The sequence below is a fragment of the Nonomuraea sp. LPB2021202275-12-8 genome (assembly GCF_037044575.1).
Lineage (GTDB): Bacteria > Actinomycetota > Actinomycetes > Streptosporangiales > Streptosporangiaceae > Nonomuraea.
Genome location: NZ_JBAHWD010000032.1, coordinates 56,438 through 102,852, shown reverse-complemented (window position 1 = coordinate 102,852; position 46,415 = coordinate 56,438). Strand labels below are relative to the sequence as shown.

The window sequence follows — 46,415 nt, the reverse complement described above, 5'->3', positions numbered from 1 at the left end:
CGAACACGTCGACGGCCAGATTGGACTTGAGGACTTCGGACAGGAGAACGGCGACCACTCGCATATCGGGCCGCAGTCGCTTCTTCACGAGCCCCAGTGTGCGGTTCAACTCCTGCAGGGAGTCCAGGTCGAAGCCGGACGCCTTGAACGGAATGATGACATCCGGCGCGGCCACTGTGGCGGCGATGGAGAGCTGGCCAAGGGACGGCCCGCAGTCCATGATCTCGAAGTCGATCTCATGCTCGGTGGTGTTCTCGATCCCCTCGTTGATCACGTTCTCAACGCCCGGCGGGGGGCCAAGTTCCACCTGCTTCAGGCTGGTGTAGGACGGAACGATGTACAGGTTGGGCACCCGCGTCGCGTACGTCACCTCATCGGGAGTGGCTTCGCCGCGGAAGAGGTGGAGCAGGTTCGGCGGCTCCCCAGGCCCGTAGTTGTGCTGCGGTGGGAACCAGTGCGAGACGCCGCCACGCTGCGCATCCACATCCCACAGCCGAACACGAAATCCCATGAGAGCAAGTTCGCAGGCAAGGCATCCGGCAGTCGTGCTCTTGCCCGAGCCGCCCTTTTGCATGATGCAGCACAGCCGGGCCGGTAGGGCGAATGGCTTGTAGTCGTCGGGCACCCGGGGCTGCATCCACTTGGGCAACTCGTCCCCGACTGGGGGTGGAGGAATGAGGGCGGCTGGGTCGCCGATGGTCATGCCGACCACCCGCCTGTGTCGGATCTCGTCATCGTCTCTCCTGTGGTGTCGTGCGCGCCGGGGGCGGCGCGCGTGACCATCCTAGAGACAGAACGCGGAAAAGGCTTGAAACAAAGGGTTTGGGACGCGCGGAGTCGCGGATCCTGCGCCGAGAACCCCTCGCATGAAATGAGCCCCAGACCGTAGCCTGATGGTGTCGAGGCATCAGGAGGTTTGGGGCTTATGGACAACGGTACCAACGATCCCGCCTCGGTGGTATTAACCATCGGGCAGCGAATTCGCTACTGGCGCGAACGCCGGGGCATGAGCCAGGAAACGCTGGCAGGCCTGATCGGCCGATCGACCTCCTGGCTGAAGCAAGCGGAGAACGACCGGCGGCCCGCCGACTCCCTGTCGGTCCTGCTCCGGATCGCCGACGTCCTCCACATCCGGAATCTGGCCGACCTCACCGGCGTCCAGTCCATGCCCGTCCGAATGTTCGCCGGCCCCGGCCACCCAGCGCTGGCAGAGGTGAGGACGGCGATCAACGTTTCGCCTCTCCTGCTCCCCAGCGGCACAGTCCAGCCCTTGAATGTGATCCGCGCCCGTCTCGACGCGGCCTGGCGGACTCGCCACACCTCGCCAGATCACCGGACCGCGCTCGGCAGACTCCTGCCTGACCTGCTGCGCGATACGCAGCTCGCCGCCGCCATGTACCACGGCGCCGATCGGCGGCGTGCCCAGGCACTCCTGGCGGAGGTCTACGGCTTAACGCAGATGTTCGTGGCCTACCAGCCTGCCCAAGACCTGCTGTGGCGTGTGGCCGACCGCGCACTCCTTGCCGCCCAGGAGTCGGAAGACCCGCTGGCGATCGCGTGCGCCGTGTGGTTCCTCGCTCAGGCTCACCGCGACACCGGCGACTACGACGCGGCCCGGGACATCAACGAGCAGGGCATGTTCGCCATCCAGCCACACCTCGACGACGACCCCACCGTTGAACTGCGCGCCATGTGGGGAGCGCTCAGCTTTGAACTCTCATACACTGCGGCTCGCCTCGGCGACGCCGGCGAGGCATGGCGTCACTGGAGCGAGGCCCAGCACGTCGCAGAAGGGCTGCCGAAGGATTACTACCAGCCGTGGACCTCGTTCTCGCGCGTGATCATGAAGGCCCATGCGGTGACGGTCGCCGTCGAACTCCACCAAGGCGGCGAGTCGGCGCGGCAGGCCGCCAGCGCGGAAAGCATCCCCATCCCGTCGCAGCCCCGGCGTGGCCGTCACTTGATCGAAGTGGCTCGCGCGTACCAGCTCCAACGGGACTTCGACGCGATGCTGGGCGCACTGCAACTTGCCCAGCAGACCGCGCCGGAGACGATCAAGTACAACGGCTATGCCAAGCGGATGGCGTACGAGCTGGTGAACTCGGGCCCGTCCTATCTACGCGTCCCAGCAGATCACCTTGCCGATCAAATCGGCCTAATGGTGTGACCGAAAGTAAGGGACACATCTGTGTCCCTTGCTTCACTTAGAGCGACTTACAGTCGGCGCATGACACCGACTGTGGCGATGAGTCACCTACGAGTTGCGCTGGCCACGCGTGGTGTCAGCACACGCGATGAGGACGTGCGGGAGCTGCGCGGCGGTTGCTATAGCACCCTGAGCCTCCAGGGGCTGAGCGTTACCTGTGGGCCTGAATGGATTCGGTGGTTCCCCGTTCCCGGCAACGGATGGGGATGGCACAGGGTGACTGATCCTGCCGGTGCCGCTCATGCGCTGGCGGCCATGCTGCTGCGGGGTGATAGCGGTTCCACCACCCCCCGGGCTGTCCGCCAGCTCGGCCATGCGCCCGTCACGTCGCTAACGACGACACGAGGCCCACGATTCTGATGAGCATTCCCGACCCCCCATCCGCTGACCGGCTTTCCGCCGCCAGCAAGCGCCCCAGCGGCCCTGGAAGCACCTTTAATTCATCTGCAACGACCCCGGCGGCCACTTACGCCGCGTTGCGCGGCTCGAAGGACGCCCTTCCCGCTGCCCGCGCCGCCGGGGAGGAGCTGAACAAAGCGCTCGGCGGCGTAGTGGATCAAGTCACCCGTGAGAACGCCCTCGCGCTCGGACGGGCAGTGCGGTACGCCGCCGAGCAGGGGCACACGCTGTTCGCGGACCTGGGTGGCGGTATCCCAATTCAGCGGTCGGACAGCTGGGGGCTGCCCGACCTCTACGCCGTCGCTTCCGGAGTCCAGCCCGGCCTGCGGTGGCTGCTGGTGGACTCCGACGAACTGGCCATCTTGTACGGCCGCGCACTCGTTGGCAGGAACCCTGACGTCCACGTGGAATGGGAAGACCTCCGGCAGCCGGCGAAGGTGCTGCACCTGCTCGACCTCCACCTGGGCGTCAAGCAGAAGATCGTCTGCGTTCTGGGCGCGGTGCTGCACTTCATGACCGACCGGCAGGCCGCCACCCTCGTCTCCGCTCTGTATGAGCATCTCGTACCCGGCAGCCTGATCTTCGCCACCCACGTGACCAGAACCGGCCTGCCGCCCGAGATGGCAGAACGTGGCAAAGAGGTCTACGAACGGTTGAACGGCGTCGAGATCCACCTCCGCACCGAGGAAGAGATCACGGCCATGGCCGGGCCGTTCGAGATCAAGCCGCCGGGAGTCGTGCGCACCATCGACTTCATGCCCCCGCAAGAGGGCCCGGCTCCCGAGGAAGCGCCGCACTTCCTCATGTGGATGGCCGAGCGGCTGCCCGATGAGACGGGTGCACAGCCGCCAGCGGAACGTTCGGTCTAGTCAACTCCTGGAGAGATCGTGATCACGGAAGAGGATGAGAGAGCCGATCGTGAGGGGCGAGCCCTTGTCGCGGAGGTGCAACCGCAGGTCGACCTCTGGTTGCTGATGTACTCCCGGTACCGGCGCAGCGTCGTCGGCTTCTACGCCGGCCACGTGGAGGAACGACTCATCGTCGATGTGGGGCTGCTCCCCAGCGGTGAGGTGTTGCGGCGCCTGGACATGGCCGCCCGCATCGCCACACAGGAGCCGAAGCTGCCAGCGCAGCAGCCGTCCCCCATCCCCGTGATAGCGCCATTCAACCCCTGGGAACTCTCCGACCCCCGCATCAGGGTGGCCGAGGCATGAGCCCCGACGTGGCTAAGAAGCTCCCCGTGCTTGGCGTGCCTCGCCGCGGGAGCTTGGAGCAGTTTCTCCATGAGATAGCCGATGCCGATGCCGCAGCCAGCGCGTTTGCCGCGAGCGTCTACCAGAAGACAAGCGGTCGCTGGGCAGGCGTATGGGGCTGCCGCAGCCGCCAGTTCTACGCCTTCTACCAAGACGACGGCGTCGGGCACGGCGTCTGTGTGACTGCCTTCGATTCAGCCGAGCTGTGGCAGCTGATCATTGAGAAGCAGGCCGAGCTTCAGCTACCTGCGTGGATCTGATGACCACGCCCTCCGACGCGCAGCCCACGGCGACCCCACACAGCGTCCGTGGGCTGCGGCGAAACTCCGGTCGCCGCCCTGTCACAGCCTTGGCGGGAGTAGCAGGGCGGCGACCGGTTCACCCCACCAGCGAGCGCGGGGGCAAGTCATGAGCGACTACGTCATGTTGATGACCCTCAACGGCCGCCTCCGCATCCCCACCCGGCCGGCCGCCCGGAAGCTGCCGGACCCCGAACCGCAGACGGACGCCCCCGCGCCCGATGACGACCTTCCCCCGCCCCCGGCATAGCCCCGGCCGGGTGCCCGTGGCCGTGAGGCGGCACCCCCGCCGCCGCCTCACGGCCACCATCTCCCCTTCCTGAGGAGGATCACCATGCACGACCTCATCGTGAGCCCGTACCTCGAAGGCGATCACCTGGTGCTCAGCCCAGGCCGTCAGGGCGGCCTGCGGCTCTCGCGCGCCAAGTACGACGAACTCGCCCACGCTGACGAGCCGCCCGTCTGGCTGGCCGACGCCGCAGCCAGCCTGTGGGACGACGTCACTCTGCGCCCCTTCCGGGAGAAGGTGCTGGTACGGCCCGTCACCGGCTACGAGTACGTGCGCGCCACCTACGAGCTGAACCTGGGCTGCAACTACGACTGCGAGCACTGCTACCTCGGGCTGAAAAAGTTCGAGGGCCTCGACTGGCCCGACCGGAAGAAGATGCTCCACATCCTGCGCGACGTCGGCGTGCTATGGCTGCAACTCACTGGCGGCGAGCCCACGATCGACAAGCTGTTCCGTGAGACGTACAGCCTCGGCTTCGACCTGGGCATGATGATCAGCATCCTGTCCAACGGGTCCAAGCTGCACGAGCCGAAGATCCTTGACCTGCTCACCGCGCACCGGCCGCACGAGATCACCATCAGCGTGTACGGCGCAACCGAGGCCAGCTACGACGGACTCACCCGCCGACCGGGCTCGTTCCGGAAGTTCCACAAGGGCGTGAGTGCCGCTGTCGAGGCCGGGCTGCCGCTCAAGTTCTCGCTGATCGTCACCAACCACAGCGCCGGCGAGGTCGCGCAGATGGAGGCCATGGCGAACGCGTGGGGCATCCCGTACGTGACCTTCGTGAACATGAGCCCCACGATCTACGGCGGCGCGGAGTCGCTGCCCTCGCAGTCGGTGGAGCATCTGCGCAAGCGGAAGGTCTTCACCGGCTGCAACGCCGGTCACACGTTCTTCCACGTCGATCCGCACGGCATCGCGTCCATCTGCAAGATCGGCCGGGAGCCGAACGTCCGCCTGGTCGAGGAGGGCGCCGCAGGGCTCGCCCGGCTCGGGCAGATCGCGGACTCTCTTCTCTTGCGGCAGGGCGGCTGCACTGGCTGCACCCTGCAGGGCACGTGCGGCACCTGCATGCCGCTCGTGCAGCTCTACCGCAAGGCGAAGTCACCGCTGGCTGCCTACTGCCAGCACCGAGAGCGAGAGGGGGTGAATGCCCCATGACAGTCATTGCCATCGACCTCATCCCACGGCCTGCGCCTAAGCCCGAGGTCGAGATCGTCACGGACCTGGAGACGCTCCTAGGTCCGCAGAAGTGCTCGTGCTCGTCAAGCGACGATCAGCCCTACTAGAAGGTGCGCAGGTGGGCCGTCCCGCGAGCTATCGTGGGGCGGCCCCGGCGCGCTAGAACGGAGAACTAGGTGGCGTTGACGCGCACCGACTGGCAAGACCTCCCGGCAGCGACCCGGGCGGCGGTGGAGAAACACACCGGCCCCATCTGGTCGGCGCGGACCGTGTCCGAAGGACTCAACTCGTCGGTGGCCGCGCTGCTCACCACCGAACGGGAAACCGTCTTCGTCAAGGGGCTGCCCCTCGGCTACGCGCGCCGCTGGACGCAGGACATGGAATGGATGATCGGCCCATACGTGGCCGGCGTCGCGCCGCGCGTGCTGTGGCGGGTCGAAGACGAAGAGTGGGACCTGCTCGGCTACGAGTATGTCTCCGGCCGGCACGCCGTGTATGAGCCAGGCTCGCCGGACCTTGGCCTGCTCATCTCCACCATGAGGGCGCTCGGCCGGATCCCCTGCCCCGATCTGCCGATCAAAACTGCGGAGGAGCGGTGGCTGCCGTACCTGGCCGAGCGGCTCGACGTGCGCTGGCTGGCCGGTGATCGGCTTTTGCACACCGACTACAACCCGCTCAACGTGCTCATCAGCCATGGCTGGGCGCTTCTCATCGATTGGGCGTGGCCGACGCGCGGCGCCGGCTGGATCGACCCAGCGTGCCTGATCCTGCGGCTGATCGCCGGCGGGCACACCGCCCAGCAGGCCCAGCGGGTGGTCTACGAGCTGCCTGCTTGGCGGGAGGCGCCCGAGGAGGGTGTGGACGTGTTCGCCGCCGCGAGCGTCCGGTTGTGGGAGGAGATCGCCGACCGGGACTCCGTTTCGTGGACCGGCCGTATGGCGGGCGCTGCCCGCGAGTGGGACACCTACCGGCGGGGCGCCAAGCCGTAGAAGGCAGCCGACCGCGGCGTGGGCCGTGGAGCTGACCTCACCCGCTCCTCCGCGGGTCGGCTCCGCGGCCCTTGCAGCTTCAGTCCGACACGTGCGAGGGCAGGCGCAGGTGGTTGAAGAAGGCGACCAGCGCGTCCGCCGTCCACGACGACATGGTGAATTCTCTGTCGTCCTCGCCGAGGCCGCTGTTGAGACCCGCGACGTCCTGCCTGATCTGTTCCATAAGGTCGGGGTCGCGCATCTGGACGCTGATGCGCGGCGTGGTGTCGCCTTCGACGAAGGGCGTGTCCTTGACCGCAGCCCTGATTACGTCGGCGCGTAGCGGCCGGGGGTAGAGGCCGATGCCGAGCCGCCCCATCGCGGCCTTCGTCACGGCGTCCTTCACCCCATACGCAGTGATCTTGCAGTACAGGGACAGCCGCCACTGGGTGTCGAAGCTGATCACGGCGGACAGCACCTCGTGCTCGATCTTGCGGGCCCGCACCTTGCGGTCCTGAGGCGTGGTGCCGACCGCCTTGTCGGAGGTGGCGGCGCGCGCCTTCCTGGCCGCGGGCTTCCTGGGGGAGGCTTGCGCCGCCTGGGCAAGGGTGAGGCCGGCCTCCTCGGGGTTGGGCTCGTGGAACAGCACCCCCGGCTCGCCAGTGCTCTTGGCCATGCGCCTACCTTCAGTGATCTCGCGGTCGGTTCACTAGTTTCCCTCAATTCGCTCGATTCGCAAAGTGCCAGCACTTACCGCAGCTCAGCGCCGCCAAAGAGGGGTGCCGGTAAGAATCGTGTCTCACGCCCCAAACGAGCAGATTCGCCACAGCTCACGACCTAGAACGCCAAGCTTGACGGCGAGGACTGTCACGCCCTCGCCGCGCAGAGCGCTGCTCTACTGATCGTTAACGTGTGGGAACATCCTCTTCCCGCAAGCGTGGAACGTACAGTGTACGATTCGCGATTGGCCTGCGATCGTCAGGATTTCCTGACAGTATAGAGGTGTCAGGAAATCCTGACGATCATGGAGGAGGGGACTGTGAGCTACCAGAGCGACGACGGCAGGCACGAGGGATGGTGTGCCACCGTCTTCCCGGACGGGCGCGTCTCAAGCGGGTCAAGGAACGGCGGGGCCATCGTCGCGCCCGTGGGGCCGGACGGCCGGGTCGGGCACGGCGAGGACGTGCTCGACGGCCGAACCGCGATCGGCTGGCGCGGGCACTGCGAGTGCGGATGGCAGGGCCCGCTCTGGGAGCGCGTGGCCACCGCAGAGGAGGAGAACACCACCGACTGCAAGGTCTGGTGGCCGGACCTCGACCAGTACGGCGAGGCTCCGGCGGATGTTCAGGACGCGGTCTGGTCGGAGTGGGAGGCCCACCTCGAACCCAAGAGCATCGTCGCCATCCGGGAGGCGGCCCAGGCCGTACGCGACGCACAGGACCGCCTCGACGCGGCCGTTCGCGTTGCGTGCGAGGAACGTCGGCCGTGGAGCGAGATCGGCCAAGCTGCGGGTATGAAGCGCCAGTCCGCGCACGAGCGCTGGGGCGCCCGCTGGACTCAGGGCTGAGAATGCTCGGGGCGGCCCGCAACTTGTGCCCCTTCTCGCAAGCTCAACTCCATACCGTGAGCTGTGGCGAATCTGCTCGTTTGGGGCGTGAGACACGATTCTTACCGGCACCCCAAAGAGAGTCGGCGAGCCCGTACGCTTACCAGCGGCGTGCACAACTCAGGAGGGGGACTGGGGAGTGCAGGAAACAACCACCGAGCAGCTCTGCGGGGTCTACGGCTGCGGCGCAGACAAGGGGCCGTTTCGCGCCTACGTTGGGATCCTGTGCCTGGGGCATATCAGTCGGCTGCGCCGCGATGTCGCGGTCACGCCGCTGCTCATGCGCTGGCTCGGCATGCACACCGCGGCCTCGGGTGGTGGCCACGCCGAGCCGGTCTCCGGCAGCCGCGAACGGGGCACGCCGCTCCGGCTGGACGTCATGTCGATGATCCTGCCCGGCGCCGTCCACCCGGTCGACGACGAGGACCAGGCGGGCCCGGCGTCGATCCCATCAACGCTGGCGGCATGGGCGTGGCAGGTCGCAGAGGAGCGCGGGCTGGCCGGCCCGAGCCGGTGGGACGACGTATCCGAGCTGTCCGAGTGGCTCGCCCGGCACCTGGACTACAGCGCGCACCGGCCGTGGGCCAGTCAAATGTGCGAGGACCTCGCCGGACTGCGCCGGGCCGCGCATGGCCTTGTCCCGTGGAAGGTCCATCGCGCAGAAAAGGACGGGATTCCGTGCCCGTCATGCGACCTGATGTCGCTCGTCCAGGTGTCCGGGGAGCCCTACATCGAGTGCGACGAGCAGGTGGGCGGCTGCGGCAAGCTCCTCACCGCCAGCGAGTACGACGCCTACACCGCGGTGCTCGCCGGCCAGCACGCCGCCTGACATGAGAATCGGCCAGGCCCCGGCGGTCGCGCGGCAGGGTCCGGCCGATCAGGAGGTCACGCCACGCGCGGGACCATCATCTGAGGGATCACGATGGTGGACAGCAGGTGCGTGCCCAGCCCGTTGAACGCGGCGACGACGGCCGGCGAGATGGAATGCTCCGGCACCCGTACGGTCGTGACGCCCTCGGCGGTGATCTCCGCCTTGACCAGGCGAGCCTGCAGAAGCATCCCGCGCGTGCGCTCGATTCGCACTTCACCGATGTGCGGAACAGCACCGAAGCGGCCAGTGACCAGTGCCTGTACCGCCTCCAGCGCTTCGGCGCTGACCTTCTCAATCATGCCGATGAGCTGCTGATCCATCTGCCGCTCATCGATGAGGCCCCGTATCTGGTTGCCCTCAACGAAAGCGGACACCGGGCCGAGGTCGGCCGGGATCAGGCGCGGGTCTACTCCCAGATATCTAACGTCGAGCATGCCAACTCACCTCAACCAGTGCTTCGTTGCGTAATGCACGAGCTGGGGCTTCGTCTTCACCCCGGCCAGCTCGCACATCCTGGTAACCCGCCGCTGCACCGTGCTGCGCGAGCAGCGCATCGAGCGGGCGATGTTGTCTAGCTTCTCCCCGGCGATCACCAGCTGCAGCGCGACCAGATCCTCGTTGGACAACTCGTCAGGCATGGCAGCGAGCTGCGACGTCTCGACATCGAGAGGAGCCGCGGCCGCCCAGTCCGCTTCGAACTGGGCGACCAGGCCGGACAGAAGAGCCGGGGCGGTGGTCCGCAGCATCGGGAGAGTAGCGCGCGGCACCTCCGGCGTGAGGGCCACCTTCCGGTCGCTGATGATCAGCTTGTTCGACACCTCATCGGCGATGCGGATCTGAGCCCCCCAGTCCGCGGCATTGCGCACGCTGGCCAGTCCGCCCGCACTGGAGAGGATCGCGCGCTCGTAGATAAAGCGACGCACCGGCAGAACGGATGGATCGTAGTCCTCCGGCGGTGCAGTGAACGGCGGCAGGTGAACGAAAGGGGCCGTGAACACCTGCATCCATTCGATCTGTGTGCGCCTGTCCAGCTTGTTGTAGACCTTGCGGAGCTCCTCACGGGTGGTGATTCGCTCCACCAACGGGGCGCCGGTGTTGGCGGCGTTGGCGGTCCATCGGTCCTGCAGGGCCTCGACGTGGTACTCCAGCGCCTCCAGCCGTCCACGCGCTTCCTGCAGCAGCGGGCCGAAGGCCCGCTGGGGCGCCCGGGCGGCCGGAGGCTCGCCTATGACGTAGCCCGCTTCGCGGAGCGTTCCGAGCGTGTCGGAGACGTCCGATCCGAATTGTGCGTGCAGGTCTTTCATGGAGGTGGGGCCGTGGTCGACCAGGTAGCCGTACAGCTGGGTCGCTGCGGCGTCGAGACCCGTGCTCGTCACGTTGCGGTTCCTCTTCAGGCGTTGTCTTCCAGCGGAGGGAGGGGCAGCGAGGTGCTAAACGCCGCCACCGACCGAGTTGTTGGTCTCGGACTTGGGCGGCACGGTGGTGACGGTCACGGTGGACTTGGTCTCGGTGACGGTCTTGGTGATGACCTGGCTGCCGTCAGGCTTGGTGATGGTCTGGACGGACTCGGCCTTCGTGGTGGTGACCGTGGGCGCTGTGGCGCTCGGCGTGGTCGGCTCGTCAGACAGCGTGAGCGTGGGGGAGGGCGTCGGCGTGCTGGTGGCCGCGGGATCGTCGGCGTACGCCGCGGTGGTCATGCCGGCCAGCAGCAGGGCGGTCAGAGCGAGGGCGGGCAGACGCAGACGACGGGTGGTGGACACGGTGGGACTCCTGACGTTTACAGAACAGATAGGGGGCTTCGCCTGCGGCATGTGGACACACCCCCGCAACATCCGCAAAACGAAGCCGAGAACCTGTTGTAAAGGACTGGGTTATGGCCTGTCCACTATCTGGCGCAAAGTGCCTCTGACCAATAAGAGTCATGACCGATTTTGGTCATAAGGGGGCTACCGGGGCGATATAACGATCGGATCTCAGGCCGATTGGATCGAGACAACATGTAATCCGATACGGCGATCTAGGCGTCGGCGCTGCATCCTACGGCTGTGTGCCTGTCTCTGATCACGGATTATGCGGAATGTGGAGATACGGTGCAGGCTACAAGATGGAACAGGCGGTCCACCGATCGGTGGACCGCCTGACTCGCGACTCAGGCGCAGCTATGTAGCTGAGCGTAAACGTATTTGTGCAGTTCCCTAATTACCGCCCGTTCAAGGTTCAATCACGCGATGGCGCCGCATTAGCTCCGCGAACGTCTCGGCGTTCGCCATCATCAGGTCGCGCTCCTCGGGCGTCATGGCGACCATGAGCTCGATGAAATCCTGTGCCGTCCTCCGCACCTGGTCGCGTTCTGCGGGCGGCATGTCCTTCCGGATCGATACCAGCAGGCGAGCGGTGTCCGGCGCTCCGGACGCCCCTTGGATCTCCATGACCTCGGGGCGCGCGGCGCGCAGCGTTCGTAATTCCTCGGCGGCGTCTGGCCGGCCTGCGGTCTCCAGCTCCTCTGGCTCCCCGCCGCATATCAGCCCGACCGCAGCCAGCCGCCACGGCGGTGCGAGCGCGGGCTGCTTGCCGGCGAGCATGTTGCGCAAGGTGGACTCGGGGAGCCTGAAGTCGTACTCGGTGGTCAGGTACTGGGCCAGGTCGGTGACGGCGCTGGCGACGCGCCGTCCTGCGAGGCCGGATTGCTCGATCCACTGGCGGAGCAGCAGGGACTCGGGCGGCAGGCCGGCGCGATCATCTGGCGATGGAGTGTCGTGCATGGGGAAGAGTTCTCCTCGCGGGGGTGTGTGTGTCCCCATGCTCGTCGTTGCGCAGGAGTTGCGCAATGGGAACGGCCTGTTCTGGGGAGTGTTTCCCCTGGAAGTCGGCGTTTTCAGACCTTTACCGTTTGTCAACAACGGCCGTTTACCCTTGTTTTGCGCGCAAACGGCCCGGTAATCTTGGTTTCGTGATCTTTCCCGTAAACGATCATGATCTTGCGAAGCTCGATCATCAAGCCCTGGCGAACCTCGCCCAGCGCGTCAACACTCACCTCGCCGCCCGCATCGACGCGGCCGAGGCTGAGCTGGACATGCTCGACGTCGTCGGGGTCGACGACGCCGCCGACATCATGCACATCACGGCCCAGGCCGTCCGCAAGATGTGCCGCGACAGGCGGATCCCGCACTACCGCCACCCCGAGAGGGGCGGCTACTTCATCCCCCGCAGCGCGGCGCTCGCCTACCGAGCGGCGCGACTGCCCGAGTACATCGAAGCGGCGGCCCCCACCCACACCGCCGCCTGACCCCGAAGGAACCACCATGACCACCGTGGTCGACCACAGAACCAAAACGATCAGCACGGTCCACAAGCGGACAAAGAACCACACCACACTCGTCCACGTGGACACCACGCCACACGGCTACACGGGCGCGATCCTCCAGCACTCCACCGAGGACGGCGGAAGCCCCCGGTACACCGTCCACGTCCATCGCCTCCTCTTCGGCTGGCTGCAGATCAGCACCGTCGCGATCCAGGACCTGGGAGGCGCGAAGACGGTACTGAAGTCCAGCTACGAAGTAAGTGCAGCCACTTACCAACCGGTCTGGCCTCCGATGATCGAGCTGCTCAACCTCGCGCTCGCCGACGCGGCCACCGAGAAGGCGGCATGACCGCACCGGCTTCCGAACCGGCCACCGGACAGGAGCTGCTCGACGTGGTCCTCGACCGATTCGCCCTGCACGCCGCCATCTATCGCGGCACCAACGCTGGCGGCATCCTCAGGGCGGCCCTGAGCGACACCGTGCGCCACACGCGCGGCATCGCCGAGCCCACCACGCCGCTGGCCGTACTGACCCGCTGGGCTCGCGACGAGGCAAACCGCCGCATCGATGCCCAGGCCAGCGACCCCAGAAACGCGATGTACCTGTGACCGACCCGAAGTGGGCACGCCCCACCTCCAACGGCCGCTTCTACGAGGACCCCGCGCAGCCCGGCAAGCTCTACGTGTCGGCCACCAACGTCCTCGACAAGATGGTGGCCATTCACGCCCTGGCCCCGTCCGCTGCGGACCTCACGGCCCGGTACGGAATGGACCACCTGGATGAGGCGCTCCAGGCCGCCGCCGACCCCGAGGCCCGCGAGGCGTTCATCGGCAAGGCCAAGCGTCACTACGAGAACGTCTGGGAGAAGCGCAGGGACCTCGGCTCCAAGGTCCACGCCGCAGCCGAAGCACACGTCCTCGGCGGCGAGAACCGCCACGCGGCCGACCCCGAGGTGAAGCCGTTCCTCGGCCAGTACCTCAGGTTCCTGGACGAATACCAGGTGGACCTGCGCAAGGACGTGGAGGCGGTCGAGTGCACCGCTCTCCACCGGGGACGCGGCTACGGCTGCACCACCGACCTGTGGGCCCACCTCCAGCCGGAGGAACCGCACCCAGCCGGGCGATGGATCATCGACATCAAGACGTCGCTGACCAAACCGGCCAGCCAGGTCTACCCGCAGATGGCGCTGCAGCTCGCCGCCAACAGGTTCGCCGAGGTGGCCCTCGACCCGTTCGACAAGGAATTCCCGGTGCCCGAGTTCGTGGGTGCCGCAATCCTCAACCTCCGGCCCTGGTCATACGGGTTCATCCCCATGCCCGCCGACCACAACGCCTACAGAGCCTTCGTCAGCCTCCTGCCCGCCGTGGCCTGGCTGGACGCGCTCGACCTCAAGCCGCACAAGCCGATCAACCCCAAGTGGCGTAAGCCGCGCAACTGGGACAAGAAGCAGAAGGAGGTGGCCGCCTGATGGGGCGCCGCCTGATCGACGAACAGCGCATGGCCCGGCCGCTGGGAAAGATCCGCGCCGGGTACTTCGACACCAGCGGCTCCAAAGGCCGCCCCGCCCGCTCCGAAACGTGGATCGTCACCTCCACCGACAAGAACCTGATCGAGGCCGTCGCCGAGCAGTACGGCCGCCCCGTCGAGAGGTACATCCCACAGGGCGTCGGCCTGCCCGGCTGGAAGGTCGACACCGGCCTGTCCCAGCTCGAGGCGATCCTGCCCAAGGGCGACCCCCTCTCGGTCTCCTACGAGATCTGGTCCAAGGGCGGTGTTCAGCGCCGCTGCGACGGCGGATTCGAGGACAAGAGCGGACAGCCCTGCCTGTGCAAGGCCCAGTACGGACCCAAGTTCTACGAGACCGCGCCCGTCGACGCCAGAGGCCAGCGCCCCGTGTGCAAGCGATACACCCGCATCGGCGTGATCCTGCCCGACGCCCCCGACGTCGGCGAGTTCCTGGTGGAATCCAAGGGCTTCTACGCCAGCGAGTACATCCGCCACGACGTCGACTTCATCAAGGAGCACGTCGGGCCCGACGTGCTGGTCCCCATCTACGTCGTCATCGAGCCGGTCGAGAAGATGAAGGACGGCAAGAAGAAGAACTACATCGTCGTCCACCTCAAGCAGCGCAACATCTCCACCGGCCAGTTCCTCGCCGCCGCCGGGGCACGCCACCGCGCTCTGATGTCCACCAGGCAGGTGGCCGCCCTCGAGGCGGCCCCGGCCGCAGCGCCCGGCTACCTCGACCGGGTCGCCGCAGCGGCCTCCCGCGAGGAGATCCTCGCCATCCGCAAGGAAGTCGCCGCCGATCCCTCGCCGGGGATCACAGCCGCCGAGTTCGACAGCGCGGCCAAGGCCCGCCTCGAGCACCAGCGCCAGGCTGCCGAGATCCTCGGCGAGATCCACACCCGCTGGACCGGCACCGAAGCCGACCTGCACGTCAGCTTTGCCGAGTTCGTCTCCGGGGTGGCCAGCCTGGAGACCGCGACGCTCGACCAGCTCGGCCTGTTCCGCGACACCCTGCCCGACGTCGCCGAGGCCGAGCTGGTCGACGAGCCCGCCGACGCCGGCGGCGATGGCGGCGGGCAGCTCTCCCGCGAAGCACAGCGGGCGCTGTTCGCCTCCTTCGGCGACCTGGGCATCACCGACCGCGACGACCGGCTGCGCGACTGCTCGACCATCCTCGGCCGCACCGTCACGACGAGCAACGCCCTCAACGCCAGCGACGCCTCCACCATCCTCGACGTGCTCAAGGAAGCGGACGGCGACGTGAGCAAGTACGAGCGGCTGCTGGCCGACATCGCCCAAGCCCACCAGGCCAACTAACCCACCCCTGATCTCCGCCTGGTGTCCGTCGCGCTGCGGCGGCGGGCACCAGGCGGCTCCACCCTGCCCGACCCCTATCAGGAGTCACCATGTCCAAGACCATCACCACCTCCGCGCCCGAGCCCCAGTTCACCTCGCCCGAGGCCCGCCAGACCGTCATCGCCTACAACGAGCAGCAGTACGTCCAGCACCACACCGCCGCCCTCAAGCACCTCCGTAACGCCCAGGACGCCGCGGCACGGTGCCGCGCCGCGCTCGACGAGCGCGCCCGGCTGCAGAAGGAGATCGCCGAACGGCAGGAGCGGCTCACGGTCCTCCAGCCCGAGATCGGCAAGTGGGAGGACCTGCGCGTCCGCGAGGAGGACGACGCCCAGCGCGAGCGCGGCGTGGGCGACGCCTTCGGCGAGCTGGCCCACTCCCTCGGCGGCAAGCTCCCCCCTATCGAGGGCAGCGAGGCGTGGATCAACGGGCGCGAGCAGAAGCCCTCAACCCCTCTCGGCGACTCCGTCTGGACTCCCGCCGCGCCCGCTGGCACACGTACGTGAGCGCCGCCCTCACCTCCATCAAGCGCCGCCTGCAAGGCATCGCCCGCAGGCAGCACCAGCCGAAACACCGAAAGGACAGCTAGTTGAACAAGCAGGAGTTCATCGCCGCCTACGCCGCACGGCGTGGCCGCGACCTCAAGGACGCCCGCCGCGACGTCACCGCCTTCCTCGACCAGATCACCCAGTCCCTCGTCGACGGCGAGCGGATCACCTTCAAACGGCACTTCAGCCTCCACACCTACGAACGCGCCGCCTCCACCGCGCACCCCTTCGGCGGCCCGCCGGTCGAGGTGCCTGCCCACGTGGTCGTCAAGTTCAGGCCCGGGACCGGCCTGCGCGCCGCCGTCCAGGCCAGCCTCCACTCCGGCCGGCAGGAGGCCGCCTGATGGAATACCGCACCGCCGCCTCGGTCCTCATGGAGATCACCATGGCGTGGGACCAGGGCCTGCAGAGCTTCCGCGCCTCCGGACAGACCCGAGGCGGCGAGCTCCACTGGGAGATCGGTGGCCACCGCCACTTCCCCACCTTCCCCGTCTTCCAGGCCGCGCTGCGCAACAAGGGCATCACGCTCTCCAGCGCCGATGCCAACCGGCTTCTCCAGGACCAGGAGGCCAGCCAAGCCGCCGCCGACCTGGCCGCCGCCCGCGACGCCACCGCTGCATAACCCCGAGAGGATCCCCCCGCAATGCACGCCCCCCACTCCTGGCCTCACCCGCACGGGCGGGGCCAGGACACCCCCAACCCCTGGGAACCGCTGTGGAACCTGCTGTGCCTCCTCGGCGGCATCGCAGCCTTCCCCTGCGCCATCGCCCTCCTGGTCATGCTCGCGACCGGAGGCGACCGGTGAAGCTGGTTATCGCGGTGATCGCGATCCTCGCAGTGCCGCTCGCGTCCGCCCTGGCCTACCTCATCGTCAAGCTCGCGCAGGCGCCCACCAGGGCGCTACACCGAGCCCGCCGCGACCTGGCCGCCGCCAAGCATCAGCTGGCCATCGCGAACGCCCACCTCGCCGACATCTACGCCCGCGCCCTCGAGGGCGAGGGCCTCGGCGACCCCACCGCAGCCCTCATCGCCCAAGCCCACCGCACCTACCTGGACAACAGCACCCCTCCCAAGGAGATCTCGTGAACCGCAAGCTCGTCCCCGCCGGCCTGCTCGCCGCCGCGCTCGCCACCGGCTGCACCGTCACCACCCCCGAGCCCGACCAGATCGGCATCGTCTACGACGCCGGGCCCATCAGCGACACCACGTTCCAGAACTGCATCAAGCCCGGCAGCAAGGACACCAGCGGCCCCTTCGACCAGGGCTACACCTACCCCGCCGGGCAGCGCACCTTCGAGTTCGCCGCCGACCCCAACGACCCGGAGGGCGTCAAGGTCAAGCCCGGCGCCGAGACCGGCCCCATGAAGATGCTGACCAAGGACCCGCTGGAGATGCTCGTCTCCGGCGTGGCCACCTTCAGCCTCACCACCGACTGCAAGACGCTCCAGCGCTTCCACGAGCAGGTCGGGCTGAAGTACAAGGCCGACACCGAGGAGGGCTGGGCCAAGATGCTCAGCGTCTACATCGGCCAGCCCCTCGACCGTGCTCTGGACGCCGCCAGCAAGGAGTTCGCCTGGCGCGACCTGACCTACGCCAACCCGCAGGCCAAGCAGCAGTGGGAGACCAAGGTCGCCGAATACACCGGCCAGTTTCTGCGCGAGCAGGGCGGCGAAGGGTTCTTCGGCGGATTCAAGGTCACCCTCCAGCAGCCGCAGCCCCCGCTGAAGGTCCGCGAGGCCATGGCTGCGGTCCAGCAGGCCCAGGAGGAGAACACCGCGCAGAAGGCCAAGAACACGAAGGCCGCCACCGAGATGGAGTCCATCAAGGCGCTGGTCGACGTCCTCGGCCCGCAGGGCGCGGTCATGTGGCAGGCCATCAAGGACGGCCGCATCCAGGTCATCGTCAGCGACGGCGGCCAGGTGAACGTCACCCCCAAGAACTGAGGTAAGTGCAGTCACTCATCTAGTCGGCTGTCCACCCACAGCCGGACGCGCCTGCTCCAGCTCAAGAGCATCACCCCTTCTACGTCCCCGCTGGCGACCTGGACCGGATCCGTGCCCTGCGTGACGAGATCTACGGCTAACCCACCTCACCTGCGGGAGCCGTACGCCCGTGCGGCTCCCGCAGCCATACCCGGAAGGACAACCCATGCGCAGACGATCATCCGGCGATATCGACCTGGGCATCGTCGGCCCCATCGCCCTGCTCGTCACGGTCGCAGCCATCGCCGTCGCCGTCGCGTCGGCCGACGACGAAGAAGCGGTTCAGGAGGTCTCCGCCGTGTGCGTGGCCGCCAGCCCAGCAGAGGACGGCTCGTACCAGGTAATGGACGACCGACTCTGCGACGGCGGCTCCCACGCCGCCTACCACTACTGGCTGTACGGCTCCTCCACGTCGAGAAGCGGCTACGTACGGGGCGGCACCACCACCCGCCCGGCCAGCGCGCAGATCGTCACCCGCTCCGGGAAAGTCATCCAGCGCGGCGGCTTCGGCGGCCGAGGGACGAGCGGCGGCTGATGAGCATCCGCTTCTTCGGCATCGCGCACCAGACCTGGCACAACGACGCACTGCACGAAATCTGCCAGGACTCGCGCCTGCCCGACATTCTCCGCTGGCTGGCCGACGCCGGATTCGTCGTCGCGCTCAGCCGCTACCGGGGCCACCACACCGTGATCCTCCAGAGCCCCGCCATGAAGCCCGGCAAGGCGTTTCGCGACACCACCTGGTGCAGCGCCGCCGCCCAAGCCCTGCTGTACGCCACCACGAACCCGCTCACCTGAAAGGGACACCGATGGGCAAGTCCGCCATCACCCAAGCGCCGTACGACTCGCACGGCAACCTCTGCCACTACCCCGCCGGCGTGGCCGAGACGCGACTGATCGAGAAGTTCCTCGACACCTTCACCTTGGACGGGAAGTACGGGAGCGTCTGGTACTGGACCGGCGAGGACGGCCGCAAGTGGCCGATGTTCGACACCCACTTCCAGGAGCTGGTCAAGGCGATCACCCTCGCCCAAGGCCGAACCCCTCGCGCCGTCTGGACGATCCGCAAGATGGGCCAGAACTACGGCGTGCAGTTCGTGCGTGAGGCCACGGCATGACCGCTCACCAGATCAGCGTCAGAGCGTTCCCTGTGGCCGGGGGGCAGGGCGGCTCGATCGTGGCGACATGCTCGTGCGGCTCGTGGCGCACCTCCCAGCGCTACCTCGGCCGCGCCGACCTACCCAGCGCCGTACGAGCGATGCAGGCCCTCGGCAGGAACCACAGCGACCAGAAGCACGAGATCACGATCACGAACGACCGCCACCCCGTGCAGGGCGGCAACGTCTGGGGCCACTGCTCCTGCCTCGGCTGGGGCACCGTGCAGGGCTACGTCCGCAACCTCGGCCAAGGCGTCGCCGAGCGGGTCATACGCCTTCGAGCCGACGAACACCTCAAGGAGATCACGAATCCATGACCGAGTACATCACTCTCGAGAACACTGCCCTCCGCGCTCAGCTCCTCGCCGTCGGCGCAGAGCGCACGGCGGCGGTCGCCGAAGCCACCACAACCGCCGCACAGCGCGACGCCGCCCTGCGCGACCTGGAGACGGCCAAGGCCCTCGTCGCCAACTACGAGAACGGCATCACCTGGCACACCACCTGCAACAACTGCGCCACCCTCCTGGACAGCTCGTACGCCGAGACCGTACGCGCCGAGCGTGCCGAGGCCCGGCTCGCGCTGGTCGACCAGGCCCACCAGCCCATCACCACCGAACGGCTCGTGCCCTGCACCGTCCACGAGAGCTACCTGATCGTGCCGAGCGGCTGCGCCATGTGCGCCAAGCGGCCAACCGAGGTGTGCAAGGCGGGCTGCGGCGACTGGCCCTGCGCCACCCACGAGGCGCTGCACGTCATCGCGGTCGACGGGGAACCGGCTGCAGAGCTGGAGGACGAGCTCACCCTGCCGCGCGCGCTGTACGACAAGCTCGTCCTGGCCGCCGAGTACGTGGCCGGCGGCTGCCTCGGCCCGCGCGTCTCCGCCCGCGAAGCACTCGCCGAGATCGCGGAGCGGTCGTGACGCCTCGCCCCGGACCCCTGGCCGCCGTCCGCGACTTCGGTCCGGTCGCCATGACCGGGACCGTCGCCGCCTTCTACCTGCTGTACACGACCGTCGACCACGCCGTCACGGGAGACGGCGCCGTGGCCGCGCCCGCCATCTTCACCGGCCTCGCGGCGCTGTTCACACTCACACACCTCATGGCCGCCGATGAGCGCGCCCCCGACACCCGGGTGCGTGACGTATGAGCAGCCGCAGCGACATCGACAAGGTCATCGCCGCCGCGCAGCAGCTCGAGCTCGAAACTCTGCGCTGCGGCTCCCGGATCCAGATCACGAACCCTCGCACCCGCAAGTTGCACAAGGTGTCGATCGGCACGGCCGGCAGTTCCCTGGACAAGGCCCTGACCACCGTGCGGCAACTCGGCCGCGACACCCCACCCCACCCCACCGAAGGAACCCCCGACATGTCACGCGAAGCCTGGTGGCCGCCCCGCGAGCTGCTGATGCGAGCACGCCGCGCCGGCGTCGTCGTCTGGGTCAGCGGCGGCGTCCTTCAGACCTCGGCGGGCCCAGAAGCCGACTACCTGGTCCGGCGCTTGCGCGACCGCGCCGACGAGATCATCCCCCTGCTTACCCCCGCCCTGCCCCCAGCGCCTCAGGCCACGCCCCACAAGGAGGACAACACGACTATGCCGACGATCGGCGAAACGGCCACCATCACCCGCGCCAGCGAAAAGCAGCGCAGCACCACGCCACCGACCGCTCCCCGGTGGGACGTGGCCGAGCATGCCCGGCTCGTCTGGGAGTTCGCCCGAGACGAGGCCAAAGAGCAGGGCAACCGGCCGCTCACCTGGCACGGCGACGGCCGCCAGGGCGTGCTGTGGGAGGGCAGCTTCCGGTCGGTCTGCGCCGAGCTGACCCGCCACCAGCGCGAAGACGTGTCCCGCTACCTCGCTCAGACGCTGAACATGCGGTGCGACAGCCAGCGCGCCAAGCCGCACCCCCGCTGGTGGGTCGCCCCGGAGTGGAGCAGCGGCGACCTCACCGTCACCAAGCCCGCGGCCGCGCACCGGCCCCTCGAGGCGGCGGCGCCGCAGGACGTGCCGAAGGCCTCCCCGGGCAACGCGCTGGAGGCGCTCACGGTGTGGACGGAGAGCGCCTCCCGGCTCACAAAGGAGCGCGACGACGCGCTGGAGCGCGCCTGCAAGGCCGAGCAGCGCGTGGCCACGGCCGAGAAGGAACGCGACGAGGCGCTCGCCGAGCGCGACAGCGCGTGCCAGCTCCTGATCGACAAGCAGGCCGATCTGAGCCGCATCGTCGCCGAGCGCGACGAGCTCGCCGCCTACAAGACCAAGGTCGACGCCGCGTTCGCACAGCTCAACAACCTGCGGTGAACCCCGAGACCAGCACCAACCTCCGTATCAACAACCCGATGGAGATCTCCATGACCACCACCAAGGTCGTTCACGTCACCGACCGGCGGCTTCAGCACCCGACGCTGCCCGACGTCTGGACCGACTACCTCTACGTCACCCCCGACGTGGCCGAGCGGCTGCTCGAGCTGAACACCCACAACCGCAACATGCGCGAGCGCACCCGTGACGCCTACTCCCGCGACATGGACGCCGACAACTGGCCGTTCAACGGCGACACCCTCTGCCTCGGCCGCGACGGTGACGTGCTGGATGCCATCCTCCTCGACGGCCAGCACCGCCTGAACGCCATCATCGCGAGCGGCGTCAGCATGTGGATGCTGGTCGTGTACGGCCTGGAGGTCAGCACGCAGGAGACGATGGACAACAACATCCTGCGCCAGGTCTCCGACCATCTCCGGATCAACGGGGTGCCGAACGGCAACCAGGTGGCCGCGCTCGCCCGCAAGGTGATGCTGTGGGAGAACGGCTTCTACGCCCTCAAGAGCAGCACCAAGTGGACGACGACGGAGCTGCTCGACCTGGTCGACGACGACGAGCGGATCGTGGCAAGTGCCGCCTGGTCGGCCAGCAATGCCCGCCACATCTCGGCGCCCGGGTCGATCGTGTCGCTCGCCCACTGGCTGCTGCATCAGAAGGAAGCAGAGCAGGCCGACTGGTTCATGGAGCGGCTGGTCGACGGCGTGATGCTGGAGGAGGATCACCCGGTGAGGCGGCTGCGGATCCGGCTCGACAAGGAGAACCGCATCAGCGAGACCGAGGCGCTCGCGCTCATCATCTCGGCGTGGAACGCCTTCAGGGCGGGGGAGAAGCGCAAGAAGCTGCAGCTTCCGAACCCGCTGACCAACGACACGATGCCGAAGGCGGCATGACGCCCGGGAGGCCGACGCCAGAGGGGCTGACGGCGGCCGAGAACGCGCTGGGCGGGGGCGCCGCGGTCGGGTGCGGCCAGGCCGCTCGCCGCCTATGTGCGGATCGCGCTCGAGGCGGCCTTGCCGTACGAGGACGAGGCGCAGCTGCGGGGGCTCGCGGACCGGCTCGAAGGTCAGATGCTTCGGATAAGTGCACCCACTCACGTATTCCAGGCACGTGACGAGCTGGCGAAGGCGATCGACGATGCGATGGCCGTTGAGCTGGAGGTGGGTCAGGTCCCGGACGGGGCGCTGCTCGCGCAGGTCGCATACGCGACACCACTGGCGTTGCCCATACCAATTGAGCATTGTAGCCGTTCTCGTTGAGCCGCTCGTCGAGCGCCGCGGTGACCACGGCGATCGGCTTGCCGGAGTTCGTGAACATCCTGTCCATGTACGCCAGCCCCTTCGGGGCGGCGCGCAGGCAAATGGGCTGTGACGTCCACGTCTCCCGTAGCTGCCTGTAGCGGCACATGCGGGGGCGTCCTAGGCTTCTGGGGCGCCCCTCGCACGGATCGACCCATGCAGAGGGGGCTGGGTGGCGGAAAGTTTGGTGGGGGAGGTGGCGGGCTGGTTGGGCTCGCCGGTCGCGCATGACCTCACCGACAAGGAGCGGTTGGTGCTGTTCGTGATCGCGGAGCGCTGCCATCGCAAGACACGCCGGATGCTATGGCACCGCGGCGATAAGTGGCCGGACGGCATCCCGATGACTCTGTCGGACACGATCTGCCTGCGCGCCGGGATGGGCGCCCGCACCCTGACGGACGTGTGCCAGCGCCTCGCCGGCAGGGGAGTGGAGGTGCGGGTCGAGGTGGGCCGCGACTCGATCGGGCGGCCGGTATTCGCGCATCGAGGTCGCTCGGTGGACTTCTGGCTGCCGCCCCTGCCGGCGTCCGTGAGGCTCCCGGAACGAGGGTGAAAGGGTACGGCCGCCGCCGTACCCTTTCGCTCGTCGTGGGGCCTGTGGATAACCCAAGTTGATCATGGTCGCCCGCCCATAATGGGTACGGTCCCCACGGACAATGGGTACGCCCCAGACCGTAGCCAAACGCCCGAATGGGTACGGTCAGGACCGTACCCCCACTCCCTTACGGTCTTTCCCTTTAAAAACATCCATGGGGGTCACCCACCGACCACCTACAGGTGGAAGGCGCGATCGAGCGCCCGCCGGGGATGTGGAAAGCCGGGCTCACTCCGCGGCCCTGCGACGGCCTGGCGGAGCCTTCGGCTCTGGACGGTTCGCCACCCACCGCAGCAGCCGGAACGCCCGCTCGCTGATCTCACCTGAGCCGAACAGCGCGGCCCCCATCACCACCAGGACGATGAGTGCCTCCAAGGCGATCAGCGCCACCCCTAACTCGGGGACCGTCGACCACGTCAACGCCGGGCCGCCCAGGCCTACCGCCCCAGCCCCCAGCGCCCGTAAAGCAGCACCCGCACGCCGCGCCACCGGCTCCATGCCGGTCACCCACCTTCCCAATGGACCCTTAGCCCTTGGATCTGGCGGTTGGCGCACCCAACTCGGTACGATTCCCAGTTTGCGACCGGGGTAAAGGTTGAATCCGCAAGAGCGAGGAATCGGGGGGGCATCCATGCAATGTTCCAGCTCGGAATTGCGCGAGCTGACGCGCTGTGTTGAGGTCGATCCCACAGGTGACGAAGCGGGTGAACTGCGGTTGCGGAAGGGACACCGGAGAACTCCTCGCGGAACAGCGCTTCCGCTCGGCTGATCTACCCTGACGCCCATGACCGATAAGCCCGAGATCATCCCCCAGACGGAGATGCTCATCCAGCTCGCCCACGCCGTACGGCCCCGCTGGGACGAAGACGACATCCGCGCCGCCATCGCCGGCGCCCAAGCGATCGGACGCAGCTGGAGCTACGTCCTCGCCGCCATGCAGGTCCTCATGAACGATCCCAAGGCCCGGCCCAAGGACCTGTCCCCGCTCGCCGTTCGCCGCGCCACCAACACCACCCGGGACGTCGACCCCGAGCGCGCCCACCGCCACGCCGAGCTGATCCGAGAGCAGTGGCCCAATCTCGCCGCCCGTAAGGAGTCGGGTAAGTGAAGCCACGCACGGGAGCCGCGCCCGCCTCTCGTCGCCGCCCCGCCTGCAGGCCAGTAAGTGGTCCCACGCACCCGGCGGGCCGGAAAGCCGCCCAGACGGGCCCCAGGGCCGCCTCTCGCGCACAAACTCCGGGCGGCCGGATAGGCGGGCCCGGGGCGGGGGGTAAAGCGGCCAGAGGGGCCTTTGGGGGCCGTCTGACTAAATGAAGATCAACTAGCGGGGTGAGACGAAGCGCCAGACGCCCCCTGCGCCTCGATACGCCGCAACCACTTCCGCACGTTATCCACCGTTACGCGCCACGGACCCGCAGCACGCTCCGCCAGAGCCTCCCGCTCCACCAAGCCGCGCGGCGCCCCCGCAGACCTCTCACGCAGCCGAACCACAAGCGGCTCCAACTCCGCCAAGGCCTCCCGCTCCTCATCGCGGATCCGCCCCAGCCGGTCCACCAGCTCCTCGAACCGCGCCAGATCCTCAGCCGTGCCGGCCGACACCGACCGCTCCACCGCCACCGCCCACCGCGCACGCTCCTGCTCAGCCATCCCCAAACCCTATGGGAAGACACTCCCACAGCGATAGGAAAACAGTCATACGGGATGAGGGAGATGCGCCTCGGGGCTTCCCCACAAGGTCGGCGTGCGGGAAAACCGAGCCCATCAGCGATAGGGCAGTCCACGGACCGTGATGGTTCAGGGACGGATGGGTAACTTTCCCGACTCTGATCTTGTTATGGCACCGTGACCAGTTCATAGGAAAGTATTCCCATGGTCATGGGAAGATATTCCCATGAGAACGAGACAGAGAGCCCCCGCCATAGCCGCCCTTGTGGGCGCGTTGCTCATGGTCGCGGGCACCGTGGCCGCCGCCGCACACGCGGACGACCCCACGCCGTTGCCGGAGGTCACCATTACCCAGACGGTAGAGGTCACCACCACCGCAACCCAGACCGTCACCGCCACCCCGGCGCCGGTCACCGTCACGGCCACGCCGCCACCGGTCACCCTGACCCCGGCACCGTCCGTCACCGTGAGCCCCGGCCCCACCGTCACCGCCACGACACCAGGGCCGACCACGACCCGGACGGTAACCAGCACGGTCACGGCGACCCCGCCGCAACCGCAGGTGCAGCCGCAGGCGGTACAGCCATTGATGCCCATTCCGCAGGCGCAGAGCACCACGAACCCCATGGCCTTCCCGACATGGACGCCGCCCCAGGGGGCGGCCCCGATCGAGACCCCACGGGTAGCGGTGGACAGCCCCAGCCCGACCCCGCAGGCAGCCGCCACAAGCGAGCGTGACCCGATCATCTGGCCGCTCCTCGGAGTCGTAATCCTCCTGCTCATCCTGGTAGCCATCCCGAGAACCCGCCGCCTGATCCGGTGGGCAGCCCGCAGGCTCGCCACCCCGGACAAGCCCACCACCACCCAGCCCAGCACCACCCGACCCGACGCCGAAACCGTCGTGATCCCGAAGGAGAACACCACCGATGACCAGCACCCGCGCCCCGAAGAAGGCCACGCCCGCGCCGACCGAGCCGACCGCCGACGCGCCAACGACTGACGTGCCCGCCGTCCCCGCCGAGTTGACCGAGTCGGAGCGCGCAGAGCTTGCCACGGCCGCCGCCGCCACGGCATGCGCGTTCCTGGTCGGGCACACCGACAACAACCCGTACCACCTCGCTACGAAGAACGTCCGCGAGTGGGCTCCCACGTGGGGCGAGTACATCGGTGCCCAGCTCGAAGGCCGAGAGAAGGGGCTCTACACGGGACCCGTCCGGGAGATGACCGAGCCCGGCGAGTGGGACCCGACCAACGTGGGCAAGGGCACGCCCGCGCCGGACGTTCGGGCCTGGTACGCCACCCTTCCCAGGCTGCACGCGATGATCCGGCACAACCAGGGATGCGCCGCGATGGGCGAGCCGTCCGAGTCGGCCGTCATGACGTGGCAGCCCACCCGTGAAGAGCTGTACGAGATCAGCGTGTCAGAGGCACCTTTGGCCACCGCGCGCCGACTCGCCACCAAGACCATGGTCAAGACCGTGACCAGCCAAGACGGGTTGACCAACAAGCAGCGGAGCGAGTTGGACACGCTTATGCGTGCCGTGCTCAAGAAGGCCGAGAAGGCAGGCGACGCCGGAACTACGTGGCACGCCCTGTTGGCCGCCGCCGCCGAGGAGTACGGCGACAACGCCCCCGCCGCGATCCTCGCGAGCGTGGCCCGCATCACCAAGGGCAGGGCCGACAGCGGGAAGTGGGTTGCCGCGTTCGGGGCAGTTCTCCGCCGCCCCGACGAGAAGCCCGAGGAGGCGAAGGCCGAGGAGCCCGCCGAGCAGGCACCGCCCGCCGAGGAGAAGTAAGCCACCCACCCACCGGGGCTAGGTAAGTGCAACCACTTACCTAGCCTCATCCCCCGGAAGGATCGCACGATGCCCGACAGTATGCCGCCCATCTCGTTTGACGAGCTGTTTGTCCTGCTCGACATGCAGAAGCAGCGCATCACGCCCCAAGAGGCGCGCGACCGCCTCCAGGCCATCGACCCGGAGTTCTGGGCCGACCTGAGCGACATGACCGACGAGGAACTCATGGGGAAGGCGGAGGAAATCGGATGACCACCGAAGCGCAGGCGAAGGCGAGGCGGATCATTCAGGATCTTGCCGACACGTACGAGATGTTGCTGTCATGGCTGGGCGAGCGCTCGCCCGTGCAGGTGGAGAACGTGAACGGCAGCACCGTGTTAGTGATCAACACGCGAGAGTGCGAGTCGATCGGCAGGAACGTGGAGACTCCCAATCTGTCAGCCGTCTACCAGAGCGCGCACGCCGACATGCACATGGCCGCGAGCGTCACCAGTTGGCTTGCCGCCGGAGGGGATGAGGAGGAAGCCCGCATGATCCAAGAATTGGCCGTGCACCGGGACCGTGTGTTGGCCGCCGCCGAGCAGGCGAGGGACGCCGCCCTCAAAGATCACGCACGCAACTAGCCGCCGACGCGAGCGCCCGTTCCCGATGGGGACGGGCGCTCTTTTATGCCCGCGATGTGAAAATGGTTGTCGTTGTCGAAGCGAGCCGGCCTCTATTGGAACGGAACAGTTCATTCCAAAATCGGAGATAAGGAGTTCACTATGTTCACGCGCTCTCACTCGGCCGGCGCTAGCGCACCGGCATGAGGGGGTACCCCCCTCACCCCCTACACCCTGATACGGAGTCGCCGTCGCTACCTCACTCAACCTAAATGATCTTGCTCTTTCGTATGGCTGGGCAGGGCATGCTGGTGGGCATGCGGGTCAATGGGTGGGTTGACGTGGCAGGCGCGGCGGAGCGCGCGAGGGTGTCGGAGGATGCGGTGCGGCGGTGGCTGCGCGCGGGGGAGTTCGAGAGGGTGTTGGAGCCGGTGCATGGCCGCCGGTTTGTGACGGTGGCGGAGCTGCTCCAGGTGGAGAGGCGGATGCGCTCTCGCCGGTGTAATCGTGGGGGTCGCGCGGCGGCTTAGTCGTCGAAGGTGGGGAGCCGGGTGAGGGCGTTGTCCAGGTCGTGTCTCGCGCCGTCGAGCAGGCTTACGGCGCCCATGAGTGCGATTTCGTTCCCTCCGGCCTCGCGGCTCTTGATGGTGTCCGCCGGGTCTCCGCTGAGGTCGAAGGTGTTGGAGAAGCGGATGGTGGCGTCGTGGATCTGGTGGAGGGCGCGGCCTTCGACGGACTGGTGGAGTTCCGCGAGCGCGCTGGCGTAGTCGTCGGTGACGGGCATCTTGTCGGGGTTGGCGTGGCGGGCGAGCGCGGCGACGTGGGCGGCGTGGTCGCACAGCTCGTGCCAGTGGGCGGCTGCGCCCTTGACGTCGGCCCACCAGCTCTGGTCAGTCATGCGGCGATTGTTTCACCGCGCTCCGCGCTGAGAGGGGCTTTCAAGCGGTGGTGCGATCGGAGGGAGCGGATGGCGCGTCCCCCCGATCGGCATGCAGGCTAGGTCGGACTCGGCAAGGGACCAGGTGGCGTCATGCGTGCTGGCTCTGTAGGCGAAGGCGCTGGCGCGACTGGGCTGTTGGAGCATGAGTCACTCGCGTGAGTTGCCGTCGTACTGATGACGACGGTGGGAGTGACGACTATGGGGGCTGCTGGTGCTGGCTGAGCTTGGCCGAAGACGCCGTTCCAGATGAGGAGCACGCCGCCGATTGAGAGCAGGGTCCTGATGACGCCGTCGTCGATCAGGTTGCGGATCCCCTCGATGATCTCGCTGATGTGGTCGATGGCCGGCCGGACTTCTCGGAGTTTCACTGTGGTCTCCCACGTCAGTAACTCCACGCGGCCACCTCGTCGGCTCCATCGACGATGTCGCTCTTGATCGTGTGTACGCACACACGATGTGGCCTGTGGTGTTGCCGATATGGGACTCTCAGTGACCTTTCTCCAACAAGGGGCCGAAGGGGCATGGCCCTCGCGGGACTGGAGCCTGCGGTCCCGCGGTTCTGCATCTAGCGCTTCTAGTCTGCCTCTCGCGATTCATGATCGCGCGCACTCCGAACGCGTTTGTTTTCACCGTGCTCCGCGCCGGGATGGCGTTCGGTGTGGGGCTCAAGTGATGCTGTTGATCCAAATGCCGATGGGGATGGAGACGAGCGCGCCGGCCATGAGGCCGACGATGAGGAGCATCCACTCGCGGCGCCGTTGGCGGGGGCGTTCGACGAGTGCTGCGGCCTCGGCCCTGGCGGTGAGTGCGTCAGCGAGCCTGTCGATCTGCGGGTCAGTGAGCGTGGTCTCCGGGAGAGCTTTCCGGACCACGTCACGAATTCCGTCGTGGTCCTGCGACCGGATGAGCTCACCGATTCTGAAAGTCAGCACCTGTTGAGGGCTCCACGGGATCACGCGCGACATTGCTCTCGGCTGCATGGGTTCCATTCTCGCGGAGGCGCGGAGGTTTTGCGCGCGCCAGCTCCTTCCCGGCCGCCCGAACATGATCGTTAATTTTATGTGTCAATGTCTGTTATCACATAAGATCATCATGGTAAGATCATCAAAGATCAACGCTTAGATGTTGATCATGATCGGGGCCACGCCGGACGGGATGACGACCTCCGGCCACGCGGCCCCCTCTCGCGAAAGGGCACGAGATGACCAACGCCACCGCAGTAAGTGATGCCACTTACCGTCCCGCCTGGGCCCTCCGCCGACCCGGAGACCGGCTGGAGCCGTACTACGCCACCGAGACCGCCGCCTACGCCCGGTCGCGAGAGCTGAACTGCGAGACCGTCACGGTCCTCCACCGCGACGGCGATACCTGGGCCGAGCGCGAGACCATGTGGGCCCGGTGCGACGGCGAGCCCCAAGGCTACGACCACACCCGCTGCTGGGAGGAGATGCCGCCGCAGATCTGGACCCTCCGCTACGAGGGCGGCCGGGGCATCGACGAATACACCCACCCGAGCGCAGCCGAGGCGCTCGCCGCCTGCGCGATCGAGGCCCGCGAGGGCTGGCACCAGCGCAAGGAGCTCGGCCGCGACGACCTGCCCACCGAGCCGCCTGCGGACGACGCCAGAGCGATCCTCATCTTCCACACCGCGCTGGGCGTCCTGTTCAGCCTGGACGCGGCAGACGCGATCGCCCAGGCTGCCCGATGACCCCCGGCGGCAGATGCGCTCTTGACACGGACGGCTGGTGCCGCATCCACGAGTGGAATTGCGGCGACTACCGCCTGGAGCTCGCCCACGAGGGCTGACCAGACCCTCTAACCCCAGGGGCAGCGCCCACGCGCTGCCCCTGCCCCCTCGAAAGGGCTTGACGATGATCGTGACGTACTACTGGACGCGTGACCGGGTCGTGGTGACTGGCGGCTACACGGACCGGCCGGAGAGCTGGTGGACCCTCACCTTCCGGGACCGCGAGGCTCCGTTCGACCCCAGCGTGGAGATGACCCTGTCGTACGGGCAGCTCGCGGCCCTGACCGACTGGCCGGAGGTCTTCACCGCGTGGCGGCAGCACCAGCCGGAGACGCTCAAGGACCTGGCCGTGCTGCTCGACTACCTCGGCGTGGCCGACGTAACCGAGGAACGAGAGCGTCAGCGTCGGCAGGCTGACTGGACAGCGATGCTGCTGATGCAGGGGGAAGAGATCGAGGACGGCCCTGGGACGGACGACCCCTCGGACCTGCCGCCGGAGCCGCACCCGGACGACGAGCCCCCGGACGAGGTGCGCCCGCCGGCGCTGCCGCCGCGGTCCTGGGAGTCCGAGGACGAGATCGAGCGGACCGCCTACGACGACGGTGTGGAGGCGGGCCGGGAGCGGGACGACGACGATCCCGGCTGGCGGCCCTCCTACACCTGGGACGAGTCCAAGCCCTGACCGCCGGAGGGGCAGGCCCGGACCGGCCTGCCCCCACCCCCCTGTGGGGCGACCCCCCGGGTCGGATTATCGGGCCTTCCCTCAGCAGGGTGGGCCTATTCATCCCATGAGCGGATGTTTGGAGAGGCTATGGAGCTGATCACGCCGAAGGGCAATTTCGAGGCGCGTCTGGCCGCGCTCGCTAATGTGGCGGACACGGAGGTGCGGAATCTCCGCGCGCGGGCGCTGTTTGCGCTGTGGATCGACGCGCCAACGTTGGTGGAGATCTTCCTGGACGAGGCGGAGGAGCTGGTGGCGGATGGCCAGTGACCTGGAGGTCGCGGCCGAGGTGCTGTCAGGGGAGGTCGTCTTCCCGGGCGGCGCCCAGCCCATCCCCGTGCGCGGTCGGGCGCCGGTCAGCACGGTGGTGGACCTGAAGGATCTGATGCGCCAGCTCGGCATGAGCGATGTCGCGGCCGGCGTGGTCGACGGCTGGCTCGGCAGCGAGCGCCGCACCTCGAAGACGACCCAGCAGGGCTACACCAAGGACGTGTCCTGGTGGCTGTTCTGGCTGGCCATGCGAGGTGTGGACCCGGCTGACGTCGCCCCGGCGGAGGCGGACATGTACGCCAAGGCGATGCGGGAGCAGGGCCTGAAGCCAGCGACCAGGGCGCGCAGGATCGCCGCGGCGTCGTCGTTGTATGTCTACCTCCTGCGGGCGGGAGCGGTGCTGCGCGACCCGTTCGCCGGCATGGACCGGCCGAAGTCGCCCACGATCTCGAAGACGCGCGGCCTGTCGAAGGCGCAGCTCGACGCGATGTTGGCCTGGGCGAAGAAGGAAGCACAGGCCAAGCGGGAAAAGTACGAGGCGGGGGCGGGCTCGCGCTCCTGGGCGGCAGCCTCGGCGCGCACGTACGCGATGCTGTGCATGCTCATGGTGACGGCCGCTCGGGTCGGCGGCGTGACCACGGTGGAGTTGGGCGCCCTCGGCTGGGACGACGGGCACAGGGTGATCGACCTGCCGGTGAAGGGCCCGGACGGGAACTGGCTGCGGTTCCCGGTGCCGCCGTACGCGTGGACGGCGATCAACAACTACCTCGACTTCCGAGGGGTAGAGGCGGGACCGCTGTTCCAGACGGACAGCGGCAAGCCGGTGTCGCAGCAGGCCATGTTCGGCACGGTGCAGCGGATCGCGAAGCTGGCCGGTGTCCCGCACTGGGGTCAGCTCTCGACCCACGGCATTCGGGGCGCGGTGGCCACGCACGCGCTGCGCTCGGGCGTGCCGCTGCACAAGGTTCAGGAGCTGTTGGGCCACGCCGACCCGCGGACCACGATCCGGTACCTGCGCAAACTGGGGCTACTGGACGAGTCGCTGGTCTACAAGCTGGCCGAGGAGTTCGCGGTGGGGGAGGCCGAGCTGCTCAAGCCCCACGAGGAGGAGGATTACTGATATATCACCACCGATGCATTCCCGCACGTGTTTATACAATTACGCTGCGTAGTCTATCCCGTTCGCCCCGGCCAACACGTGCATACGGGCTGTATCTGACACCGGTTACGCGGAAATTGACCAGGCGGAAAGGTGATTGTTGATACCCATGTCGATACGTTGTGTGAGTCACGCTCCTCACGGAAACCGCAAGAAAGGCACGAGGGCGAGAGGGTGAAGATGGACCGCCACCACCACATCAATGCCGGACTGACTGTGTGCGAGGAGCCTAAAGGTCGCCGGTCTCTCCCCCGACGAGGACGGAACACGGATCGGCTCAACCTTTCCCGAGTTCTGTCGCGGAACCGTACTACCGTTGGATACGCAACGAAAAAGGGCCCGAGCCGTTGCAGCGGCTCCAAGCCCTTCTCGTCGCACTCAACACCGACCTCGAGAGGAGGCTCGACGTGCTAAATGCCTGTACCAACACCTTCAGGCTATCCATGTGTGTCGGGAGCCGCAACGGCGGCGCCCTCCTCTCGGGGCGGTCCGACACATGCGGAGGCGATATGTCCGAGCTCCCCCCGAGCAAGCCCGAGAGCCCGCTGCCTGACGGCTGGTGGCTCTCCTCGAATGCCCTGCGGATCCTCATGAGGACCGTGATCGGATTGGGCGTGCTGTACGTGATGGTTCGCGTGGGCGGCGATCCCGAGATCGTGGCCGCTCTCGCCCGGTTCCTGAAGATCTGACTCGGGCCTGATGGCAGAAGAGCAGATTCTGCAACGGCGCATCCATCTGCGTTGAGGTCGCCCTTGTGGCGAACGGCAACGTCGCGCTCAGGGACAGCAAAGACCAGGATGGGCCCGTCCTGGTCTTTACCTTTGCGGAGTGGGTGGCCTTCACCGCCGGGGGCTGCGCAGGGGAGTTCGACCTGACCGCCCTGCAGGAGGCCCGGTAACCGAGGACGTCGCCGGAGGTACCGGGCCATACGGGATTCGATCCCACCTCGCCCGGTCGCTACGCCCCTGCCTACTCGGGAGGTGTCTTTTTGCTCCGGGGAGGGTGTGCGCCGTATCGGTTCCGCAGTCGCTCAACGAGCCAGACGAGCGCACTGAAGGCGGCTAGCACAACCAGAATCGCCGCGCCGACGCCTGTGTCGGCGGCCGTCTCCAGCCCCGACCACAGCAGCAGCGCAGACAGCGCAGCCCACGTCCGGGCCTGGGAACGCAATCCCCAGCACAGAACTCTGACCCCTGGCCTAACGGCCCGGCGAGCCAGCCAACTCACCCGTGAGTGCAGGCCGGCGTAGACGATGCCGATGAGAAACCGGACCACCTCGAGCTGGGTGCCTGTGTCCGCCAATTCCTGCAGGTGGCTGCGCCATTCGTCGTAACTCTCGGGTTCGACTGCGACGGCGGAGGCCGCGTCAACGAGCCGCTTAGCCGTAGGAGGCAGCTCCATCTGCACGTGTGCATTCAGTGTGAGCTCGTGGATGGACTCCGCGAATTCCTGCTCGGAGAGACCGATGATGTTAACGATGTGGTCACTGAGCCGAGGCGGCAGGTGGTTGAGCTCGTAGCTAAGGGGCTCGTGGAGAACCCGCCGCATGTTCTCCCCTGGCTGGAAACTAGCAAGGGGCCTGCTCCAATCCTTGAACAGGTGGTACGGCCCTGTAATGCGCTTACCTTCCCATCCCCATGTCACAATCAGCACGGGCCCTCGCTCCTCCATGCCGATGGAGATGTCCGTTATTTCGCCGTGACGCTCGTACGGCGCCCATCGCACTCTCACGTAATCCACCCCAGTCGGCGCACCTGGCGGCTCCGCTGAGCTTCGGCGATTCCGGCGCGGCCTTCGCCGGTGAGCTCGTACATGCGGCGGCGTGGGCCGCGGGCGTCGGGGGACTCCTCTTCCCAGAAGGTGCGGACCCAGCCGATGCGCTCCAGGCGCCTGAGGATGGGGTAGACGGTGCCGGCCCCGAGGTCGGTCATTCGGCAGATCTCCAGGCCGTAGGTGGGTGAGTCTTGGCGGGCCGCCGCTTGAAGTGCGTCCAGGACGCTGCGGGTGGTGGTGGTCATGCGGATGGGTGAGGCCACGGTGCCTCCGGATTATCGTGTGCGACCTATATCGAGATAGAACCTAGCTGCGTGCCGACGCGGCTGCGCAGCCCCATAAGCAATGGGCATTACTGCTGGTAGACGCCCTTGCGCAGGTTGTCGCGGTGGGTGGCGCGAGCGGTCACCAGCGCCACGGCCTCGGCGGTGAGCAGGAGGTATTGCTCGCTGCTGGTCAGGTTGAGCTGGTCGGGGAAGAAGTACTGACGCAGCAGGGTGCCGAGGCAGTAGACCGTGATCACGGCGCAGGCGATCGGCCGGAACGCCTTCAGCTCGGCGACCTGGTCGGGCGGGATGCGGCGGGTCCATCGCTTCATAGGGGCTCCTTTCGCGGGGGTTTGAAAGCGTGGTGTGTGCCGAGTTGCGAGGTTCGTGAACCGTGCGTACGCTAATCGCCAGAATGGGTCATTTGCGCTCCGGGGGGTAAGCGCGAGTGGCCCTTTCTGTTATCGGGGTTGGCTGCGGTTCGCCGTTCGTGGCGCGCTCAGGTGTAGAGGGCCAACAACGGGTGGGGCGGCAATCACCCGCACATGATCACACCACGGCGGCGCGCATGTCGCGTGCAGGGCCCTTTCCCTCGGAGGTTTCATGCTCTCCCGCCTGCTCGACCGCTTGTGGGGGCCGAAGACGCGCCGCCGCGACCTGCACGACGGGCCCACGTACGGCTGGATCCAGACCGACGACGGCATCACGCAAGTCCTGCTCTCCCTGTACCGGGTCACGATCGGCCGGCCGCGAGGACCTCGACGCCCTGTCGTGGCCTGGGAGGTCGAGTGGGCCATGGACCTGGCCAACGAGGCGTTCGCGCCGGTCACGGGCGCTGCGCTGCCGGTCACCGAGGACGCGGTGCGGTTCGGCACGTGGGACATCCTGGCGTGCACCCTGCTCCGACACGAGATCGCGCTCAACCCCGCCCGCTACGGACTCCCTGAGGCCGCATGAGAACGATGAAGAAGCGGTGGGAGCTGTGATGGACCAGCCGAGCCCCCCGTGCAAGACCGTGTACGTGTCGATCGGCAACTCCGACGACAAGCTCAGCCAGCGGGAGTGGGCGGACTTCGTCCGCGAAGTGGGCTTCGCCCTTATGAAGTACGCCGGCGTCCAGCACGGATTCTGGCTCTCGCCGCCGCATCTGCCCTGGCAGAATGCCTGCTGGTGCGTCGAGGTGGCTCCATCCATGGAGAGGCCACTCCGCGCCGAGCTGGCCCAATGGTGTGGGGCCTACCGCCAAGACAGCATCGCCTGGGCGGAGGCCACCACGGACTTCATTACTCCTAGTAAGTGATTTCACTTACCGTTTCGTGATGGGCGTAGCAGCTCGACGTCGCACGCCGTCGCCAGGATCTTGGCGGCAGCCTGCGTTCGGACGACCTGCTCCTTCGTCATGCCCTTGAGCGCCTTGGAAAGCGCCTTGTAGTCGGCCCAATAGGCGTATCCGAGCGCCCCTTGCGCTGCCCACCCCTCCACGGCCTTCCCCACGGCCTTGCCGACCTGCTCGAACGCCTGCGCCAAACGCGCGGCGGAGTCGAGCTCCCCCGGCTGCTGCTGATCAGTCATACCGCTCATTCTGGCCCCTCACGGAGGTCCCTTTGGCGCGCAAGCAAGCGCAACAGCAGCCCCAGGTGGTGCTGCAGTCCTACGCCAGCATCCCGATCGATCTGCTGGAACCTCACCCGGACAACCCGCACAAGGGCGACAGCGACGTGATCGCCCAAAGCATCGGCGCGAACGGCTTCTACGGCGCCGTCATCGCTCAAGCCTCGTCGAAAAGGATCATCGCTGGCCACCACCGCGTGGAGGCCGCCCGCAAGGAGGGTTTGAAGGAAGTGCCTGTGCTGCTGCTCGACGTCGACGACGTGACCGCCAAGCGCATCATGCTCGCCGACAACCGGACAGCGGAGTACGGCCACTACGATGACGCGGCGCTCGCCGCGGTGCTGTCCACGCTGCCCACTATTGAGGGCACCGGCTGGACCGCCGACGACTTCGCCGACCTCGACGCCGCCCTCGCGATCGACGCGAGCATGCTGGAGGAGCCGCTCGCTCCCCCGCGGCCGCGGGTGCCCGACCCGCTGACCACGGAGCCGGTACGTCCGGGTGATCCGGGCGCCGAGTTCGACGACAGCTTCGTCGCGGGCCCGGACGAGGACGAGGACGACGAGGGCAGTGTCGGCGGCGGCGTGGTCGTGGCCGGCATAACGCGCGCGTGGGCGGTCATCGTGTCGTGCGAGTCGGAGGAGCAGCGCGACGAGCTCGCCGCGCGGCTCGAGGACGAGGGCCTGTCGGTCCGCGCGATCGGCTGACGGTGGGGGCCTGGTACGAGCCGCCTCCGCCGGACTGGACGGTGGAGCTGCCGCCCGGCCTGAAGCTGCTCAACAGCAACCAGCGGCCCCACCCGATGGTGCGGGCGAAGTTGACCCGAGTGCTGCGCGAGGCCGGCCAGCGTGCCGCGGCCGAGGCGGGCATCCCGCACATGGAGCGGGTGTACGTGATCTGCGAGCTGCGGCCGAGCGACCGGCGCCGCCGGGACCCGGGCAACTGGTACCCGTCTGCGAAGGCGGCCGTGGACGGCGGCCTGGTCGACGCCGGCGCGCTGGACGACGACGACCACACGCGGCTGATCGGCCCCGACATGCGCCTCGGCGAGGTCGTGCGCGGCAGCCAGCTCGTCTTGCACATCTGGGACATCGGGGGAGGTGCTCGGAGTTGACCGTGGGCAAAGCCCGTCAGATCGAGATCGCCGAGCGCCGTCAGAAGGCGACACAGATGCGCCTGGCCGGCATGAGCATGCAGATGATTGCCGACCAGCTCGGGTACGCCGGGCCGGGCGCGGTCTCCAAGGACCTGACCCGGGCGATGCGGGCCGCCGCGAAGGCCCAGCAGCTCAACAGCGAGGAACTGCTGCAGATCGAGGTTGACCGGCTGGACCGCATGATGGCCGGGTTGTGGAGCAAGGCGATCACCGGCGACACCAAGGCCGTCGAAGTCGTCGAGAAGATCATCTATCGGCGCTGCCAGCTGCTCGGCCTGGACCTGATCAACCGCAACGGCGTTCAGGACGGCGACGTGGTCAGCCTGCTCGGCGCCCTGTTCCAGCAGATTCAGACCCGCAACCAGCAGATCACCGTCGAAGCCGACGTCGTCTACGAGCTGGAGCCCGCAGAGGACGAGGAGGCCGCGTGACGCTGGCCCCGTACTGGAGCCGCGACGGCCTGTCCCTGTACCTCGGCGACTCCCGGGAGATCCTTCCGCAGCTCGGCGTGCAGGCCGACCTGGTGCTCACAGATCCGCCCTACGGTGATACCGATCTTGAGTGGGACGTCTGGCCCGAGGGCTGGGTGGCCGCCGCCGCGACCGTCTCCAGCGCCATGTGGTGCTTCGGGTCGATGCGGATGTTCCTCAAGCACCAGGCCGAGTTCGAGGCGGCGGGCTGGAAGTTCAGCCAGGACCTCGTGTGGGAGAAGAACACCGGCACGAATCCGATGACGGACCGTTTCCGCAGGATCCACGAGCACGCGCTGCACTTCTATCGCGGCAGGTGGGACGCCGTCAGGCACGCCACCCCGCGCATCCTGCGGCAGGGCCCGTCCATCGGCGCCACTCGACAGCGCGGTGGCCGCGCCGGGCACCTCGGCTACTACGGCCCCAGCGTCTACGTCGACGACGGCACCCGCCTGCACTCCAGCGTGATCCACCACCCGAACCTGCTCGGCAAGGGCATCCACACCACACAGAAGCCGGTCAAGGTGCTCCAGCCGCTACTCATGTACGGCTGCCCGCCCGGCGGCCTGGTCGTGGATCCGTTCGCCGGCAGCGCGGCCACGCTGTGGACCGCCGTGCAGCTCGGCCGCCGCGCCATCGGTGTCGAGGGCAGCGAGGAGATCCTGCAGCGCGCCGTGGCGGCGCTCGAGGCCGCCCGATGGTGAGTGCGGGCCCGCGGATCGGGTCGCTGTTCACCGGGATTGGCGCGCTCGACTTGGCTGTCGAGGCTGTCTACGGCGGCCGGGTGGTGTGGCAGTCCGAGGTCGACTTCGACGCCTGCCGGGTGCTGCGCGAGCGGTGGCCCGGCGTGCGCAACCTGGGCGACATCTCCGCCATCGACTGGGCCACCGTCCCCGAGATCGACATCCTCGCCGGCGGGTTTCCCTGCACGGACACGTCTCAGGCAGGTCGGAAGGAGGGCATCGGCGGTGCGCGCTCAGGTCTCTGGTCGTTCATGGCCGAAGCCGTTCGCTATCTTCGACCCCGGCTCGTCGTCGTGGAGAACGTCGCCGGACTCCGGCACCGCGGCTTCGACGTGGTACTCGGCGACCTGGCCGCGGCAGGGTTTGATGCGGCGTGGACGAGCCTACGAGCTGCCGACGTCGGCGCCCCGCACCTCCGTGAGCGCGTCTTCCTCGTGGCGTGGGCTGCCGACGCCAAGGGCGACGGACGGTTCCAAGGGCGGCCCGAACCAGCGGGGCTCGCGCGGCGACCTGATGCTGCCCTCGGCGGTGGTGCGGTTGCCGACGCCGACGGCCGCGCTGGCGACGGGCGGGCAGATGACGCGCGGCGGGGACCGCTCGGACGAGCTGCTGCTGGGCGGGATCGCCCGGCGGGCGCTGCTGGCGACGCCGACCTCGAATCTGGGGACGAGGGGCGGGAGTCAACCGGCGGAGAAGAGGAGAGCTGGGGGACACTCAGTTTCCCTCGCTGACCAGGTCGAGCACCAGGGCCCTGCTGCCGACACCCACGGTCTCGGCCTTTGGCGGGCCGAGCGTGGGCAGCAGGGGCGGCGGCCTGGATCTGCAGTCAGCGATCATGCTGCTGCACGGGTGGACTGGGGAAAGTACGCCACGGCGATCGCCATCTGGGAGGCCCTGAACGGGCCCGCTCCGGAGCCGGTCGAGCCCGGCGCCAAGACGGGGCTGCGGCTCGCGCCGCGATTCGTCGAGTGGATGCAGGGCCTGCGGCCGGGCTGGGCGACCGGCCTGGGCATGTCGCGCCGGGCGATCTTCCGGCTCTTGGGCAACACCGTCGTCCCGCAGCAGGCCACGGCGGCGCTGCAGCTGCTCGAAGCGCGCCGGGAGGTGGTCCGCCGGTGAGCACTCCTGCGACGGCCACGGCGGAGGAGGGGCGCAAGCTAGGCCCGGTCGTATCGCTTTCTCCCGCGCAAGAGAAAAGCATCGCGAATTCGACAGCACGCATAAATCTATGGAGTGGAAGCGTAAGATCTGGAAAAACTATCGCCTCCCTTCTGCGATTCTTAATCTATGTGGCGACTGCGCCGCGCGGTGGTTCTCTAGTCATTGTCGGTAAAACGGCTGACACCATCTACAGAAACGTCTTTGAGCCGCTCATGGATCCGTCTCTGACCGGCCCAGTAGCACGTCGGATTTTCCATACTCGGGGCGCTCCGACTGCGAATGTTCTCGGTCGCCGGGTCGAGATCGTTTCGGCCGCTGACGTCCGATCGGAGTCCCGTCTACGTGGTATGACCTGCGCAGGCGCGTACGTGGACGAGGCGTCGCTGATCCCGGAGGGCTTCTGGGACCAGCTCCTCGCCCGCCTATCAGTTTCGGGCGCTCAGCTTTTCGCAACGACCAACCCGGACGCGCCGAACCACTGGCTCCGCAAGCGCTTCATTTTGCGCGTGAACGAGCTGGACATGCGCTATTTCCACTTCACTCTGGACGACAATCCGGCATTGGATCCGGTCTACGTCGCCAATCTGAAGATGGAATACACCGGCCTGTGGTATCGCCGCTTCATTCTGGGCGAATGGTGCATGGCTGAAGGCGCAATTTACGACATGTGGGACCCGGACCGCATGATCATCGACACCCTTCCGCAAATAGAGAAGTGGATCGGCGTCGGCATCGACTACGGCACGGTCAACCCCCTGTCGGCGATCCTCGCCGGCGTCAGCGTCCCGGACCACTTCGGCCAGCGCCGCCTCGTCCTGGCCTCCGAGTGGCGCTGGGACAGCAAGGCCGAGCGGCGGCAACTCACCGACGCGGAGTACTCCGAGCGCATCACCGGCTGGCTCGACCACATCCCGGACCCGTACGGGCCAGGGACGATGGGCGTGCGCCCGGACTGGATCATCGTCGACCCCAGCGCCGCGAGCTTTGTGGCGCAGCTCCACAGGGATGGCTTCGTGCCCACCCTCGGCGACAACGCCGTCCTGGACGGCATCCGCTCCGTGTCCAACCTGATCGCCGCCGACCAGCTCAGAGTCCACCGCTCCTGCGCGGGCTGGCTCGGCGAGGTCGGCAGCTACAGCTGGGACGACCGCAAGGCGGAGAAGGGCGACGACGCCCCGATCAAGCTCGACGATCACAGCCTGGACGCCTCCCGCTACATCGTCTACACCACCCAGTCGGTGTGGCAGCAGCTCCTCGAGCCAGTCACCGGCAACTACTGACCATCCACACGTCCGCCCCGCATCTCGCGGCCGGGGTGGGCCGCTCCGCACGCCCGTCCCCGTGGCGTCGCGTCGAGCACCTGCGGTGGTCCTAGTCCGCGCTGTTGAGGGGCGGCGCGGGCCAGGACCACTCGCACACCATCGGGAGGGAGGGGAGGCCGTGTCGATCGAACTGCTGCCTGGCCCCGCGCTGGAGACCGGCGATGAGGTCATGCATCTTCAGACCGCCGCGTTCGACGCGCCTGCTGGCTCGTTCCTCGTCGCCGGGTTCGCGGGCGGCGCCGAGTCGTCCTTCGAGATCTCCGGCGGAGGGCTGACGTGGACGGCGCGGCAGGCAGGCATCAACGGCTGGGCTCACGTCTGGACCGCGCCCTGCCCCACCGACAAGACGGCCATCACCATCCTGGGCGGCGGCGAGGACTTCACCTGGGGCGGGCTGAAGGTGTGGGTGCTGGACGGGCAAGACCCGTCCGCACCGCTCGGCAAGATCACGCGAGGCACCGTCGCCACCAACAACGCCAACGTGGCCGCCTACACCGCCACCGGGCCCGGCTCGCTCGGATTCTGCGTCGCTTACGAGACCAGCATCTCGAACTCCAATGCCCCCACCAGCACTGATGTGTACGAGAGCTACAGCATGCTCGCCGTGTACGGCGACCCCGGCGGCGGCCTGTTCATGCGCAAGGCCGCGACGGCGTCGGCCACCAACCAGTCGATCCCGTTCAACCTCGACGCCCCAGGGACGGGAACCGCCGGTTGGGAGTGGGTTGCGCTGGAAGTGCTGCCCATGCCGGGCGGCGGCGGCGTGCGAGTCCTGCAGTCGATGACCGCCGTCCACCGCGCGGCGAGCTGGTAGCCGCCCCCTCTTCCCTTTCCTGTTTCAGCGACCGTGAGGAGACGGGCGTGGATTTCATCTGCAACATCGCCAAGGGGCGCGGGGTGGAGTTCTACCACCGCGTCAAGCAGAGCGATCCGACTGGCTCTGCCCTGCTCGTGGTGGCGCTCGCCGCCACCGGGCTGGCTGGCGACGGCGTCCTGCAGGACGCCGACACCCTGGCCGCCATCCTGAGCGGCTCGTCCAACGAGGTGACCAACGACGGCTACGCGCGCAAGGCGCTGGTGGCCGCCGACCTGGCCGCGTGGGCGCCGGACGACGCCAACGACCGGGTAGACCTCGACATCCCCGACCAGACGTGGAACAACGTGCTGGCCGGTGACGGCTGGGCCAAGCTGATGGTCTGCTACCGGCCCGCCCCGGCATCCCCGGACTCCGACGTGGTGCCGATCAGCGGGCATGACTTCCTGGTCACCCCGGACGGCACCCACATCGTGGCGCAGATCGACGCTGCGGGCTTCCTGCGGGCGGCCTGACATGGCCAAGTGCGGATACACGATCCAGGCCCCGTGGACGGCGTTGGCGGCCGGCGTGGGCAAGACGCTCCTGCAGGTGGCCATCCCCAGCACGTTCGGGCTGGAGCTGAAGAAGATCCGGATCGGCTGCAACGGCGTCTCCGCCGCGGCGGTGCCCGGCGTGATCGAACTCATCACCGCCACGGCGGCGGGTGCCAGCTCTACCTCGGCGAGCGTGCAGCAGCTGTACGGCCGGACGATCCCGCACGGGCTGACCGCGCAGCACACGCTGACCGGCGAGCCCACGGGCATCGTGTCGGTCGACCCGTGGCCACTCACGCCGAACGGCGGGCTCGTCCTCTACGACTGGCCGCTGGGTGACAGCCCGGACTTCGCGCCGTCTTCGGTGCTCGGCATCCGGGCGACGTTCCCGGCCGTCGTGTCGCTGATGGCGACGCTGTGGGTGGAGCGCATCTGACGCGGATACCCCCACTCGGCGGCGAGCTCGTCAACCAGGGGCAGCCCGAGGTCGGCGATGACGCGGCCGGGCAGGACACGGCCGGAGTGGATTTTCTCGCTCCAGTCGCCGAGCCCTCGCCGCCAGCGCTGCGGGTGGTTGTCGCCGTACTCGAGCATGCTCGGCTCGTACGGCAGGCCCAGCTCGGCGCACAGCCGCCGGACCTGGTCTTGCGGGTCGGCGGTCAGCTCCTCGTACCGGACGGTCGTCCCAGGCAGAGCAGCCCGCGCGGCGGTCACCGCTCGCATGAACCGGGCCAGCCGCTCGGCGCCGGCCGCTGGTGGCAGGTGCGTGGCCCGCGACCATGAGGCCGCGATCGCGGCCGGGTGGCGCAGGAGGAACACCCAGCGGGCGTCCGGCCAGCAGTCGGCCATCCGCTGCCAGTGCAGCACGTCCAGCGGGCTTTTGTGGACCAGCACCTGCTTGCCGGAGCGCTGCAGCTCGGCGTGGAGCAGCCGGTCCCACAACAGGCTCTCCAGGTCAGGCGGCTTCCAGCCGAGCGCCCGCATGCCGAGCGTCGCGGTGGTCGGCGGCGCGGCGACGCTGATGCCGGTCAGGGTGATCTCGTGCGGCGCGTGCACGAGGCTGTGACTGCCGAGGACCGCCCGCAGCATCGTCGATCCGGACCGGGGCGCGCAGGCGATGATCACAGGCTGGTTCAGCAGTCGCATACCCGAGGAGGCTATCCATGGCCAACCGGGTCGCCGCCAACTACACCAGCTCGGGCGGCTTGACCACCCACGAGATCTCGTTCACCGCGCCGGCAGCGGGATCGCGGCTCATCGTCGCGATCATCTGCCCGGGGGAGATAGAACCCGGCGGTCTGTACCTCCCCGCCGATACCAGCCGCAACTTCGTCCTGGACGCCGCCGTCAACGCCTTCTACACCGTAGGTGGCGGCACGGCCACGATCTTCTCCATCATCTCCAACGGCACCGAGACGCTCCTCCATGTCGAGCCGAGCTTCATCGACAACGCAGACGTACTGGTGTGGGAGCGTGACGACTGCCCCGCCGTGCTCAGCTCCGACACCGTCGAGGACGACACCACCAGCCTGGCGATGGGCGTGGAGATCCCCGATCACGGGCCCGGCGGGCTGCTCGTGGCCGTCGCGCACAGCAATACCAACGTGTCGGGCAACCTGACGCTCGGCGGCATGCCGACGCTGACGAACTACCGCAACGGTGTTGGCGTCACCGGCAAGCGCAACGTCAGCTCGGCCACCCCGCCGGCCGCTGGCGAGTACACGTGGAGCGTGAGCGGCTTCCCGCCACCCCCATTCGGCGGCGACGCCGGCCTGGCCGTCGTCACCTACGGATCGCCGCCCGGCGCCGCCGCAGTCTCCCGCCCCACCATCAGCCTGCCGCGAGCTGCCGCCCAGCGGGCTTCGGTCTGGTAGCCGCAAGGGAGGGCCCGTGGCTCGAGCTGGCAGATCCCACCCGAACCGCCCCGTGCTGGTGCGTGCACCCGCCGGACCACCGGTCATCACGCCCGTCGAGGAACTCGACACCGCGCTGCCTGTCACGGCCGCCCGAGGCGGCACGGTCGCCGTGGTGGCCGCCAGCGAGACCGCTGGCCAGGTAACCGCGCTCAAGGCCCGGACCACGTCGCTGCTCGGCGAGGCCGACATCGCCCTGCCGGTCACGCCGGTCAAGGTGGTGCACGTCGGCCTGGCCGACGAGCAGGCCGAAGCGAGGCCCGCGACGGGCAGCAAGATCCGCGCTGTGGGCCGGGTCGCCGAGACCGACACCGCAGGCATGGTGCGCGCCGAGGCCCGCGTCTACCAGGCGGTCGAGACCGACGTCGCGCTGCCGATCCGCCCAGCCAAGAGGCGGCAGGCGATGTCAGCCATCGACACTGGGCACGCCCGGCCGATCCGCCCGGTCAAGAAGGTGCCGGTCGGCCTGGCCGTCGAGACGAGCCTGGCGCGGCCGGTGAGCGGCGTGAAGAGGCGCCTGGTGAGCCAGGCCGTCGAGACGAGTCAGGCGCAGCGCTTCTTCCCTGGTCCGTCCATCGTCGTCCCGGTCGGCATGGCCAGCGAGACCTCCACCGCGACCCACATCGGCCGCATCTGGGCGGTGCTGCGCGCCCACCGAATCCGGCGCGGCTGGTCTGCCCGCCTGCACTAATCCCGAGGGGGCGTGGTGGATCCGATCAGCAGTGAATCGCGCGAGTACCTGCGCGTACATGTCGAAGGCGCCGCCGGCGTCGAACCCGTGGAGATCGCGTTCACGACGCCCGGCGTCGAACCGCTCGAGGGCCAGTGGCACCTCGCCGAGTGGGAGAGCAGCGGCCACGAGAGCGCACACGCCCGCATCCTGGTCGGCCCTGATGCGGACGTGACGCTCGCGGCCGGCACCTACCAGGCGTGGACGCGGATCACCCGCGACCCGGAGCGGCCAGTGCTGCCCTGCGGCCTGGTGCCGGTCATCTGACCTGTTTCCCACCATTCATCTAGATCTTGGAAGGGCCGCCGTGACCTTTGATGAGGCCGTGGCCAACGCAACCAGGCTGCTCAATTTCGCCGAGGTGGAGACCACCAACATGGCGCTGATGGAGCGGCTGGAGTCGCTGGCCGACTCGTGGCTGACCATGGCCGCGCTGATCGCCGAGAGGGAGAGGGTGTAGATGCCGCTTCCCACTCGTGATCAAGAGTGGCCGCCGCCGTGGATGCGGCCGGTCACGCGCATGTACCTGCAGCACTCCGCGTGGTACTCAGGCGACCCGGACAGGCTCGCCAAGGCCTACGGCGCCGACACGATCCCCGGTCTCGGACTGGACCTGAAGGGCTGGGACCGGCCGATGGCCGCCTCGGGCGGTTTCCTCGGCCGCGTCAGCCGGTTCTTCTGGGGCAGCCCGACCCCCGCCGGTCAGTCCAGGAGCACAAAGCTGCATGTTCCCCTGGCAGGGGACATCTCCAGCACCAGCGCGGACCTGCTGTTTTCCGAGCCGCCCACGCTGCGCGTCGGCGGAAAGAAGAGCCAGAACCGGCTGGAGAAGATCCTCAACGAGGGCAGCGTGTATCCCAGCCTGCTGGAGGCCGCGGAGATCGCCTCCGCCTTCGGCGGCGCGTACCTCCGCGTGGGCTGGGACACGACCATGGCGGAGTACCCCGTCGTTGACGTCATCCCGCCGGACGCCAGCGTGCCGGAGTTCGTCAGCGGCCGGCTGTGGTCGGTGATCTTCTGGCGGGTGGTCGCCGAGGACAACAAGCAGGTGCTCCGGCACCTCGAAAAGCATGAGAGAGGCCGTGTCTACCACGGCCTCTATCTGGGCGATGAGCGCCGCCTGGGCATCCAGGTCCCTCTGTCGGAGCACCCGGAGACGGCGCACTTCGCCGAGATGGTCGACGAGGATGGCGGCTTCGCCAGCGGCTATGACAAGGGGCTGCTCGTCAGCTACGTCCCGAACATGCGTCCCCACCGGCGCTTGCGCGGGACGCAGCTCGGCCGCAGCGACTACTCCGGGGTTGAACCGCTGATGGACGCCCTGGACGAGACCTACACGTCGTGGCTTCGCGACCTGCGGCTCGGCAAGGGCCGCGTGATCGTTCCCGACGTCTACCTGCAGAACACCGGGCGCGGGCGCGGCTCGATGTGGGACCCCGACCGCGAGATCTACTCCGGGATCGGGATGCTGCCGCCGCCCGGCGGCAGCGGCTCCAACATGCTGACCATCTCGCAGTTCGCGATCCGCACCGAAGAGCACGCGGCCACCGCGAAGGCCCTCGTCGCGCAGATCCTCCGCGGCGCGGGTTACTCGACGCAGACCTTCGGCGAGGCGAGCAACGACGTGGTCGCCACGGCGACGGAGATCCACAGCCGGGAGCGGCGGTCGTTCACGACCAGGCAGAGGAAGATCGGCTACTGGAATCCCACCCTGTCGTGGATGGCCGATGTGCTGCTCACCATCGACCGGGTCGTCTTCGGCACGAAGGTGTCGTCCGACCGGGCGCTCGTGGAGTGGCCGGACGGCGTGCAGCCCGACCCGGAGTCGGTCGGCCGCACGGTCAACCTGCTCAAGCAGGCCGAGTCCGCCAGCGCGGACGTGCGC

The 46,415-nt window shown here is 68.0% G+C and carries 73 protein-coding genes and 1 pseudogene (1 of these 74 cut by a window edge); 58 read left to right on the top strand and 16 right to left on the bottom strand.

Annotation, left to right across the window (positions count from 1 at the left end):
* A partial coding sequence (locus tag V5E28_RS38590) for a ParA family protein (RefSeq protein ID WP_336214512.1) occupies positions 1–703 on the bottom strand: 703 nt, incomplete at its 3' end.
* Between the two features lie 222 nt (positions 704–925).
* Here V5E28_RS38590 and V5E28_RS38585 point away from each other — a divergent pair.
* From V5E28_RS38585 to V5E28_RS38555, 7 genes are all read left to right on the top strand, one after another.
* Positions 926–2,167, top strand: a complete 1,242-nt coding sequence (locus tag V5E28_RS38585; RefSeq protein ID WP_336214510.1) for a helix-turn-helix domain-containing protein — start codon at positions 926–928, stop codon at positions 2,165–2,167.
* 398 nt (positions 2,168–2,565) lie between these two features.
* Positions 2,566–3,474, top strand: coding sequence for an SAM-dependent methyltransferase (locus tag V5E28_RS38580; protein WP_336214509.1), 909 nt, complete (start codon positions 2,566–2,568; stop codon positions 3,472–3,474).
* Positions 3,475–3,492: 18 nt separating this feature from the next.
* Positions 3,493–3,819: a hypothetical protein gene (locus V5E28_RS38575; RefSeq protein WP_336214508.1), complete on the top strand. Its 327-nt coding sequence runs from the start codon at positions 3,493–3,495 to the stop codon at positions 3,817–3,819.
* Entirely contained in the window at positions 3,816–4,118 is a 303-nt protein-coding gene (locus V5E28_RS38570; RefSeq protein ID WP_336214507.1) for a hypothetical protein, read from the top strand. The genes V5E28_RS38575 and V5E28_RS38570 overlap by 4 nt, the downstream gene beginning before the upstream one ends.
* A 148-nt stretch (positions 4,119–4,266) precedes the next feature.
* On the top strand, positions 4,267–4,407 hold the full coding sequence (locus V5E28_RS38565; RefSeq protein WP_336214506.1) for a hypothetical protein: 141 nt from the start codon (positions 4,267–4,269) through the stop codon (positions 4,405–4,407).
* An 84-nt stretch (positions 4,408–4,491) separates the two neighbouring features.
* A complete protein-coding gene (locus tag V5E28_RS38560) occupies positions 4,492–5,607 on the top strand; it encodes a radical SAM protein (protein WP_336214505.1) in 1,116 nt (371 codons plus the stop codon).
* A 197-nt stretch (positions 5,608–5,804) separates the two neighbouring features.
* Positions 5,805–6,617 (top strand): hypothetical protein, encoded by an 813-nt coding sequence (locus V5E28_RS38555; RefSeq protein ID WP_336214502.1) that lies wholly within the window; start codon positions 5,805–5,807, stop codon positions 6,615–6,617.
* Between the two features lie 79 nt (positions 6,618–6,696).
* On the opposite strand, the gene V5E28_RS38550 is transcribed toward V5E28_RS38555, so the two are convergent.
* Positions 6,697–7,272, bottom strand: a complete 576-nt coding sequence (locus V5E28_RS38550; RefSeq protein WP_336214500.1) for a hypothetical protein — start codon at positions 7,270–7,272, stop codon at positions 6,697–6,699.
* Positions 7,273–7,635: 363 nt separating this feature from the next.
* Between V5E28_RS38550 and V5E28_RS38545 the strand changes: the two genes are divergently transcribed.
* Positions 7,636–8,163, top strand: a complete 528-nt coding sequence (locus V5E28_RS38545) for a hypothetical protein (RefSeq protein ID WP_336214499.1) — start codon at positions 7,636–7,638, stop codon at positions 8,161–8,163.
* 178 nt (positions 8,164–8,341) lie between these two features.
* Entirely contained in the window at positions 8,342–9,031 is a 690-nt protein-coding gene (locus V5E28_RS38540) for a hypothetical protein (RefSeq protein ID WP_336214498.1), read from the top strand.
* Between the two features lie 56 nt (positions 9,032–9,087).
* Here V5E28_RS38540 and V5E28_RS38535 read toward each other — a convergent pair whose 3' ends face one another.
* The 4 genes from V5E28_RS38535 to V5E28_RS38520 form a co-directional block, all read right to left on the bottom strand.
* Positions 9,088–9,507: a hypothetical protein gene (locus V5E28_RS38535; RefSeq protein WP_336214496.1), complete on the bottom strand. Its 420-nt coding sequence runs from the start codon at positions 9,505–9,507 to the stop codon at positions 9,088–9,090.
* 6 nt (positions 9,508–9,513) lie between these two features.
* The gene (locus tag V5E28_RS38530; protein WP_336214495.1) at positions 9,514–10,449 is read right to left on the bottom strand and encodes a hypothetical protein; all 936 of its coding nucleotides are present in this window, start codon (positions 10,447–10,449) and stop codon (positions 9,514–9,516) included.
* A gap of 54 nt (positions 10,450–10,503) precedes the next feature.
* The gene (locus V5E28_RS38525; RefSeq protein WP_336214493.1) at positions 10,504–10,833 is read right to left on the bottom strand and encodes a hypothetical protein; all 330 of its coding nucleotides are present in this window, start codon (positions 10,831–10,833) and stop codon (positions 10,504–10,506) included.
* Between the two features lie 450 nt (positions 10,834–11,283).
* Positions 11,284–11,835: a hypothetical protein gene (locus tag V5E28_RS38520; RefSeq protein ID WP_336214491.1), complete on the bottom strand. Its 552-nt coding sequence runs from the start codon at positions 11,833–11,835 to the stop codon at positions 11,284–11,286.
* Between the two features lie 188 nt (positions 11,836–12,023).
* Between V5E28_RS38520 and V5E28_RS38515 the strand changes: the two genes are divergently transcribed.
* The 21 genes from V5E28_RS38515 to V5E28_RS38415 all read left to right on the top strand — a co-directional run bounded on the left by V5E28_RS38515 (position 12,024) and on the right by V5E28_RS38415 (position 23,093).
* Positions 12,024–12,359 (top strand): helix-turn-helix domain-containing protein, encoded by a 336-nt coding sequence (locus V5E28_RS38515; RefSeq protein ID WP_336214490.1) that lies wholly within the window; start codon positions 12,024–12,026, stop codon positions 12,357–12,359.
* Between the two features lie 16 nt (positions 12,360–12,375).
* Positions 12,376–12,726 (top strand): hypothetical protein, encoded by a 351-nt coding sequence (locus V5E28_RS38510; protein WP_336214488.1) that lies wholly within the window; start codon positions 12,376–12,378, stop codon positions 12,724–12,726.
* Positions 12,723–12,986, top strand: a complete 264-nt coding sequence (locus V5E28_RS38505) for a hypothetical protein (protein ID WP_336214486.1) — start codon at positions 12,723–12,725, stop codon at positions 12,984–12,986. Before V5E28_RS38510 ends, V5E28_RS38505 begins: the two co-directional genes overlap by 4 nt.
* Positions 12,983–13,846 carry a hypothetical protein gene (locus V5E28_RS38500; protein ID WP_336214485.1) on the top strand — a complete coding sequence of 288 codons (864 nt, stop codon included), beginning with the start codon at positions 12,983–12,985 and terminating at the stop codon, positions 13,844–13,846. Before V5E28_RS38505 ends, V5E28_RS38500 begins: the two co-directional genes overlap by 4 nt.
* Complete coding sequence (locus V5E28_RS38495; RefSeq protein ID WP_336214483.1) at positions 13,846–15,204, top strand: recombination directionality factor; 1,359 nt, start codon at positions 13,846–13,848, stop codon at positions 15,202–15,204. The genes V5E28_RS38500 and V5E28_RS38495 overlap by 1 nt, the downstream gene beginning before the upstream one ends.
* A gap of 89 nt (positions 15,205–15,293) precedes the next feature.
* Positions 15,294–15,749: a hypothetical protein gene (locus tag V5E28_RS38490; protein ID WP_336214481.1), complete on the top strand. Its 456-nt coding sequence runs from the start codon at positions 15,294–15,296 to the stop codon at positions 15,747–15,749.
* 83 nt (positions 15,750–15,832) lie between these two features.
* Complete coding sequence (locus tag V5E28_RS38485; RefSeq protein ID WP_336214479.1) at positions 15,833–16,135, top strand: HU family DNA-binding protein; 303 nt, start codon at positions 15,833–15,835, stop codon at positions 16,133–16,135.
* A complete protein-coding gene (locus V5E28_RS38480) occupies positions 16,135–16,413 on the top strand; it encodes a hypothetical protein (protein ID WP_336214477.1) in 279 nt (92 codons plus the stop codon). Before V5E28_RS38485 ends, V5E28_RS38480 begins: the two co-directional genes overlap by 1 nt.
* Positions 16,414–16,434: 21 nt before the next feature.
* Complete coding sequence (locus V5E28_RS38475; RefSeq protein ID WP_336214475.1) at positions 16,435–16,596, top strand: hypothetical protein; 162 nt, start codon at positions 16,435–16,437, stop codon at positions 16,594–16,596.
* Complete coding sequence (locus V5E28_RS38470) at positions 16,593–16,877, top strand: hypothetical protein (RefSeq protein WP_336214474.1); 285 nt, start codon at positions 16,593–16,595, stop codon at positions 16,875–16,877. Before V5E28_RS38475 ends, V5E28_RS38470 begins: the two co-directional genes overlap by 4 nt.
* Complete coding sequence (locus V5E28_RS38465; RefSeq protein WP_336214473.1) at positions 16,874–17,734, top strand: SPFH domain-containing protein; 861 nt, start codon at positions 16,874–16,876, stop codon at positions 17,732–17,734. The genes V5E28_RS38470 and V5E28_RS38465 overlap by 4 nt, the downstream gene beginning before the upstream one ends.
* Positions 17,735–17,939: 205 nt before the next feature.
* The gene (locus tag V5E28_RS38460) at positions 17,940–18,308 is read left to right on the top strand and encodes a hypothetical protein (protein WP_336214471.1); all 369 of its coding nucleotides are present in this window, start codon (positions 17,940–17,942) and stop codon (positions 18,306–18,308) included.
* Positions 18,308–18,571, top strand: a complete 264-nt coding sequence (locus V5E28_RS38455) for a hypothetical protein (RefSeq protein ID WP_336214470.1) — start codon at positions 18,308–18,310, stop codon at positions 18,569–18,571. The genes V5E28_RS38460 and V5E28_RS38455 overlap by 1 nt, the downstream gene beginning before the upstream one ends.
* A gap of 11 nt (positions 18,572–18,582) precedes the next feature.
* Entirely contained in the window at positions 18,583–18,891 is a 309-nt protein-coding gene (locus tag V5E28_RS38450) for a hypothetical protein (protein WP_336214469.1), read from the top strand.
* Positions 18,888–19,247 carry a hypothetical protein gene (locus V5E28_RS38445; protein ID WP_336214467.1) on the top strand — a complete coding sequence of 120 codons (360 nt, stop codon included), beginning with the start codon at positions 18,888–18,890 and terminating at the stop codon, positions 19,245–19,247. Before V5E28_RS38450 ends, V5E28_RS38445 begins: the two co-directional genes overlap by 4 nt.
* Positions 19,244–19,849, top strand: a complete 606-nt coding sequence (locus tag V5E28_RS38440) for a hypothetical protein (RefSeq protein WP_336214466.1) — start codon at positions 19,244–19,246, stop codon at positions 19,847–19,849. Before V5E28_RS38445 ends, V5E28_RS38440 begins: the two co-directional genes overlap by 4 nt.
* Positions 19,846–20,076: a hypothetical protein gene (locus V5E28_RS38435; RefSeq protein WP_336214464.1), complete on the top strand. Its 231-nt coding sequence runs from the start codon at positions 19,846–19,848 to the stop codon at positions 20,074–20,076. The genes V5E28_RS38440 and V5E28_RS38435 overlap by 4 nt, the downstream gene beginning before the upstream one ends.
* On the top strand, positions 20,073–21,224 hold the full coding sequence (locus V5E28_RS38430) for a hypothetical protein (RefSeq protein ID WP_336214462.1): 1,152 nt from the start codon (positions 20,073–20,075) through the stop codon (positions 21,222–21,224). The genes V5E28_RS38435 and V5E28_RS38430 overlap by 4 nt, the downstream gene beginning before the upstream one ends.
* Positions 21,221–22,135, top strand: coding sequence for a hypothetical protein (locus tag V5E28_RS38425; RefSeq protein ID WP_336214460.1), 915 nt, complete (start codon positions 21,221–21,223; stop codon positions 22,133–22,135). Before V5E28_RS38430 ends, V5E28_RS38425 begins: the two co-directional genes overlap by 4 nt.
* Before the next feature lie 96 nt (positions 22,136–22,231).
* Entirely contained in the window at positions 22,232–22,501 is a 270-nt protein-coding gene (locus V5E28_RS38420; protein ID WP_336214459.1) for a hypothetical protein, read from the top strand.
* Between the two features lie 211 nt (positions 22,502–22,712).
* Positions 22,713–23,093, top strand: a complete 381-nt coding sequence (locus tag V5E28_RS38415; protein ID WP_336214458.1) for a hypothetical protein — start codon at positions 22,713–22,715, stop codon at positions 23,091–23,093.
* A 270-nt stretch (positions 23,094–23,363) separates the two neighbouring features.
* Here the strand turns inward: V5E28_RS38415 and V5E28_RS38410 are convergent, their stop codons facing one another.
* Positions 23,364–23,642 (bottom strand): hypothetical protein, encoded by a 279-nt coding sequence (locus V5E28_RS38410; protein WP_336214456.1) that lies wholly within the window; start codon positions 23,640–23,642, stop codon positions 23,364–23,366.
* Positions 23,643–23,919: 277 nt separating this feature from the next.
* Here V5E28_RS38410 and V5E28_RS38405 point away from each other — a divergent pair, with 277 nt between their 5' ends.
* The gene (locus V5E28_RS38405) at positions 23,920–24,243 is read left to right on the top strand and encodes a hypothetical protein (protein WP_336214454.1); all 324 of its coding nucleotides are present in this window, start codon (positions 23,920–23,922) and stop codon (positions 24,241–24,243) included.
* A 209-nt stretch (positions 24,244–24,452) separates the two neighbouring features.
* Here the strand turns inward: V5E28_RS38405 and V5E28_RS38400 are convergent, their stop codons facing one another.
* The gene (locus V5E28_RS38400; RefSeq protein WP_336214452.1) at positions 24,453–24,782 is read right to left on the bottom strand and encodes a hypothetical protein; all 330 of its coding nucleotides are present in this window, start codon (positions 24,780–24,782) and stop codon (positions 24,453–24,455) included.
* 244 nt (positions 24,783–25,026) lie between these two features.
* Between V5E28_RS38400 and V5E28_RS38395 the strand changes: the two genes are divergently transcribed.
* The 4 genes from V5E28_RS38395 to V5E28_RS38380 all read left to right on the top strand — a co-directional run bounded on the left by V5E28_RS38395 (position 25,027) and on the right by V5E28_RS38380 (position 27,219).
* The gene (locus V5E28_RS38395; protein ID WP_336214450.1) at positions 25,027–25,800 is read left to right on the top strand and encodes a hypothetical protein; all 774 of its coding nucleotides are present in this window, start codon (positions 25,027–25,029) and stop codon (positions 25,798–25,800) included.
* Positions 25,727–26,596 (top strand): hypothetical protein, encoded by an 870-nt coding sequence (locus V5E28_RS38390; protein ID WP_336214449.1) that lies wholly within the window; start codon positions 25,727–25,729, stop codon positions 26,594–26,596. The genes V5E28_RS38395 and V5E28_RS38390 overlap by 74 nt, the downstream gene beginning before the upstream one ends.
* Before the next feature lie 69 nt (positions 26,597–26,665).
* Entirely contained in the window at positions 26,666–26,848 is a 183-nt protein-coding gene (locus V5E28_RS38385; protein ID WP_336214447.1) for a hypothetical protein, read from the top strand.
* The gene (locus V5E28_RS38380) at positions 26,845–27,219 is read left to right on the top strand and encodes a hypothetical protein (protein WP_336214446.1); all 375 of its coding nucleotides are present in this window, start codon (positions 26,845–26,847) and stop codon (positions 27,217–27,219) included. Before V5E28_RS38385 ends, V5E28_RS38380 begins: the two co-directional genes overlap by 4 nt.
* 505 nt (positions 27,220–27,724) lie before the next feature.
* Here the strand turns inward: V5E28_RS38380 and V5E28_RS38375 are convergent.
* Together V5E28_RS38375 and V5E28_RS38370 are read right to left on the bottom strand one after the other, a co-directional pair.
* Positions 27,725–28,096, bottom strand: coding sequence for a hypothetical protein (locus V5E28_RS38375; protein ID WP_336214445.1), 372 nt, complete (start codon positions 28,094–28,096; stop codon positions 27,725–27,727).
* A gap of 707 nt (positions 28,097–28,803) precedes the next feature.
* Positions 28,804–29,070: a hypothetical protein gene (locus V5E28_RS38370; protein ID WP_336214442.1), complete on the bottom strand. Its 267-nt coding sequence runs from the start codon at positions 29,068–29,070 to the stop codon at positions 28,804–28,806.
* 269 nt (positions 29,071–29,339) lie between these two features.
* Between V5E28_RS38370 and V5E28_RS38365 the strand changes: the two genes are divergently transcribed.
* From V5E28_RS38365 to V5E28_RS38340, 6 genes and pseudogenes are all read left to right on the top strand, one after another.
* Positions 29,340–29,846, top strand: coding sequence for a hypothetical protein (locus V5E28_RS38365; RefSeq protein WP_336214440.1), 507 nt, complete (start codon positions 29,340–29,342; stop codon positions 29,844–29,846).
* 163 nt (positions 29,847–30,009) lie between these two features.
* Positions 30,010–30,567 carry a hypothetical protein gene (locus V5E28_RS38360; RefSeq protein ID WP_336214439.1) on the top strand — a complete coding sequence of 186 codons (558 nt, stop codon included), beginning with the start codon at positions 30,010–30,012 and terminating at the stop codon, positions 30,565–30,567.
* A gap of 129 nt (positions 30,568–30,696) precedes the next feature.
* Positions 30,697–30,876 carry a hypothetical protein gene (locus tag V5E28_RS38355; RefSeq protein ID WP_336214438.1) on the top strand — a complete coding sequence of 60 codons (180 nt, stop codon included), beginning with the start codon at positions 30,697–30,699 and terminating at the stop codon, positions 30,874–30,876.
* The gene (locus V5E28_RS38350; protein WP_336214436.1) at positions 30,866–31,996 is read left to right on the top strand and encodes a tyrosine-type recombinase/integrase; all 1,131 of its coding nucleotides are present in this window, start codon (positions 30,866–30,868) and stop codon (positions 31,994–31,996) included. Before V5E28_RS38355 ends, V5E28_RS38350 begins: the two co-directional genes overlap by 11 nt.
* Positions 31,997–32,544: 548 nt before the next feature.
* Positions 32,545–32,724, top strand: coding sequence for a hypothetical protein (locus tag V5E28_RS38345; protein ID WP_336214435.1), 180 nt, complete (start codon positions 32,545–32,547; stop codon positions 32,722–32,724).
* A 23-nt stretch (positions 32,725–32,747) separates the two neighbouring features.
* A pseudogene (locus V5E28_RS38340) lies at positions 32,748–32,933 on the top strand (DUF397 domain-containing protein); the annotation flags it as partial.
* 71 nt (positions 32,934–33,004) lie between these two features.
* On the opposite strand, the gene V5E28_RS38335 reads toward V5E28_RS38340, so the two are convergent.
* The 3 genes from V5E28_RS38335 to V5E28_RS38325 form a co-directional block, all read right to left on the bottom strand.
* Positions 33,005–33,775, bottom strand: a complete 771-nt coding sequence (locus tag V5E28_RS38335) for a hypothetical protein (protein WP_336214433.1) — start codon at positions 33,773–33,775, stop codon at positions 33,005–33,007.
* Positions 33,763–34,071, bottom strand: a complete 309-nt coding sequence (locus V5E28_RS38330) for a PadR family transcriptional regulator (protein WP_336214432.1) — start codon at positions 34,069–34,071, stop codon at positions 33,763–33,765. The genes V5E28_RS38335 and V5E28_RS38330 overlap by 13 nt, the downstream gene beginning before the upstream one ends.
* Before the next feature lie 89 nt (positions 34,072–34,160).
* Positions 34,161–34,406 carry a hypothetical protein gene (locus tag V5E28_RS38325; RefSeq protein WP_336214430.1) on the bottom strand — a complete coding sequence of 82 codons (246 nt, stop codon included), beginning with the start codon at positions 34,404–34,406 and terminating at the stop codon, positions 34,161–34,163.
* Positions 34,407–34,677: 271 nt separating this feature from the next.
* Between V5E28_RS38325 and V5E28_RS38320 the strand changes: the two genes are divergently transcribed.
* Positions 34,678–35,031 carry a hypothetical protein gene (locus tag V5E28_RS38320; protein WP_336214429.1) on the top strand — a complete coding sequence of 118 codons (354 nt, stop codon included), beginning with the start codon at positions 34,678–34,680 and terminating at the stop codon, positions 35,029–35,031.
* Between the two features lie 28 nt (positions 35,032–35,059).
* Positions 35,060–35,374 (top strand): hypothetical protein, encoded by a 315-nt coding sequence (locus V5E28_RS38315; RefSeq protein WP_336214428.1) that lies wholly within the window; start codon positions 35,060–35,062, stop codon positions 35,372–35,374.
* 2 nt (positions 35,375–35,376) lie between these two features.
* Here the strand turns inward: V5E28_RS38315 and V5E28_RS38310 are convergent, their stop codons facing one another.
* Positions 35,377–35,646 (bottom strand): hypothetical protein, encoded by a 270-nt coding sequence (locus tag V5E28_RS38310; RefSeq protein WP_336214426.1) that lies wholly within the window; start codon positions 35,644–35,646, stop codon positions 35,377–35,379.
* 32 nt (positions 35,647–35,678) lie between these two features.
* On the opposite strand from V5E28_RS38310, the gene V5E28_RS38305 reads away from it, so the two are divergent.
* The 5 genes from V5E28_RS38305 to V5E28_RS38285 are packed head-to-tail and all read left to right on the top strand — an operon-like array spanning position 35,679 to position 38,785.
* Positions 35,679–36,392 carry a ParB N-terminal domain-containing protein gene (locus V5E28_RS38305; RefSeq protein ID WP_336214424.1) on the top strand — a complete coding sequence of 238 codons (714 nt, stop codon included), beginning with the start codon at positions 35,679–35,681 and terminating at the stop codon, positions 36,390–36,392.
* A gap of 2 nt (positions 36,393–36,394) precedes the next feature.
* Positions 36,395–36,799, top strand: a complete 405-nt coding sequence (locus tag V5E28_RS38300; RefSeq protein WP_336214423.1) for a hypothetical protein — start codon at positions 36,395–36,397, stop codon at positions 36,797–36,799.
* Entirely contained in the window at positions 36,796–37,272 is a 477-nt protein-coding gene (locus V5E28_RS38295; RefSeq protein ID WP_336214421.1) for a hypothetical protein, read from the top strand. Before V5E28_RS38300 ends, V5E28_RS38295 begins: the two co-directional genes overlap by 4 nt.
* A complete protein-coding gene (locus V5E28_RS38290; RefSeq protein ID WP_336214420.1) occupies positions 37,269–38,015 on the top strand; it encodes a DNA-methyltransferase in 747 nt (248 codons plus the stop codon). Before V5E28_RS38295 ends, V5E28_RS38290 begins: the two co-directional genes overlap by 4 nt.
* A complete protein-coding gene (locus tag V5E28_RS38285) occupies positions 38,009–38,785 on the top strand; it encodes a DNA cytosine methyltransferase (RefSeq protein WP_336214419.1) in 777 nt (258 codons plus the stop codon). The genes V5E28_RS38290 and V5E28_RS38285 overlap by 7 nt, the downstream gene beginning before the upstream one ends.
* On the opposite strand, the gene V5E28_RS38280 is transcribed toward V5E28_RS38285, so the two are convergent.
* The gene (locus V5E28_RS38280; protein WP_336214418.1) at positions 38,769–38,891 is read right to left on the bottom strand and encodes a hypothetical protein; all 123 of its coding nucleotides are present in this window, start codon (positions 38,889–38,891) and stop codon (positions 38,769–38,771) included. The genes V5E28_RS38285 and V5E28_RS38280 overlap by 17 nt on opposite strands.
* A gap of 12 nt (positions 38,892–38,903) precedes the next feature.
* Here V5E28_RS38280 and V5E28_RS38275 point away from each other — a divergent pair, with 12 nt between their 5' ends.
* The 5 genes from V5E28_RS38275 to V5E28_RS38255 all read left to right on the top strand — a co-directional run bounded on the left by V5E28_RS38275 (position 38,904) and on the right by V5E28_RS38255 (position 42,323).
* Positions 38,904–39,173: a hypothetical protein gene (locus V5E28_RS38275; protein ID WP_336214415.1), complete on the top strand. Its 270-nt coding sequence runs from the start codon at positions 38,904–38,906 to the stop codon at positions 39,171–39,173.
* A complete protein-coding gene (locus V5E28_RS38270) occupies positions 39,170–40,495 on the top strand; it encodes a PBSX family phage terminase large subunit (protein ID WP_336214413.1) in 1,326 nt (441 codons plus the stop codon). Before V5E28_RS38275 ends, V5E28_RS38270 begins: the two co-directional genes overlap by 4 nt.
* Before the next feature lie 160 nt (positions 40,496–40,655).
* A complete protein-coding gene (locus tag V5E28_RS38265; RefSeq protein ID WP_336214411.1) occupies positions 40,656–41,351 on the top strand; it encodes a hypothetical protein in 696 nt (231 codons plus the stop codon).
* Positions 41,352–41,398: 47 nt separating this feature from the next.
* Positions 41,399–41,866, top strand: a complete 468-nt coding sequence (locus V5E28_RS38260) for a hypothetical protein (protein WP_336214409.1) — start codon at positions 41,399–41,401, stop codon at positions 41,864–41,866.
* Between the two features lies 1 nt (position 41,867).
* On the top strand, positions 41,868–42,323 hold the full coding sequence (locus V5E28_RS38255) for a hypothetical protein (protein WP_336214406.1): 456 nt from the start codon (positions 41,868–41,870) through the stop codon (positions 42,321–42,323).
* On the opposite strand, the gene V5E28_RS38250 is transcribed toward V5E28_RS38255, so the two are convergent.
* Positions 42,206–43,033 carry a sulfotransferase family protein gene (locus V5E28_RS38250; protein WP_336214405.1) on the bottom strand — a complete coding sequence of 276 codons (828 nt, stop codon included), beginning with the start codon at positions 43,031–43,033 and terminating at the stop codon, positions 42,206–42,208. The two genes, V5E28_RS38255 and V5E28_RS38250, sit on opposite strands and share 118 nt — an antisense overlap.
* Positions 43,034–43,050: 17 nt before the next feature.
* Between V5E28_RS38250 and V5E28_RS38245 the strand changes: the two genes are divergently transcribed.
* The 5 genes in view from V5E28_RS38245 to V5E28_RS38225 are tightly spaced (at most 58 nt apart) and all read left to right on the top strand, a layout consistent with a single transcriptional unit that may run on beyond the window.
* Entirely contained in the window at positions 43,051–43,761 is a 711-nt protein-coding gene (locus V5E28_RS38245) for a hypothetical protein (RefSeq protein WP_336214404.1), read from the top strand.
* A 16-nt stretch (positions 43,762–43,777) separates the two neighbouring features.
* Positions 43,778–44,491, top strand: coding sequence for a hypothetical protein (locus tag V5E28_RS38240; protein WP_336214403.1), 714 nt, complete (start codon positions 43,778–43,780; stop codon positions 44,489–44,491).
* A gap of 15 nt (positions 44,492–44,506) precedes the next feature.
* Entirely contained in the window at positions 44,507–44,797 is a 291-nt protein-coding gene (locus tag V5E28_RS38235; protein WP_336214402.1) for a hypothetical protein, read from the top strand.
* A gap of 58 nt (positions 44,798–44,855) precedes the next feature.
* On the top strand, positions 44,856–44,990 hold the full coding sequence (locus V5E28_RS38230) for a hypothetical protein (protein WP_336214401.1): 135 nt from the start codon (positions 44,856–44,858) through the stop codon (positions 44,988–44,990).
* Positions 44,991–46,415: the 5' portion of a phage portal protein gene (locus V5E28_RS38225; RefSeq protein WP_336214399.1), read on the top strand. Its footprint extends 147 nt past the window's final position; only the first 1,425 of its 1,572 coding nucleotides appear in the window; it begins with the start codon at positions 44,991–44,993; its stop codon lies beyond the right edge, outside the window.

Excerpts from the sequence above, each read along its gene's own strand:
- V5E28_RS38475 (WP_336214475.1), top strand. The coding sequence starts at position 16,435 with ATGCACGCCCCCCACTCCTGGCCTCACCCGCACGGGCGGGGCCAGGAC.
- V5E28_RS38455 (WP_336214470.1), top strand. The coding sequence starts at position 18,308 with ATGAGCATCCGCTTCTTCGGCATCGCGCACCAGACCTGGCACAACGAC.
- V5E28_RS38320 (WP_336214429.1), top strand. The coding sequence starts at position 34,678 with ATGCTCTCCCGCCTGCTCGACCGCTTGTGGGGGCCGAAGACGCGCCGC.
- V5E28_RS38430 (WP_336214462.1), top strand. The coding sequence starts at position 20,073 with ATGAGCAGCCGCAGCGACATCGACAAGGTCATCGCCGCCGCGCAGCAG.
- V5E28_RS38570 (WP_336214507.1), top strand. The coding sequence starts at position 3,816 with ATGAGCCCCGACGTGGCTAAGAAGCTCCCCGTGCTTGGCGTGCCTCGC.
- V5E28_RS38580 (WP_336214509.1), top strand. The coding sequence starts at position 2,566 with ATGAGCATTCCCGACCCCCCATCCGCTGACCGGCTTTCCGCCGCCAGC.
- V5E28_RS38460 (WP_336214471.1), top strand. The coding sequence starts at position 17,940 with ATGCGCAGACGATCATCCGGCGATATCGACCTGGGCATCGTCGGCCCC.
- V5E28_RS38345 (WP_336214435.1), top strand. The coding sequence starts at position 32,545 with ATGTCCGAGCTCCCCCCGAGCAAGCCCGAGAGCCCGCTGCCTGACGGC.
- V5E28_RS38450 (WP_336214469.1), top strand. The coding sequence starts at position 18,583 with ATGGGCAAGTCCGCCATCACCCAAGCGCCGTACGACTCGCACGGCAAC.
- V5E28_RS38440 (WP_336214466.1), top strand. The coding sequence starts at position 19,244 with ATGACCGAGTACATCACTCTCGAGAACACTGCCCTCCGCGCTCAGCTC.
- V5E28_RS38550 (WP_336214500.1), bottom strand. The coding sequence starts at position 7,272 with ATGGCCAAGAGCACTGGCGAGCCGGGGGTGCTGTTCCACGAGCCCAAC.
- V5E28_RS38510 (WP_336214488.1), top strand. The coding sequence starts at position 12,376 with ATGACCACCGTGGTCGACCACAGAACCAAAACGATCAGCACGGTCCAC.
- V5E28_RS38280 (WP_336214418.1), bottom strand. The coding sequence starts at position 38,891 with ATGATCGCTGACTGCAGATCCAGGCCGCCGCCCCTGCTGCCCACGCTC.
- V5E28_RS38445 (WP_336214467.1), top strand. The coding sequence starts at position 18,888 with ATGACCGCTCACCAGATCAGCGTCAGAGCGTTCCCTGTGGCCGGGGGG.
- V5E28_RS38350 (WP_336214436.1), top strand. The coding sequence starts at position 30,866 with ATGGCCAGTGACCTGGAGGTCGCGGCCGAGGTGCTGTCAGGGGAGGTC.
- V5E28_RS38380 (WP_336214446.1), top strand. The coding sequence starts at position 26,845 with ATGACCACCGAAGCGCAGGCGAAGGCGAGGCGGATCATTCAGGATCTT.
- V5E28_RS38585 (WP_336214510.1), top strand. The coding sequence starts at position 926 with ATGGACAACGGTACCAACGATCCCGCCTCGGTGGTATTAACCATCGGG.
- V5E28_RS38255 (WP_336214406.1), top strand. The coding sequence starts at position 41,868 with ATGGCCAAGTGCGGATACACGATCCAGGCCCCGTGGACGGCGTTGGCG.
- V5E28_RS38365 (WP_336214440.1), top strand. The coding sequence starts at position 29,340 with ATGACCAACGCCACCGCAGTAAGTGATGCCACTTACCGTCCCGCCTGG.
- V5E28_RS38310 (WP_336214426.1), bottom strand. The coding sequence starts at position 35,646 with ATGACTGATCAGCAGCAGCCGGGGGAGCTCGACTCCGCCGCGCGTTTG.
- V5E28_RS38400 (WP_336214452.1), bottom strand. The coding sequence starts at position 24,782 with ATGGCTGAGCAGGAGCGTGCGCGGTGGGCGGTGGCGGTGGAGCGGTCG.
- V5E28_RS38505 (WP_336214486.1), top strand. The coding sequence starts at position 12,723 with ATGACCGCACCGGCTTCCGAACCGGCCACCGGACAGGAGCTGCTCGAC.
- V5E28_RS38495 (WP_336214483.1), top strand. The coding sequence starts at position 13,846 with ATGGGGCGCCGCCTGATCGACGAACAGCGCATGGCCCGGCCGCTGGGA.
- V5E28_RS38560 (WP_336214505.1), top strand. The coding sequence starts at position 4,492 with ATGCACGACCTCATCGTGAGCCCGTACCTCGAAGGCGATCACCTGGTG.
- V5E28_RS38250 (WP_336214405.1), bottom strand. The coding sequence starts at position 43,033 with ATGCGACTGCTGAACCAGCCTGTGATCATCGCCTGCGCGCCCCGGTCC.
- V5E28_RS38245 (WP_336214404.1), top strand. The coding sequence starts at position 43,051 with ATGGCCAACCGGGTCGCCGCCAACTACACCAGCTCGGGCGGCTTGACC.
- V5E28_RS38285 (WP_336214419.1), top strand. The coding sequence starts at position 38,009 with ATGGTGAGTGCGGGCCCGCGGATCGGGTCGCTGTTCACCGGGATTGGC.
- V5E28_RS38315 (WP_336214428.1), top strand. The coding sequence starts at position 35,060 with ATGGACCAGCCGAGCCCCCCGTGCAAGACCGTGTACGTGTCGATCGGC.
- V5E28_RS38490 (WP_336214481.1), top strand. The coding sequence starts at position 15,294 with ATGTCCAAGACCATCACCACCTCCGCGCCCGAGCCCCAGTTCACCTCG.
- V5E28_RS38385 (WP_336214447.1), top strand. The coding sequence starts at position 26,666 with ATGCCCGACAGTATGCCGCCCATCTCGTTTGACGAGCTGTTTGTCCTG.
- V5E28_RS38480 (WP_336214477.1), top strand. The coding sequence starts at position 16,135 with ATGGAATACCGCACCGCCGCCTCGGTCCTCATGGAGATCACCATGGCG.
- V5E28_RS38390 (WP_336214449.1), top strand. The coding sequence starts at position 25,727 with ATGACCAGCACCCGCGCCCCGAAGAAGGCCACGCCCGCGCCGACCGAG.
- V5E28_RS38355 (WP_336214438.1), top strand. The coding sequence starts at position 30,697 with ATGGAGCTGATCACGCCGAAGGGCAATTTCGAGGCGCGTCTGGCCGCG.
- V5E28_RS38520 (WP_336214491.1), bottom strand. The coding sequence starts at position 11,835 with ATGCACGACACTCCATCGCCAGATGATCGCGCCGGCCTGCCGCCCGAG.
- V5E28_RS38375 (WP_336214445.1), bottom strand. The coding sequence starts at position 28,096 with ATGACTGACCAGAGCTGGTGGGCCGACGTCAAGGGCGCAGCCGCCCAC.
- V5E28_RS38395 (WP_336214450.1), top strand. The coding sequence starts at position 25,027 with ATGAGAACGAGACAGAGAGCCCCCGCCATAGCCGCCCTTGTGGGCGCG.
- V5E28_RS38360 (WP_336214439.1), top strand. The coding sequence starts at position 30,010 with ATGATCGTGACGTACTACTGGACGCGTGACCGGGTCGTGGTGACTGGC.
- V5E28_RS38325 (WP_336214430.1), bottom strand. The coding sequence starts at position 34,406 with ATGAAGCGATGGACCCGCCGCATCCCGCCCGACCAGGTCGCCGAGCTG.
- V5E28_RS38405 (WP_336214454.1), top strand. The coding sequence starts at position 23,920 with ATGACCGATAAGCCCGAGATCATCCCCCAGACGGAGATGCTCATCCAG.
- V5E28_RS38535 (WP_336214496.1), bottom strand. The coding sequence starts at position 9,507 with ATGCTCGACGTTAGATATCTGGGAGTAGACCCGCGCCTGATCCCGGCC.
- V5E28_RS38565 (WP_336214506.1), top strand. The coding sequence starts at position 4,267 with ATGAGCGACTACGTCATGTTGATGACCCTCAACGGCCGCCTCCGCATC.